Origin of the sequence: Natronococcus sp. (assembly GCF_047921035.1) — an archaeon.
In the GTDB taxonomy this organism is placed as follows: domain Archaea; phylum Halobacteriota; class Halobacteria; order Halobacteriales; family Natrialbaceae; genus Natronococcus.
The window spans coordinates 1-49,877 of record NZ_JBLRWX010000013.1 but is presented as its reverse complement, the minus strand read 5'-3'; the positions used below and the strand labels follow the sequence as shown (position 1 = coordinate 49,877).

Below are 49,877 nucleotides of genomic sequence, written 5' to 3'. Positions count from 1 at the left end.
GGGAGCATCGTCCACCCCGCCTACTCGGCGGTCACCTGCGGCATCCTCCACGGCTCGATGGCCGATCAGCTCGTGCTCTGTCACGAGGCCGGCAAGGAAGCGATCCACGGCTACGAGTCGTTCGAGATCCCCTCGATCGAGGAGTACGTCGACCTCTACGAGGACCTCGCCGAGCCCGTTGCCGACGCCACGATCACCGCGGGCGCGCTCAACACGAGCCACCTCGAGGACGACGAGGCGGCCCGACGGGCCGTCGACGAGTACGTCGAGGAGCTCGGCGCGCCCGCCAGCGACGTAATCCGCTTCGGTACGGACGACCTGCTGGAGGCGCTGCTCGAATGAGCCTCGAGACGACGTTCGATCGGCACAGCCTTCCGCTCGAGTTCCCGTTCGGGATCTCCCGGGGGACGGCAACGGAAGCCGAGGTCGTCACCGTCCGAATCGAGGACGACGAGGGGCGGGTAGGGGTCGGCGGCGCGGGCCCCTCGCCCCACTACGGCGAGACGCCCGACACCGTCGCCGCGGTCCTCCCGGAGCTGCTCGCGGTCGTCGAGGACGTCGGCGACCCCCACGCCATCGAGCGAATCGAGCGCCGGATGCGCGAGACCGTCAACCGAAATCCGGCGGCCCGCTGTGCGGTCAGCATCGCGCTCCACGATCTCGCCGCCAAGCGTCTGGAGGTACCGCTCTATCGCTACTGGGGGCTCGATCCCGACGAAACGCTCGAGACCTCCTACACGATCGGGCTCGACGACCCCGAGACGATGCGCGAGAAGACCGAGACGGCCCTCGAGCGCGGTCACGGGCGGCTGAAGGTCAAGCTCGGCACCGACCGCGACGTCGAGATCGTCCGGACGATCCGTTCGGTCGCGCCCGACGTCGACCTGTTCGTCGACGCCAACGAGGCCTGGACGCCCCGCGAGGCGGTGTCGAAGATCGACCGCCTCGCCGAGTTCGACCTCGAGTTCGTCGAACAGCCCGTCGCCGCGGAGGACCCGGAGGGGCTGCGGTTCGTCTACGAGCGATCCACGCTGCCGATCGCGGCCGACGAGTCCTGTATCACCGTCGAGGACGTCCCGCAGATCGCCGACCGCTGTGACATCGCGAACCTCAAACTGATGAAGTGTGGCGGCCTCCGGGAAGCGAAGCGAATGATCCACACCGCCCGCGCCCACGGCCTCGAGGTGATGTGTGGCTGCATGACCGAATCGAACGCCTCGATCGCGGCGGCCTGTCACCTCACGCCGCTGCTGGATTACGCCGATCTGGACGGCTCGCTGCTGCTCGACGAGGATCCGTACTCGGGGGTAGCGATGCCCGGCGGCGAGATCGACCTGGCGGGGCTCGAGCGAACCGGGACCGGTGCCGTCCTCGAGGAGTAGGCGCTAGAGGATCAGGTAGACCCCGGTCGGAACCAACAGGAAGCCGAGCGCGATCTCGAGCCGGGCGGGATCGACCCGGTGGGCGACCAGCCAGCCGGCGACGGCGCCGACGACGATCGGCACCGCGAGCAGCCCCGCAAGCGCGACCGAGACGGCGTCCTGCAGGTAGTACCCCCCGACGGCGAAGCCGGAGATGAAGATCGCCTGGAGCTGTGCGACTCCCAGCGCAACCAGCATCGGTACGCCCAGCAGGACCAGCGCCGGCACCGCGAGGACGGGACCGCCGACGCCGACCAGGCCGGCGACGGTGCTCAGGGCGAGTCCGACTCCCGCGAAGACGAGGCGTCCGCGCCCCGTTTCCGCGTCGACGGCGGCCAGCGAGGGCAGCCCGCGGAGCCGCCGATACGCCAGCAGGACGCCCGTACAGACGATGAGGAGTCCCAACAGGATTCCGAACTGTCGCCGCGAGACGAACGCGTTCAGGGCGGTCCCGGTTAGCGCGCCCAGCACGCTCGAGCCCGCGAGGACCGTCGCCAGTGCCCGCCCCTCCCGTCCGACCAGCTCGCCCGAGCGCGCGTAGCCGACGACGCCGATGACGCCGACGAGGACGAACAGCACGTGGGCGGTTCCCGCGATCTCCGCCGAGGACAGCGGCGTCAGCAGGTAGAGCGCGATCGTCACGAAGATCCCGCCCGCGCCGACCGTCGTGCAGCCCACGCCCGACAGCAGGGCGACGACGAGCAACGCGAGGAGGATCTCGAGCGGGACAGGAACCATCGCGTCCGGAGCTACGTACGCCTCGAGTGAAGTGTCCGGGGGTCCGCGATCGACCGGGGCGTCGACGGACGCCGGATCCGTGTCGGGCTCGTCGAGCAGTTCGTCGCGACGACAGTCGGCACGATCGCCAACATCGTTTAACAGGACACCTATCGTGCGGTGTTTTGCCATGAACGACAGCGACGGCGGCGGTGACGGCAACGGGAGACTCACCAGGCGAGCGCTGCTCGGCGCGACCGGCGGAGCGGTCGCGCTCTCGACCGTCGGAACCGCAGGGGCCGCCGGGGAGGACGCTCGAGGAACCCTCTCGGGGCGATGTCCCGACGCGACGATCCGACCCAGCATGGGCCACTGTGCGGGCGCGAGCACGGAGGGCTGTGCGGACGACCACCCCGCCACGACCGAGCTTCGGGCGGCCGTCGCGGACACCCTCGAGGACCGGTACCCCGACGCGGGCGCCCTGCTCGAGGCCGGTTTCAAGCCGTACTTCGACACCCTCGACGGCGACGACGACGGCTGGTCCCACTGGCTGCATCCGGAGTACATCGGCGACGACGCCGTCCTCGACCCGGAGCGCCCAGAGTCGGTGCTGGTCGACAACGACTCCTGGCGCTCGATCGGCGTCATGTTCATCGCGACCCGAGACGGCGAGCCGATCTCCCCGCCGCCGGCGGTGTACGAGGCCGACGACGACGGCTGGGAGGGGCCACCCGAGGACGACGACTATCACGAGAAGCATCACCCAGACGACGATCACGGCCCTTATCATCCGCACGACGACCACGACCACCACCCCGACGGCGACCCGGACCGCTGCTCGCCCTGGCACTACCACGCCGGCGCGCCGGGCCGGCTTGCCTGGTGGTACTACCGGACGGTCTACGAGGGATCCTACCGAGAGGGCGAACTGGCACCGCCCTGCCGGACGCCCTGCATGATGCACGTCTGGACGGTCGACCACCCCGAGGGGGTCTACGCTCACGGCGGCCCGCCGCCGGAGTACCGCGACCGGGAGCCGGCCGACGATCCGGGGTTCGAGACCGACTCCGAGCCTGGCGAGGACGAACTCGGCTGGGACGCCCTCCCCGACGAGGAGGTCCCGGATCGGCTCCCCGAGTCGTTCTCGCTGGCCGACGGGCTCGGACTGTAGCTGTCCCGATCGCTACGCCGAGCGCCACCGCTCGAGGGCCTCGAGGACCCGTTCGGTCGCCGCCGCGATCGAGAGTTCGTCGGTGTCGATCTCGAGGTCGGCCTCGGGGTCGTCGAACTCCCGGTAGACGACGTGGACGCCCCGCTCGTCGATCGCGTCCTCGCGACGGCGGTTTCGCTCGAGGCAGGTCTCGAGGTTCGCGGTCACGAGGACGAACCGAACGTCGCCGAACGTTCGGAACCGTTCCTGCCACTCGCGCCGGTAGAAGGTGCCGTCGACCAGCCAGGTCGCGTCGTTAGGCCCGTCGGCGACTCGCTCGTACAGCCGCTCGTAGGTCCGCCTCGAGAAGTCGTCGGAGTGCAGCAGCCGGACCGACTCGCCGCGGGCCTCGAGACGGTCGGCGACGCGGGTCGCGAGAGCCGTCTTCCCCGCGCCCGGCGGACCGCAGATGACGACGATCACGGGCTCGGAGAGGTGCCCGACGACCTTCCGCGTTCGGATCGTCGGAACCGGCCGCCAGGGCCGGCGGGCCGTCCTAGTCCCACTCGATCTCCTCGTCGCGGTTCGACTCTCGGAGGATGAACGGGCCGATCGCCAGCGTCCGCTTGGCCATCGTCCCCAGCCGCAGGACGAACGAGACCAGTAGGAGGAAGGGGACGATCGAGACCGTCGCCGCCGCCACGACGATCCAAACGACGGCGTCGATCCCGAAGACGGTGCCCGCCACCGCGTCCGCGTCGAAGAAGGCGATCATCGACATCGCCACGACCAGCGCGGGCACCGAGACGTACATGATCGCCCGCGAGAGGTTGATCAGCTCCCACTGGAAGTACAGCGTCTTGAAGTGCTCGCGGGCGAGCCCGAACAGCTTCAGCGACTCGAGCAGCTGATCGTGGGCCTCGCTTGCTTCGTCGGTAAAGGAATCGGCGTAGACGTTTCGAAGCCGCCGTGCGCGGAAGATCTTCCAGGAGTAGTTGTAATCCAGCGCGAACCTGATGACGTCGTAGGTGCCGAACTGCGCGCCGTCCAATCGCTCGTGGACGGCATCGGCGTGACCCGCGACGTTGTCGACGAACTCGTCGACGCGATCCTCGAACTCCTCGTCGCGGTTGTCGGCGACCGCCTCGCGGAACTCGAGCGCCCGATCCTGCGAGGCGTCGATGATCGCCTGCAGGAACGACGCCGGATCGGGCGGACTGATCGGGGCGTCGATCACGTCCTCGACGTCCTCGTGGAACTCGAGGGAGCCCTCGAGTCGCCCGCGCTGGTCGTCGACGGCGCCCAGCTCCTGGGAGAGCACGAGCTGGTTGATCGTCAGGACGAGCGTGACGCCGGTGATCAGCGATGTCACGAGCGCCTGAAACAGGAAGTGGACGGGTTCCTTCTCCCCCATGAGCGCCCGCAGCGAGACGGGGCTCAGCTGGCTGACGACGAGCAGCCCGACGAACGCGAACGCGGCGAGGACGGCGGTGACGAACCACCGGTTGCCGTTCAGCAGCAGCCACAGCTTCCATCTCGGGTTCGAACTCCGTTCGACCATCGTGTCGGCTGGCTGTGGACCGTCGTCGCTCATCGCTACGTACGGTGGTACGGGTATCGGTCAAAAATACGTACGGCTGGCAGCGAGCAGGTGCCGTCTCATTCTGACTGCGACGTCGACGCCCCGGGTTCGGAGCTGTCGCCGTACGTAACCTCGAACGGTCCCTCGGAGGGATCTTTCTGGGGAACCATCGGTCCCGTCGACGCCGTCCGGCGGGTGATCGTCGCCGTCCGGAGGATGAACGTCGTGAGGAGCGCGAGCGGGAGAACGACGACGGAGATGAGTCCGGCGACGACGTACGGGAGGTAGACGAGGCTGATCGAGGGGCCGGCGAAGTCCGCGTAGATGAACCCGAGCAGCATCGCCGAAAAGATCGAGGGGACGCCGCAGTAAATCGTCAGCTGCGAGAACCGCGTGAGCTCTCGCTGCAGGTAGGTCGTCTTGAAGTGTTCGCGGGCGATGTCGAACAGCTTCAACGCCTCGATCAGCTCGTCTATCGTGTCGTGGGCCTCCTCGGGCAGCTCGTCCCGGTGGCGATCACAGAGGTGTCTGGCGACGTAGAGGTGCCAGGACTCGTCGTAGTTGACCGCCGCGGAGACGGTGTTAAACGTCCCGAAAGACGTTTCCTCGAGCGTTTCGTCCATCCGCTCGGTGCTCTTTTTGACGTCGGCGGCGTACTGCGTCACTTGGTTCTTGACGTCGTCGTCCTCGAGGTCGGCGACGGCGTCCTCGAGGTCGCCGGCGCGGTCGTGCATCGCCTGGACGAGCAGCCGGATGAGCCGCGTGGGTGCGGCCGGACTCGCCGGCACCGACGCTACCTCGGCGACGTCCTCGCGAAACGACATCACGCCCTCGAGCTGGTTCTTCGATTCGCCGGCGGCGGTGAACTCCCGCGAGAGGATGAGCTGGTTGATCGAGACGACGAGCGTCACCAGCGAGAACGTGCCCGCAATCATACCGCTGGCCGCTCGCGTGATGGAGTCGTCGTTGACGACGTCGATGATGCCGATGTTCTGCAGCACGAGAAACGTGAGAAACACTGCGGCCGAGATCGCGATCGCGAGGAACAATCGATCCTCCTCGACGAGAAACCAGTCGCGGACGCGCGCCCAGAAACTCGCCCATCTCCCGACCTGCGCGCCGTAGGACTCGAGCGACTCCTCCGACTGCGACGAACTCATGGCTACAGGTTCAGCGCGCCCGGCAATAAGGAACTTCGTTGCACACGACAACCCGATGTGGCCACCTCGTACGTCCGCGAGCGGCGGTCGTCCCCTTGACTGAACCATCATGGTTCAGACTGAAATACGCTCGCCCCATCCGTTCCGATATGATCAGTTACGACGAGTTCTCCCGAGCGTGGTGCTGCGTGCGATGAGTCGGGACCGATCGACTCGACGGCGCGTACTCGGCGCCGTCGGTGCGGGCACGGCGGTCGTCCTCGCGGGGTGCAGCGATATCACCGGGAGCGAGGCACCGGATTACGAAGCCGGCGAGATCGGCGAGATCGACGGGGAGGATCGCTCCGCAGAGGAGATGACAGCCGCCGAATCGCTCGCCGAGGTCGAACCCAACGAGGGCGTGACGACGCTCGAGCCGCTCTCGCTCGAGTCCCACGAGTTCGTCCTCGAGGACGACTACCGGGGTGCGACCGTACAGGGAACCGTCGAAAACACCGGCGACGACCGGATCCAGCTGATCGAGATCCGCGTGCGGGTGTACAACGACGAGGGCGAACAGGTCGGCCGGTATCTCGACGTCGGGGGCGACCTCGACCCCGGCGCCAGCTGGTCGTTTACCGTCATCATCCTCGAGCCGCTGGCGGACATCGACGACTACGAGGTCGCCGCGATCGGTACCCCGGCGTAGGCCCTTCTCGCCGGTCTCCGGACCCGGACTGCCGGGGAGATAGTTACTCGTGAGCCTCCGTCAGGACCTCCCGCACCCGATCGTTCTGATGCTCGAGTTCCTCGCGCGCGGCGTCGGGGAGCTCCCGGGAGACGGGCTCGAGGGCCCGCTGTTCGTCGGGGTCCGGGAGACCGACGAGGACCGTTCCGACCACCCCCTCCGCCTCGTGGACCGTACACGCGTAGTTGTAGACGCCCTCGCCGTCGAAGGTCCGGTCGAACGAGTTCGACGGCGATAGCTCGCGTGCCCACGGCTCGCTGTCCTCGGGAATCCGTCGCTGGTCGCGGTGGGTCTCCGGGTGGTAACTCGCCGTCTCGTGGGCGCCGCTCTCGGCGATCCACTCGACGGTGCCGCCGTCGACGACGTGAGCGATAGGCGGGTCGAGACGGGGGTCGCCGTCGTCGTCCGACAGTTCGACCTCCGTGTGAGCCTCCGGGTCGCCTATCAGGGGATCGTCCTTCCCGAGTTCGTCGTCGATGCAACCGGCAACCCCTGCCGCGAAGAGCGCGCCGGCGGCTGTCAGCAGCCGCCGCCGACCCGACTGCAGTCGGCTCATTACCGCATCGTTAGGCTCGAATCGATAAAGAACGTCGGATCGCCCCACCTCGAGGCTCGGCTGACCGACGAGAAATAGTATCATGAACTGTAGGGGAGAAAATAACTGCAGAGTGAGTTCTTTTAGTGGTCCGTCGCGTTGCTCCGTCTACGTTGCTGGGATTCAGTTTCGATCCTGACGATCCCGACTACGTCCTGAATCTCAAGGACGAGTACAGCGCGACCGTCAACGTCTTCCTGCATTTCACCGTCCTCGGCATGATCGCGCTGGTGACGGGTCGTCCGTTTCTGTTTCCGAGCCTGGGTCCGTCGGCGTACCTGATCGCGACCGGCGAACAGCCGCGCGCGGAGGGTGCCTATCACGTCATCGGCGGACACACCGTCGCGGTCGTCGGCGGAATGATCGCCTACGCGCTGTTCGGTAACGAGGTCAGCGCGTACGTGGTGTTCGCCCGCCCCGATCCAGCCTTCAGCATCGAGGTGATCTACCTCTGGGCCAGCGGGACGGTCGCGATGATGCTGACGACGACCGCGATGCTGGTGACGAAGACGAACCACGCCGCGGCGTGTGCGACGACCCTGATCGTCGCCCTCGGATTGATGGGCGGCCTCGAGGACGGCGTCATCATCGTCGTCGCCGTCGCCATCCTCTGGTACTTCCACGACAAGGTGATCTCGCCGCTGGCTCACCGGTACGGGTTCGTCCCCCGAGACGCCCGCGCGGAGTAACTCGGTCGGGATCGGCTCGCGGCCGTCTCGAGGGCGGGTCGAGCAAGGCCCACGTTGAAATGCGGTCGCGTCCTCCGTTCTGCCATGAGCAGCCGTCGCAACCGTAGTGGGCGCTTTCGTCGCCGGAGGGCACCGCGATGACCGAACGGGACCGACCGGGTCGACGCACCGTGCTCGCGTCGCTCGGAACCGGGATCGCGCTGTCGCTCGCCGGCTGTGCCGACGCCGTCGACGACGTCGAGGTCGGCGATATCGATCTCGTCGACGGCGTCGGATTGGGGAGCACCGATCCCGACTACGAGAGCGGAACGGTCGACGTCGACGGCGAGGAGCGAACCGACGAGGAGATGGCTATCGCCGAGCGGTTCGCCGACCAGGAGATCGACGAGGACGTGACGCCGCGGGACAACCTCGTCGTCGCGGACCACGAGTTCGTCCTCGAGGACGACTTCCGAGGGTCGACTGTGCAAGGAACCGTCGAGAACAACCGCGACAACCGCATCGAGACCGTCGAAGTCCGGGTCCGGGTGTACGACGACGAGGGCGGCCGGATCGGCCACTACCTCGACAGCACCGTCGACCTCGACGACGGCTCGGAGTGGGAGTTCGAGGTGATCGTCCTCGAGTCACCCGACGACGTCGCCGAGTACGATATCGCGGTGCTGGGGACGCCCTCGTAGCACGCCGGTCGTCCCGCGTCGAAACGCGCGCTCAGAGCAACCGGTCGGATACGTCCTCGTAGACCGTCTCCGCCGACTCGGAGAGCGCGTAGCTCGGTCGTCCCTTCCCCGTCGGCGACCGCTCTTCCGTTCGCACTTCCTCGACGATCCCCTCGTCCTCGAGCCGGTACAGCGATCGCATGACGTCGGCCTCCGTGACCGTGCCGACGACCTCGGACTCGAGGTCCTCGAGCCGCGTCCGGCAGCTCCGACGGACCTCGTGGGTCTGGGCGGGCGTCTCGTCGTTTCGATGCGCGTCGGCGACGGCGAGCAGTACCAGCTGTTCGGTCAGCGAGAGCGAATCGAGTTCCGTATCTGCCACCATACGTGACCGTAGTACGTACTGGTTGGTAGCAGTTCCCCTTGATCTACGTCCGCGAAAACGTCCCCGTCGGCCGACGATCGAACCGCAGTCGGATCTACGAGTTCTCCTCTTCCCGGAGCTCCTCGAGTTCGGCGTCGATCTCGTCGTCGTCGACCGCGGCCTCGAGGTCCTCGAGTTCCTCTTCGTCGACCGACTCGGGTTCGGCCTCCGAGCTACCGCCGCCGACCTCCGATTTGAGCGTCTCGAGTTCCGCCTCGACGCCGCTGTCGGTCGAGAGCTCCTCGAGTTCGCGGTCGATCGAGTCCTTGTCGGAGAGCACGTCCTCGAACGCACCCGACTCCTGGAGTTCGTCCAGGGCGGCGGCGCGGGCCTCCATGTCCTCGGTCTGTTCCTCGGCGCGTTCGATAGCGCGGCCGACGTCCTCGAACTCCTCCCCGGTGGCGGTCATCGCCTCCGAGACCGAGGAGCTGGCCTTGGCGGCCTGATGGCGGGCCTTCATCGTCTCCTTTTTTGTGCGGAACTCCTCGATGCGGTTCTGGAGTTCGTCCTTCTGGTCGATCAGACTGTCCTGCTGGCTCTGGAGCTTCGAGATCTGGCGCTCCAGATCCTCGATCTGGTTCATCTTCGTCTTCTTTTTCTCCAGGGCGCGCCGGGCCAGATCCTCCCGGTCCTGCTGGACGGCCGTCCGGGCCTGATCGTTGTGTTTCTCGACGTTCTCCTCGAGGCGCTTTTTCTGCATCTCGAGGCGCTTTTTCTGCGTTGTGAGATCTGCGATCCCACGTTTGACCTGCTGGAGCTGGTCGCGCATCTGCTCGTAGGAGTAGTCGAGCGTCTCGGTCGGGTCCTCGGCCCGGTTGAGCACCGAGTTGATCTTCGAGCGGATGACGTAGGAGGTCCGAGAGAGGATGCCCATACGCCTACGTATGGTTCCCCGCCCTTAAAAACATCACATCAGCGACAGTCGTCTCGAAATCGACGCCACGTGGGCTCTCACACCGACGATCTTTCGAGGATCCCGGATCGACGAGCCCCCGGAGTCAGCCGGAGAGAGTCGACTGCAGTAGCTACTATACGGCTCGCACGCAACCCGGGAGTATGACCGACGTACTCGTTCCCGGGGGCCGCGACGTCCGGGGCCGGCTCGAGGAACCCGACGGCGACCCCGAGGCGATCGTCGTCGCCTGCCCGCCCCATCCCCAACACGGCGGCTCGCGTACGGACCAGCGACTGATCGCCGTAAGCGAGACGCTCCGCGAGGCGGGGGTCGCCTGCCTGCGGTTCGACTACGGCCCGTGGGACGACGGCGACGGCGAGTGTGAGGACGTTCGCAACGCGATCCGGTGGGCCGACGACCGGTACGACCGGGTCGGCGTCTTCGGCTACAGCTTCGGCGCCTCGCTGGCGCTGCTGGCGGCCGCGAGTGTCGATCGACCGCTCCTCGGCGTCGCCGCGCTCGCACCGACCGCGTCGCTCGGGCCCGAACTCGAGGCGACCGACGCCCTCTCGACCCTCGAGGTGCCGACCCTGCTCCTCTACGGCGAGCGCGACACCACCGTCGACTGGGAGCCCGTCGTCGAACTGGCCCGCGAGCGCGGCGACGAAACGGTGGCGCTGCCGGCCGATCACTTCTTCCTCGGAACCCGCGAGGAGATCACACGAAACGTCGGCGAGTTCTTCGAACGGCTGCTCGCCGAATCCTGATACGACCCGGGTTCGGCGCGGGAGAAACCGCCGACTACGCTCGAGTAGTCGCCGTCTGTGTCGGTGCCGTCCGGCCGTCTCGCTCCTCGAGCGGGCGAAAACCCGATCGAACCCTCCTGTCCTGTGTTACGCTGTCACATCCGTCGAGCGACGAGTCTTCCTCGAGTGATTAACAATAGTTCCGGGACTGTTCCGATCGCTTGGAGTATCAATGAACCTGAAGACGCTTCGGGATCGTCACTCGGCCGGACTCGACGGCGGTCGAACGGACGGAATCGTCCCGAGGAGGGAACGGTGGGGTGGTGTGTCGTGAGCGAATCGTTCGATCGGTCGCCGGCTGCGGCCGAGTCGGGTGCGACGGGAGCGGCTGCCGACGAGGGAGGGCGCACCGTCGCGATCCACCAGCCGAACTACCTGCCCTGGCTCGGCTACTTCGAGAAGATCCGCCGAAGCGACGTCTTCGTCTTCCTCGACGACGCCGAGTACACCACGGGATCCTGGATCAACCGGAACAAGATCAAGACGCCACACGGCTGGACGTGGCTCACCGTCCCGGTCCGAGGGACGAGCGAGCCGATCGCAGGTGTCGAAATCGTCGACGATGGGTGGCGCGACACCCACCGGAAGAGCCTGCAGGCGAGCTACGGCGGCGCGGCCCACTACGAGGAGTTCGGGGCCTTCTTCGCGGCGACCTACGCGCGATCCTGGGAGTCGCTGTGCGAGCTGAACGTTCACCTCGTCCGACGGCTCGCGGATCGACTCGATCTCGACTGCGAGTTCGTCCGCGCGTCGACCCTCGAGGTCGACGCCACCGGGAGCGAGCGGATCGTCCGGCTCTGCGAGGAACTCGGTGCCGATCGGTACTACTCGGGGGAGGGTGCCCGATCGTACAACGACCACGCGCGGTTCGAGGCGGCCGGAATCGACCTCGAGTACCAGTCGTTCGACCCGCCCCGGTACGAGCAGCGATTCGGCGAGTTCCTGCCGACCCTCTCGGTCGTCGACCCGCTCATGAACCTCGGGATCGAGGGGACCCGGGAGCTGCTGGCGGTGAGCGACGATGCGTAGCGCCGACCTCGAGGGGTGGGCGGAGGACTTCAGCTACGACTACTATCGACGGCTGCTGGAGGCGCTGCGGGCGACCTTCGAGCTTCGAACGCTCTCGGAGTACCGACCCCAGCGCCCGTCGAACGACCGGGTCGCGTTCGTTCGCCACGACGTCGACGTCTGCCTCGAGCGGGCCGTCGAGATGGCCGAACTCGAGTACGAACTCGGCGTCCGATCGACGTACATGGTGTTGCCGGACACGCCGCTGTACGACCTCGCGGACGAGCGGGATCTGTTGCACCTGATCCACGAGTTCGGCCACGAGATCGCGCTGCACTGCGATCTCTCCGGTGTCGAGCCCGACGAGCCCGTCGGCCGGGACGGACTGACGCCGAGCGAGCGCCGACGGATCGACGGCGCAAAACGCCGCCTGGAGGAACTGGACCTCCGCCCGGTCGCGTCCGTCTCGTTTCACCGCCCGTCCGAGCGGGTCCTCGAGGGCCCCCGGACGATCGACGGTATGGTAAACGCATACAACCCGGACCTGCTGTCGACGTACATCTCCGACTCGAGCGGTCGGTGGCGCGAGGGTGCGCCCCTCGAGTCGATCCTCGAGGAGGCCGACGCCGACCGCCTGCAGGTGCTCGCTCACCCGGTCTGGTGGGGGGCCGAGCACGAGCCCCCCCTCGAGCGCTTCGCCGCGGTCGCCGACCGATTCGACGCGAGCGACCCGAAAACGTACGAGGAGCTCGTCTCGATCTACCCGCCCTACGGCGAGCGGATCGACGCGGATCGCGTTCTCGCCTGACGCGAGATCGTCCTCGTTTTCGTCGCGTCCGCGGCCGAGGCGATCAGTCCCGGCCGTGTCGCGTGACGCACTTCGGGAGCCCAATCAGCTCGACGGGTTCCGAGTTGTCCGGCGAGTAGACGACCATCTGCCCTTTCTCCATGTAGGGGACCTTCGACTCGAGATTGGAGGGAATGTTGACGCTCTTGATGGCGTCCTCGTCGCCGAGGTTGAGCACGACGGTGGTGTTGATCTGCTTGAAAACGGCGTCGTCGATGTCCTGGGGGTCCTGGGTGATCAGGAAGAGCCCGAGCCGTTCCTTGCGGCCCTGCTTTGCGGCCTCGGTGAACTTCGTGATGACCTTTCGGGCCTGAACGCTGTCGGCGTCGGTGAGGAAGTTGTGGGCCTCGTCCATCCCCAGCACCAGGGGAGTCTCCTTGATCCGGTCGTAGGTCGGATCGTTCGAGAGCTTCTCGTCGATCAACAGCGACGACAGCGCGAGGACGACGGCCTCCGTGGCGCGGGTGTCCGAAACGTGGTAGGTCGGGACGACGGTGAGACCGCCAGGGCGGACGAACTCGTGGATCAGCTCCGTGATCGGGCGGGCGTCCTGGTCGAAGACGTCCTCGAAGCCGAACACCCGACGTCGCACGGCGTCGTAGGTCGCCTCGTGGACTCGGCCGGACTCGTCTAGCTCCTCGCGCAAGGCAGGATCGTCGAGGAACGACTTGAACCCCGCGTAGGAGCCGTCGTTCCCGGCCTCCGTGAAGAACCGATCGAGCAGATAGGTGAGGGCGCCGTACTGGTTGTCGTTGAGCGACCCGCCCGAGACGAGCCATGGCCGACTCCGACACATCGAGAACGGGATGGTGAACTCGACGCACTCGGCGCGGTGGTGGCCCGCCGAGTAGCTGGCGTCGCCGACTTTCGGCACGAACGCCGTCGTGTCCGCGACGCCGCCGTGGGCGACGCCCTCGCGCTCGAGGCGGCGGGCGAACTCGGCGTCGAGGTCGGGGTTGTCGTCGTGCATCTGGGCGTACTCGTCCTGGGGGTCGAACTGGACGACGGCGGGACCGACGGTGCGGCCGTCCTCCATGGGATACTGGCGCTCGTCGGCGAGGTACTGCCGGAGAACGTTCTTCGCGGCGTGGGTCTTCCCCGACCCCGTCCCGCCGGCGACCAGGGTGTGTCGGAAGACCAGCGGATCGCCCGCCTCGTAGTCGTCCTTCAGCCGGTAGTCGATCGTCGGCGGCGTCGCCGCCGTCCGGACCTTCTCGCCGCCGACCGAGAGGTGGCCCAGGAAGACGCCGTCCTCGGGCATCTTCAGTCCCGTCTTGATCTCGGTCGTGTCGTTGGCCTGCCGGATGACCGTCTGGGGTTTGGGGACCCGGTCGGTCATCCGTCGTTTGAGTTCGCCGTCGTCTCGCGGGCTCTGCCCGCTCGAGCCGTCCGCGGAGCGTGGCTCCGCGCTGTCCTCGTACAACACCGCTACGGGCTCGAGCGAGGCGACGAACTTGTAGTCGGCCTCGTCGACGTCGTCCCGGCGCATCGCGCGACGGGCGTGGATCTCCGTCGCGTCGTCGGCGTGGTACTGCTGGGCGTACTCGAGGCCGGTGATCCGACAGAACAGCGTCTCGCCGTCGGGGTATGGCGCGACCAGGTAGCTGCCGATCCGGACCGACGAGCGGTTGCCGCTGGTGACGTAGGCCCGAAGCGAGGTTTCATCTTCGTCCTCGGCGATTCGCAGTCCCTGGGAGACACAGATCGTTCCGATGCCGACGTCCTCGCCCCGCGGTTCGACGTCCGCGGGTTCGAACCCGCTCGAGTCCGTCGGTTCCTCGGTCGCCGACGTCGACGCGCTCGAGTCGGCCGTCGAATCGGCGCCCGCGTCGGCGTCGAACTCGCTGAAATCACCCAGATCCGTCATATCGGCTCCATGAGGGGCCGCCTACAAACGCGTTTCCCTCCGCTCGCGAACGGGTTCGAAGAAGTCGGACGCAGGTAGCGGTTCAGTTCGTCGACGGCGTCGATCGGTTCGGCCCCCGTACCATCCCGGACCGGGGATCGAACTCGATCGCGCCGACGTCTACCATCGCCGGGAGGTGGACGTGGTAGAGCGCGAGGCGGGCCTCGGAGCGCGCCGAGAGCGAGTCGACGTTCCGTTCGACCAGTTCGGCGGCGAGGGTGTCGACCGAGACCGGCCGATCAAGCTCCGCGAGCATCGCGTACAGCCGGGTCCGAACCGGGTGGACGAGCGTCTCGAGCGTCCGTTCGTCGGCCCGATCGCCGTCCTCGAGCAGCCCCGAGAGGTCGTCGACCGGGAGCGGCCGCTCGACGGTCCGGCGAGCGACCTCGCCGTCCCACTCGAGGATGCCGTGGTCGGCCAGCCGCGGCAGGTGGTTGTGGACGAGTGCGATCCGAATCTCCCCTCGACCGGCCGGCTCCCGGGCCGCGACGGCGTCGGCGAGTTCCTCGAGGGTCCGCGGTTCGTCCTCGAGGGCCGCCAGCAGGTGAATCCGTCTCGGATGCCGAAGAACGTCGTACCACTCCCAAGATACGGCTGCCAGTCCCCCCTGCGAGCCGTCGTCACCGGTCCGTGCGTCCGAACTCATTACGAAAACGCAGTACTGCTACGGGAATAAACTCGGTCCCGAAACAGTTTGGGTTAGGAATCTTATATGTGTTCGGCGTTCCCGCGAAATCGACTCCTTGCCCGGTGATAAACGGCGAACCCGGTGCTGGGTGTTGTTCGTCGGACCGCCGTCGAGCGAACGCGGCTCGAGGTTCGACCGATTCGAACACGCAGGCGGCTCGAGTGCGGGTATTTTTTGCGTCTCGGGCCCGTAGTTCGACGCATGTTCATCGTACGCGGTCGCGCGGGCGGAACCGAACTCACCGGAACGGTGTACGAGCGGGGGGAACGGCCCCCCTCGTTCCGGGGTGCACCCGACGAAGACGCCGCGTACGTCTGGATCTGCGACGAATTCTACGAGGTCGACAGCGGCGGCAGCGTGCAGGTCGTCGACGGCCGCGAGGTCAACCTCGCCTTCGAGTCGCCGATGCCCCGCGGCTTCGACACCCGCGAGCAGGCCCTCGAGGCCGCCGAGGAACACGTCCGCACGCAGTTCGCCCGGATCGGCGTCGACCCGGAGTCGGTCGAACTCGAGGTCGAGCGGGATCCCTAGGACGGCGTCCTCGAGTCGGCCGATACGCGGGTCACCCGTATTCAACAGGCCGCTGTGGTAGGTACTGTAGATTCGAGGAGTCGACTAGTCCGAAACGACCTGCCGTCGATGTCTCCTAAGGGGTTATCCCGTTCGACCACCGAGGACCGATATGCAGTGGTGCGATCAGCCGACGGGATCGACCGGGAGTGAGGGTTCGGGGACCGAAGCCGGAGCCCGGAGGGGAGCAGCGTGACCGACGACCCCCTCCCGGCCGAACACCTCTCGCCGCTCGCCGCGCTCGTCGACGAGGTCCTCGCGGGCGTCGGCTACGAGGTGGCGACCGCCACCGACGCCGTCGACGATGCCGTCCCCGGCTACGGCGGGCTGTTCGATCCAGCGACTACCCGGGACGAGTTGCGCTCCGCACTCGAGGAGCTGCTGGCGTCGGGACTTTCCCGGCCACCCGTCCCCGAGCCGACGGGCGACGCCTTCGTCCTCTACGTCGACGGCAGTTCGCGCGGCAACCCCGGCCCTGCAGGAGCGGGCGCCGTCATCCTGGACGCTGAAGAGAACCAACTCGCCCGTCTCGGCCGACCAGTCGGCTCCCGAGCGGGAAACAACACCGCCGAGTACGTCGCCCTCCAGCTCGGACTCTCCGAACTGTTGGCTCGCTACGAGCCCCGCAGGCTCGAGGTCCGCATCGACTCGATGACGGTCATTCGAGACGTCTGGGGCGGCGAGGACCCGACGGAACCGGGCGTCGAGACCTACAGCGAGGCCGTCGCGGACGCGCTCTCGAGCGTCCCGGACCACCGATACACGCACCTGGCCGACAGCGACCCGAACCCCGCCGACGCGCTGGCGACGGTGGGTGCCGATATCGCGGCGTTCGGACCGGGATAGCGATCGGAGGACTCGATTGCTGTTCCGTTACTACTCGTTTGGCGGAGCGATTTCGTTATGTCAAACGTCGTATGAAGATCGCGGTATGCACAGACGACTCACTCACCGCTCGCTACGCTCGCGCTTCGATCGTCGTTCCGCAGAGAGACGCGCTGTCGCGCGTCTCGGACGGCTGTTCGCCCAGTAGAAACTGCGAGCGAAGCGAGCAGTTTACCTCTGCACGTAACACTTCGTCCGACTCGGGTTTACGATTCCAACTGCACAACGAAACCGGATTTTCGACTACTGGTAGGCGTCCTCGAGCCAGCGGTGCTCGTCGTAGCTGCGGTCCTGGCTCGTCTCGAAACGGGTCTCGAGGGTCTCACGGAGCGAACGCTTCTCGGGGGCGCTGATCCGAGCGAGTTCGTCGGCCTTGCCGACGATCGTCGGCGGCCCGTGGGCGACGGCGACGTCCTGGAGCAGCTGGATCGTGAGCCGTTCGCGGGTCTCCCGGTCGCGGGTGACGGCGTAGGGGGCCTCGATCCGGTACAGCAGGTCGTCGCGGGGGTCGTAGACGACGAAAAAGGTGACCTCGTAGGCCTCCGGCGGGAGTTCGCGCTCGACCCCGAGCGCGTCGCCGTCGGCCGAAAGCGGACGGTCGACCCCGGCCCGGGATCGAAACCAGTTCGTGTAGGTCAGTGCCGAGGTGTCCCGCTCCCAGCGCTCGCCGTCGACGTCGTCGACGTACTCCCCGCGCTCGAGCAGCCGGGTGAACATCGCGGCGTCGTTCGTCCAGGGAGCGCTCGCGTCGGTCGTCTCCCGGACCGCCCGGGTGATTGCCTTCGTCGCCGGATTCTTGACGAACCCGACCAGTGGGACGTCGCGTTCGACGAACCGCTCGACGAGCCGGACGTAGTTCTCGAGCACCGTCGTCGGCCGGGGATCCTCGAGCAGGAAGTCGGCGAGGTCGGGATGCTGGTCGGCCCAGCGCAACAAGCCGCGGGGGTAGAGGGGGCCGTCGAGGACGAGCAGGTCCGACACTGCGTCGGCGTGCTCGTGGGCGTGTTCGCTCTCGGCGAGGTACAGCGCCAGCGCGTGGACGACCCCCTCGGCGAACCGATCCAGACGGTCGATCCGGATCACCCGGCGCTTGCTCGTCTCCTCGTCGAATCGATCCCAGTCCTCGTTGTCGACGCTTGCGGTCGCGTCGCTCGAGTGAACCGTCATCACCGCCGTTCGAGACCGGTGGAGCTCGAGGTCGCTGGGCGTCGCGCTCATCGCCGCCTGGGCGACGTCGATGACGAGGCCGTTTTTGAACGTCGTCGGGTTGATCGTCCCCGCGTCGAGCCCGTGCTCGGTCGGGAACGGCCGATCGGTCAGCGCCACGTCCTCGCAGTCGACCAGCCGGCGGGACCGGTCGTCGACCGGCTCGAGGACGACCCGGCCGTTCTGACGGAGCGGATCGAGGAACTCCTCCCAGACGGTCTCGGCGAACGCCCGCCGGTCCCGCTCGTCGGCGCCGTGGTCGATCCGTCCCGCGAGTTCGGCGATCCCGTCGAAGTGGACCGGATCGAGGGTCATAGCAGTGACCTTTCGTCCCGCTTTCAAATATCTCGCGGTCGGCGCCGCGACGCTGGCCGACAGCGACAGCTAGTTACGCCAGGCCGCGCAGCCCTCGAGTATGGACGCAGCGCTGATCATCCTCGACGGCTGGGGGCTCGGCGACGACACCGGACGCGACGCAGTGAAAGCGGCGGAGACGCCGGCGTTCGACCGCCTCTCGACGGCGGGCGCCAGCGGCCGCCTCGAGGTCGCCGGCCGACGGGTCGGCCTGCCGGACGGCCAGATGGGCAACAGCGAGGTCGGCCACCTCAATATCGGCGCCGGGCGGGTCGTCTACCAGGAGTACACTCGAGTGTCGGACTCGATCGCCGACGGCTCCTTTCGCGAGAACGCCGCCATCGACGAGGCGTTCGAGCAGGCTCGCGAGAACGACGGCAAGGTCCACTTCGTCGGCCTCGTCAGCGACGGTGGAGTTCACGCCGATCAGGAACACCTCCACGCGCTGATCGAGCTGGCCGGCGACCGCGACGTCGAGGCCGTCACCCACGCGATCACCGACGGCCGCGACACGTCGCCGACCGGCGGTCGGGAGTACCTGGCCGAGCTCGAAGACGTCGTCGACGAGCACGGAACCGGCGACGTCGCGACGGTTTCGGGCCGGTACTACGCGATGGACCGCGACCAGAACTGGGAGCGAACCAAGCAGGCCTACGACGCGATCGTCGAGCGGGAGGCCAAATACGAGGCCGAATCGGCCGTCGAGGCGGTCGAGGACTCCTACGACCGCGGTGAGACTGACGAGTTCGTCGACCCGACGCTCGTCGACGGCGGCCCCGCGCTCGAGGACGGCGACTCGGTCGTCTGGTTCAACTTCCGGTCCGACCGCGCCCGCCAGCTCACGCGAATGCTCGCGGACATCCGACCCGAGGACTGGACCGACGAGATCGAGACCCACCCGCCGGACGTCGAGGTCGTCATGCTGACCCAGTACGACAAGACGTTCGACCTTCCCGTCGCCTACCCGCCGAATCAACCCGAGAACGTGCTCGGAGAAGTGCTGGCCGACCACGGGAAGACCCAGCTCCGGATCGCCGAGTCCGAGAAGTACGCCCACGTTACCTACTTCCTGAACGGGGGGCGGGAGGTCGAGTTCGACGGCGAAGTTCGAAAGATCGTCGAGAGCCCGGACGTGCCGACCTACGACCGCCAGCCCGAGATGAGCGCGCCCGAGGTAACGGATACGGCGATCGACACCGTCGAATCCGAGGATCCGGACGTACTCGTGCTCAACTACGCCAACCCCGACATGGTCGGCCACACGGGCGACTACGAGGCCGCCATCGAGGCCGTCGAGGCCGCCGACACCCAACTGGGGCGGCTCGTCGACGCCCTCGAGGCGGCCGGCTCGCACGTCCTCATCACGGCCGATCACGGCAACGCCGACGACATGGGCACCGAGGAGGAACCCCACACCGCCCACACGTACAACGAGGTGCCGTTCGTCTACCTCGCCCCCGACGGCACCGGCGGCGGACGGGCGGTTCGGCCGGGCGGCACCCTCGCCGACATCGCGCCGACGATCCTCGAGCTGATCGGGCTCGATCGGCCCCCGGAGATGACCGGCGAGCCGCTGCTCGAGTAGCTCGCGGACACACACTCGTCCTCCCCCTCGAGCCGTTCACGTCCGTCGGTTTGCCGAACATAATCGACTGGTGATTTTATTAGCTACGGGACGGAGATCACTGGCATGAGCGACGATCAGGACGATCGACGATTCGCGACGAACAGCGTCCACGCCGGCCACGATCCCGACCCGACGACGGGCGCGCGGGCGCCGCCGATCTACCAGACGACTTCCTACGAGTTCGAGGACACCGACCACGCCGCGGCGCTGTTCGGCTTGGAGGAGTTCGGCAACATCTACTCGCGGATCATGAACCCGACGAACGCGATGTTAGAGGAGCGCATCGCCACCCTCGAGGGCGGCGTCGGGGCGCTCGCGACGTCGTCGGGGATGGCCGCGTTCGACCTGGCGACGTTCATCCTCGCGGACGTCGGCGACAACATCGTCTCCTCGTCGTCGCTGTACGGCGGCACCTACACCTACCTCACCCACACCGTCGCGAAACGCGGCATCGAGACGAAATTCGTCGACACGCTCGACTACGAGGCCTACGCCGAGGCGATCGACGACGACACCGCGTTCGTCCACCTCGAGACGATCGGCAACCCCGCGCTGGTCACCCCGGACATCGAGCGCATCGCGGATATCGCCCACGACCACGACGTGCCGCTGTTCGTCGACAACACGTTCGCGACGCCGTATCTCTGCCGGCCGATCGAACACGGCGCGGACCTGGTCTGGAACTCGACGACCAAGTGGATCCACGGCGCGGGCTCGACGGTCGGCGGCGTCCTCGTCGACGGCGGTTCGTTCCCGTGGCCGGAGGGCGACTACCCCGAGATCACCGAACCGAATCCGGCCTACCACGGCGTCAACTTCTACGAGACGTTCGGCGAGCAGGCGTTCTCGATCGTCGCCCGAACCCGCGGCCTGCGGGACCTGGGCAACCAGCAGTCGCCGTTCGACGCCTGGGTCACCCTCCAGAAACTCGAGTCCCTCCCGCTGCGAATGGAGAAACACTGCGAGAACGCGATGGCCGTCGCGGAGTACCTCGAGGACCACTCCGCCGTCGACTGGGTCACCTATCCCGGCCTCGAGAGCCACGAAACCCACGACAACGCCAGCGAGTACCTCGAGGGCGGCTACGGCGGGATGATCACGTTCGGCCTCGAGGGCGGGTACGACGCCGCCGAAACCGTCTGCAACGAGGTCGACCTGACGAGCCTGCTGGCGAACGTCGGCGACGCGAAGACGCTGATCATCCACCCCGCGAGCACGACCCACCAGCAGCTCACCGAGGAGGAGAAACTCGCCAGCGGAACCACCGACGACCTCGTCCGGCTCTCGGTCGGCATCGAGGACCCCGAGGACGTGATCGCCGACCTCGACCGGGCGATCGAGTCGATCTGAGACGGTTTCCTGTCAGTCATTACCGGCGCAACCGCGACCCGTGCGGCGGTTGCGCCGAGAAATCGGTACAGCAATCCGTATGAGGCGTCGCTCGAGCGCCCGAGAGGGACGATCGGAACGACGCAATACTTATTTTGCCTCCTGAACAACCGTTCGGTCAGTACGGAACCGACCGCCTGCGGAGTCGGTCGGGATGCTGGGCACCGACATCGACCGATCTACGGAAATATACGCAAGTGACTGTATCACTGGAACGAACTGCCGGCGGGGGCGACCGCTCCCCCGAGAGCCGCTCGCCGACGAACCGGCAGCGAGGATGGCCATGAGACGAACGATCGCGCGGCGACGAACGGCGATCGAGGACCGCCTCGAGACGACCCTGCCCGAATCCGGCGCGTTCGACCGCTCCCCCGAGGAGTTGCTCGAGTTCGGCCGACCGTGGCTCCGGGCCCAGGTGTTTCTGGCGGCGGCCGACGGATTCGGCGGCGAGCGCCCGCTCGAGGCGCTGGTACCGATCGCCGCCTCGCTGGAACTCGCCTCGCTGCAGACCCGTCTCCACCGCAGCGCCGTCGAGGATGCCCGACGGACCGGCCTCGAGCCGACCGGCGACGTGCTGCTCGGGGATCTCCTCGAGTCGACGGCGTTCGAGTTGATGGCTGGAGTCGACGCCGACCCGCCGCTCGTCGAGCGCTGTCTCGCGGCGCTGGCCGAGGCGACCCGAGCCGTCCAGGAGGGTCAGGCGTCGCTCGCGTCCGCCCCTCGATCGACGGCCCTCGAGGCCGACGACGTTCGACGGATCGGCGCGCTGACGGGCTGTGCGGTCGAACTCGCGGCGCTTCTCGCCGACGTCGAACCGCGGCGGGAGCTGGGGCGGTACGGGAGCGAACTCGGGTACTGCATCCGCTCTCGCCGGTCCGAAAATCGACTCCCGACCGACCGCAGGTTCTGTCCGGCGGATCGATCGCGGTGGCTCGAGCCGATCGTCGAGCGCTGTCCGCCGGACTCGAGGGCGACGGTTCGGGCACAGCTGTCGGCGGTGCTCGAGGCCGGCCTCGACCGGGAGTCGGCCGATCCGATCACGTAGGTTCCCTGTCGAGCCGTCGAACCTGATCCGGTCGTCTCACTCGTCCTCGAGCAGCCAGCGGTCGATGCGGTCGTGTACGGCCTCCCGGTTTCGCTCGATGATCGCCCGGTCCTCCAGGGTGACGCCTCGCTCCATGATGCCGTAGATCGTCGAAAAGAGGAGTTCGGCCTCCCGTTCGGAGTCGAAGTCGGCGAACCGACCCTCGTCGACGCCGCGTCGGATCGTCTCGGTCAGCGCCTCGAGGATGATCTCGTCGGAGCGCTCGATCTGCTCGTGGTAGGACTGGTTGTGGGGGGCCTGCGACCGGATCTCGAAGAACGCCCGCCGAAATCGGAGCGACTCGTCGTCCATCTCCGCGGGCAGCAGGCGATCGATCAGGGCCAGCAGCTGTTCGTGCGGGTCGTCGTAGGGGTCCTCGACGAGCGTCGCCTCGAGGCGTTCACAGAGGTGAGCGAAGAAGTCGTTCAGGATCTCCTCCTTGCTCTCGTAGTGGTAGTACAGCAGGGACTTGCTCTTGTCGAACTCCGCGGCGATCTCCGACATCGTCGTCGCGGGGTAGCCGTTGCGCGACAGCGCCCGGTACACCGCCTCCATGATCGCCGCGGTCGTCTCGTCGAGATCGTCGCCGAGCGTCCCCGACCGTTCCGCACCGGAGGTGCCTCCCATAGCCAAACGGTCGTCGATATCCCATAAATAGTTCCGGATCCGCTCGGTCGCGGTCCCGCTCCCGCCCGGGTACGCGGTGTCGCGTCGCTCCTGACTCTCACCGAAACGACGGCAATCGTTAACAGTGGTGTAGCGTGAAACGCAGTCTATGTCGAACGCCGCCGCGGTGCTCGACCGGCTTCGACCGGCCTCGTCGCTCACCGTCGTCTGTCACGACGATCCGGACCCGGACTCACTGGCGTCGGCGATCGCCCTCGAGTCGCTCGCTCGAGCCCAGGGTGTCGAAACCGTCGACATCCTCTACGGCGGGACGATCGTCCACCAGCAAAACCGCGCGTTCGTCGAACTGTTCGACGTTACGCCACAGCGCTACAGCGACACGAAGCTCGAGGCGAACGAGCTCGTCGCGTTCGTCGATCACTCCGTTCCCGGCGACCACAACCCGGTCCCGCCGGGAACGACGATCGACGTCGTGATCGATCACCATCCCTCTGAGGGATCGATCCCGGCCGACGTCGTCGACGTCCGGGAATCCTACGGGGCGACGGCGACGATCCTCGCCGAGTACTTCCGGGAGTCGTCGGTCGAGGTCACCTCGCGGATCGCCTCGGCGCTGCTGTTCGGGATCCACCGGGAACGGCTCGACTTCTACCGTCAGCCGACCGACCGGGAGTACGCGGTCGCCGGCTACCTCCACGAGCGAGCGGATCCCCGCCGGCTCCGCGAGCTGTACGGCGTCTCGTTTCTCCCGGACAGCGTCGACGCGTTCGGCGACGTGATCCACAACCGGATCCGGCGGGGGTCGTCTCTGGCCTCCTGTATCGGCCGCCTGGAGAACCGGGTCGCCCTGGCGCAGGGAGCCGACTTCCTCCTGAACATCGACGGCGTCGACACCGTCCTCGTCTGTGGACTCGTTCGCGACGAGATCCACCTGAGCGGACGGACGAACAGGTCGGATCTCGACCTCGGCGAGTCGTTCATTCGACTGTTCGGCGACCGGGGGAACGTCGGCGGCCACGACGACATGGCCGGGGGACAGCTCCCGCTCGCCGACGTCGCGGGAACCGCCGAGGAGGAGGCCGTCCTCGTCGACCGAGTCCGGGACCGGATCGGCCGCGAGTTCCTCGAGGCGGTCTCGGACGACGCGACCGGATCCAGCGCGTAGGGGCGCCCACCGGCGACGAGTTCCGGCTCGTAGCCACGGGCTACGGCGTCGGCGTCGCTCGAAACGACCGCTTACAGCCCCCTCGAGTACTGTACCGATCGAGTCTCGGATCGCCGTCGCCGGCCCCCGGGGTTAAGGTATCGGGGATCCACTGCTCGGGTATGGCAACGGGGCTCCTCAACGCGGAGATCGCGGACCAGATCGAAACCACCTGCAGGACGGCGATCGGCGACAGCCTCCGCTCGGTCACGTACTTCACGCGGGACGACTACGAGCAGCTGTACCTCCGCGAGGATCTCGAGCGCGACGCCGACCTCTCGACGTTTATCGGTCACGAGTGGCGCGGGTTCAAGACCGCACAGACGGCCTACCAGCAGTCCGAACTCGGCGACTACAACTACACCATCCGGGTGTTCGACAACGGCTTTCTGATCCGGGTAACCAACGACAGGGAGGGCGTGTTCGTCACGACCGACGGGCTCACGATCAAGGACTTCGAGGAGGTCGCGACCGCGGTCGATGCGGTCCTCAGCGCTCGCGCGATCCAGTAGCGTCGCGTTCGGACTCGTCGGCCCGCGCGGAATCCGCGCGCTCGTCGGAACGGGACCGATCGAGACCGATCGGCAGGCCGGCGCCGTCGCGCTCGTCGAGGCCGAGCAGCCGAGCGAACCGCCGTCGATCCGCGGCGTGTCTATCGAGACTCATGCCGAGCTACGACGGGCGAATCGGGGATAGTAATGCGGACCGTTTTCGCGGAAACGCCGGACTTCGCCGCGAAACGGGTCGCCGAACCCGCGGAAAGCGCAACATCCTTTCGGTCCAGACCCGTTGACGAACGTAGTGACCGAGCTTCCACAGCCCGTCGAGCGCGCACTCGAGGACCACGACGCCTTCGACGCGCTCGAGGACGGCTACGAGCTGACGACGACGGTGTTCGAGACGACGGTCGCCGCGACCGACGCGGAGGGCAAACGGGACGGCCGCTTTCGGGTGACCGTCTCGCTGCCGACCCTCGACGCCGCGGTCGCCGACGAGGCGGTCGCGCCCGTCGTCGAGGACGGCTGGTTCGAAACCCTCGAGCGACGGCTCGGGGACACCTTCACCGTCGCACAGACGAGCACCCACGAGGAGCCGACCGTCGAGCGCGACGGCGGGACGGTACGGGTCGAACTCGAGTACGTCGCCTGGGACGCCGCCGAGGGCGTCGCGGACGCCAAGGCCCTGATCGAGTACGTCGAGGGGACCTACGCCCAGGGGCTGATCCCCGGCTACGAGTACCGCGGACCCGCCGCGACGCTGCTCGAGAGCGCCCAGAGCCGCGGTCGGGAGGCCGCGGAGGGAGACGGTGAGAGCGGCGGCATGCCGATGTAGTCCACCGGGAGCGAATCGATCGCTACGGCCGCGAGAATCCCGTTCTCGAGTTCGCCGAAAACTGGCCCGCAGAGCGGGTGAACTAATCCATCGCGATGTACGTCTTCGTGTCGGTCACGCCCTCGAGTCCCTGAATGTCGGTCGAGACGGCCTTGAGGATGTCGTACACCTCCTCGGTGTCGACCTCGACGATGATGTCGTAGTTGCCCGCGACGATGTGGGCTTCGGCGACCGAGCCGAGTTCCCTGATCGAGCCGAGCAGCCCCTCGGACTTTCCGGCGGCCGTCTTCACCATGATGAAGGCGTGAACCATTCTCGCTGGTGTGGTACATCGTGGCATGACTAAAGCCTTTTGTCGGCTCCCGATCGGGTGGTATGGGTCACCAGGGCAAACTTATTGGCGGGGGCGGGCGTACCCTTCGTTCATGCGGTTCGTGATCATCGGCGCCGGACGAGTCGGCCTGCGCACAGCGCGTGTCTTACGCGAGGAGGGACACGAGGTGACCGTCATCGAACGCGAGGAGTCGAAAGTACGGCGCGCCCGGAACCAGGAGTTCACCGTCGTCGAGGGCGACGGCTCCCGCGAGACGATCCTCGAGGAGGCCGGCCTCGCCGAGGCCGACGCGCTGGGCGCGCTGACCGGCGACATGAACGTCAACTTCACGGCCTGCATGATCGCCAAACACCACGGCTGCCGGACGGTCATGCGCATCGACGAGGCCTACCGCGAGGGGATCTACCGGAAGTACGCCGAGGAGGTCGACGAGATCATCTACCCCGAGCGGCTGGGCGCGATCGGCGCGAAAAACGCCCTGCTGGGTGGGACGATCCGCGCGATCGCCGACATCGCGCCGAACCTCCAGATCGTCGAACTCACGTTCACCGACGAGGCGCCGATCAACGGCTACTCGATCAGCGAACTCCAGCTCCCGGCCGACGCGACCGTCATCGCCTTCGGCAAGCGCGACCGTCCCCTCGAGATCCCCTCCGAAGACGAGTCCCTCGAGACCGGGGACCGGATCGTCGTCCTGGCGGATTACGAGGTGTTGAGCGAGGTCAGACAGCTGATCGTCGGCGAGTCGGCGGCTCGAGCGGCGGCGAACGCGGGTGCAGGAGGTGTCAACTGATGGTTACAGCGTACGTCATGATCAAGGCGAACACGGGCGAGGCGGACCGACTCAGAGAGAGCGTCGAATCGATCGACGGCGTCGAGGCGGCACACATCGTCGCCGGCGACGTCGACATCATCGCGAAGGCGGCCGTCGACACCCCCGCCGCGGTCAAGAAGATCGCGGCGACGGAGATCCAGGGGATCAGCGGGGTCGAGGACACCCAGACGTACATCGCGATGGATTGATCGGGATGGCGAGTCCGGGGATCCCGGTGTTGCACGACGTCGAGCCGAGCGTACTCTACCACGGCGAAGTCAACGAAAGCGGCCGGATCGCGCCCCGGTTCGACGACGGGTTCGGCCTCGACTCCGGAGACGAGGTCCGCTGTCGGACGCGATCGCCGGGATCTGCGAGCGCCTCCGCTGGGACTCGCTGACCGAGTACGGCCGCGACCACTGGGACCGAACGGAGTCGCCGAGAGAGTGAGCCGAGCGCCGACGTTCGTCGCGCTCGAGTCGACTCAGCGATCGAGTTCCCGCAGTTCCTCGCGGTCGGCGAACTCCTCGAGCCACGCCCGCTGCTCGGCGAGCCGGGGCGGCATCTCCTCGTAGACCGGTTCGAACACTTCCCCGGGTTCGGGCGCGGGCGTCGACTCGGCGGTCTCGACGGCCTCCTCGAGTTCGGCCTCGGTTTCGTTCTCGACCTCCTCGACGAACGCGTCGTCGAGGACTCCCTCCTCGCGGAGGTACGTCTCGTAGCGCTCGAGGGGGTCGGCGGTGCGCCACTCCGGTAACTCCTCGCTCCCGTCGCGGTAGCGCGAGGGGTCGTCGCTGGTCGTGTGGGCGCCCTGGCGGTAGGTCAGGCTCTCGAGCAACACGGGATTTTCCTCGCGGGCGCGCTCGAGGGCGGCCTCGGTCAGCTCTCGCACCGCGAGTGGGTCGTTGCCGTCGACGCGAACGCCGTCGAAGCCGTAGGCCTCGGCCTTCCGGGCGATGGTGTCGCTCGCGGTCTGGCGCTCGCGGGGCGTCGAGATCGCCCAGCCGTTGTTCTCACAGAAGAAGACGACGGGCGCGTCGAAGACGCCGGCGAAGTTCAGCCCCTCGTGGAAATCCCCCTCCGAAGTGGCGCCGTCGCCGAGGTAACAGCAGATCGCCTCCTCGGAGTCGCCGTAGTTCGCGGCCATCCCCAGCCCCGCGGCGTGGGGGATCTGGGTCGCGATCGGCACCGCCTGCGGGAAGACGTTCAGGTCGTGATCGGAGGCGTACTCGGGGAACCCCCGACGGAAGAGCAGGATGTCGCTCATCGGCACGCCGTGGGCGAGCTGCATCGCGTTCGATCGGTACGTCGGGACGAGCCAGTCCGCATCGGCCAGGGCGTGTGCGGCCCCGACCTGCGATCCCTCCTGGCCCCTGAACGGCGGGTAGCCGCTCATCCAGCCCCGTCGTTGCAGGGCGAGCGCGCGCTCGTCGAACCGGCGCGCTCGCACCATATCGCGGTAGATCTCGAGAGCTTCCTCGACGGAGACGCGGGCGTCCTCGAGGGCGGTCTCGCCGATGACGCGGTGCATGCTACCAGCCTGGCGAAGATCGGTGAAAGGGATTCCGGTTACTCCTCGCGCTCGAGCGCGCTCGCCAGCACGTTCTCGACGCGCTCGAGGACGACCTCCGGCGGCTGGGTGGCGTCGACCCGGACGAATCGGCCCGGATCCCGCTCGATCAACCGCTCGTAGTTGTCCCGCACTTTCGAGAGGTACTCGGCGCGCTCGAACTTGTTCGTCGTTCCCGCTCGGGCCGCGGCCGTCTCGGGGTCGATATCGAGGTAGATCGTCAGATCGGGCTCGATCGAGAACGCGGTGTGGATCCCGACCACGTACTCGAGCGGGCGGGTGATCCGGCCGTCCGCCTCGAGGGTCGCCCCCTGATACGCGTAGCGGGAGTCGGAGTAGCGATCGGAGATGACGAGGTCGCCGCGCTCGAGGGCGGGTTCGATCACCCGGGAGAGGTGGTCGGCGTGGTCGGCCGTGTACAGGAAGAGTTCGGCCAGCGGGTCGGCGTCGTCGTCGGCGATCGATCGGTAGACGGCCTCGCCGTACCACGACCCCGTCTCGCCGGAGGTGGGCTCGGTCGTAAACGTCGCGCCGGGGTAGACGTCCTGCAGGGCCTCCCAGACCGTCGTCTTCCCGCTCCCGTCCAGTCCCTCGAGCGTCACGAGCATACACCCACGTCGCTCGGGCGGATACAAGACGGCATCGCCATCGTTCCGCCGACCCTTACAATGTCGCCGTCCCCTATTTGTCCGTGGAGGGAGCTAGTGCAGGTATGAACGTTCTCGTCGCCGGCGGCACCGGCTTCATCGGGACGAACCTCTGTACGGAACTGCACGAGCGCGGTCACGACGTCACCGCGCTCTCCCGGAATCCGGACGAGGCCGACCTCCCGCCGGAGATCGATCGAGCGATGGGCGACGCCAGCGCCTACGACTCGATCGTCGAGGTCGTCGACGGCCACGACGCCGTCGTCAACCTCGTCTCGCTGTCGCCGCTGTACGAACCCCCCGAGGGAACCAGCCACCAGGAGGTCCACCTCGGCGGCACGAAGAACCTCGTTCGGGCGTGCGAGGAACGCGGGGTCGACCGGTTCGTTCAGATGAGCGCGCTCGGCGCCGACCCCGACGGGGCGACCGACTACATCCGATCGAAGGGACGGGCCGAGTCGGTCGTCACCGGCTCCGATCTCGAGTGGACGATCGTTCGACCCTCCGTCGTCTTCGGCGAGGGTGGGGAGTTCGTCGACTTCACCAAGCAGCTGACGACCCCCCACGTCACGGGACTGCCCGGGGGCGGGAAGACCCGGTTCCAGCCGATCTGGGTCGGCGATCTGGTGCCGATGCTCGCCGATATCCTCGAGGACGACGCCCACGTCGGCGAGACCTACGAGTTCGCGGGCCCGCAGGTCGCGACGCTGGCCGACGTCACCGAACTGGCCTACGCGGCCGAGGGCAAGTCCGTCACCATCGTCCCGATCCCGATGGAGCTAACGAAACTCGGGCTGACGGCCGCGAAGTCGGTTCCGTTCATCCCCTTCGGCCCGGACCAGGCCCGCTCGCTCGAGATGGACAACACCCTCGCGGACAACGACGTCACCGCCTTCGGCTTCGACGTAGAGGAGCTGACGACGCTCAAGGAGTACCTCGGGCTCGAGGTCGAGGCGCCGACCGCCGACTGACGGTTCCCGGTGGCGGATCGCGGCTATAGTCATCGAATAGATTGAAAGTCTCTTTTGACACAAAGCTTATGCCCGCGATACCACTCGGTCAGACAACGGAGACCTCTGATACGCAATGAAACTGGCGATGATCGGATTCGGACAGGCCGGCGGCAAGATCGTCGATCGCTTCCTCGAGCACGACGATCGAACCGGCAGCGGGATCGTTCGGGCGGCCGTCGCCGTCAACTCCGCGAAGGCGGACCTGATGGGTCTCGAGCGGATTCCAGAGGAGAACCGCGTACTCATCGGACAGGCCGAGGTCAACGGCCACGGCGTGGGCGCCGACAACGAACTCGGCACCGAGATCGCCGAGGCCAACGTCGACGAGATCCAACACGCCATCGACTCGATTCCGACCCACGAGGTCGACGCCTTCCTGATTGTCACCGGGATGGGTGGAGGGACCGGCTCCGGCGGCGCGCCGGTGCTGGCCGACCATCTCAAGCGGATCTACACGATCCCGGTCTACGGGCTCGGCGTGTTGCCGGGCGCCGACGAGGGCGGGATCTACACGCTCAACGCGGCCCGCTCGTTCCAGACGTTCGTCCGCGAGACGGACAACCTGCTCGTCTTCGACAACGACTCCTGGCGACAGACCGGCGAGTCCGTCGAGGGGAGCTACGACCAGATCAACGGCGAGATCGTTCGCCGGTTCGCCATCCTCTTCGGCGCCGGCGAGATCCGCGAGGGCGAGGACGTCGCCGAGAGCGTCGTCGACTCCTCGGAGATCATCAACACCCTCGCGGGCGGCGGCGTCTCCACGATCGGCTTCGCCAGCGAGGACGTCGAACTCGAGTCGGGAGGCTTGCTCTCGCGGTTCACCGGCGGCGACGGCGGTGCCGAACTCGACACGGCCGAGACGACCAACCGCATCACGAGTCTTGTCCGCAAGGCGACCCTCGGTCGGCTCACGCTCCCCTGCGAGGTCGACGGCACCGAGCGCGCGCTGCTGGTGCTGGCCGGCCCGTCGTCGTACCTCAACCGCAAGGGGATCGAGCGGGGTCGGACCTGGCTCGAGGACGAAACCGGCTCGATGGAGGTCCGCGGGGGCGACTACCCGCGGCGGGAGCCCGAGGTCAACGCCGTCGTCCTGCTGTCGGGCGTGACGAACGTCCCCCGCATCAAGCGCCTCCAGGAGGTCGCGATCGAGGCCCAGGATCGGATCGACGACATCGAGGCCGAGCGCGAGCAGAACCTCGAGACCCTCGTCGCCGACGAGGCCGACGAACTCGAGCCCCTCTTCTGAGCTCCGACGCGTTTTTGCCCGCGTGCGAGCAACGGTAGCCGAATGCGGGTCCTCGTTCCGTTCGCCGCCGATGCGCCGAAAACCCGCCTCGAGCCGGTGCTCTCGGCGGACGAGCGGGCGGCGTTCGCGCGGGCGATGCTGCGCGACGTGCTCGCCGCGATCGACGCCGCTGGTGGCGAGCCGACGGTGCTCTCGACGGCGCCGCTCGACCTCGACCCTTCGGTTCCGGCGCCGGTAGTCGTCGACAACCGTCCGCTGACGCCGGCGGTCAACGCCCGGCTGCCGGCGACTCGCGAGGACGACCCCGTCGCCGTCGTGATGGCCGATCTCGCGCTGGCGACGCCCGCGGCGCTCGAGCGCCTCTTTACCGCCGGGGGCGACGTCGCCATCGCCCCCGGTCGCGGCGCGGGGACCAACGCCCTCGTCGTGGACCACCCCGGGTTTCGGGTGGACTACCACGGCAGCTCCTACCTCGATCACCGCGAGATCGCCGGCGAGATCGGGGCCGACCTCGCGGTCGTCGACTCCTTTCGCCTCTCGACCGACATCGACGAGCCGGCCGACCTCGTCGAGGTGCTGGTCCACGGCACCGACCGCGCGCCCGCCGCCCTCCGGGAGCGGGGGTTCGAACTCGAGGCCGACGGCGGTCGGGTCGGGGTCGCACGGGTCGGGAACGCGACCTCGAGCTGAGGGCGGTTGACGTCGGGGGCGGTCCCGCAGTCCAACGAGAAGCCCTTATGGTCCCGGCGACGACAGTTCGAGACAATGATTCCCGGCGCGAGCGAGTACGGCGTCGCCCTCGAGATCGACGACGCGGCCGTCGAGCGGCTGCTCGAGGTCACTCCCGAGGACGTCGCCGCGCCGCCGGAACTCTCGTTCTGTCGGAACGTCTTCGTTCCCCTGACGACGGCCTGCCGGTACACCTGTACCTACTGTACGTACTTCGACCCGCCCGGCGAGGCCTCGCTGCTCACCCTCGAGGAGGTCCGGGAGATCTGCCAGCGCGGGGCCGACGCCGGCTGCACGGAGGCGCTGTTTACCTTCGGCGACGACCCCGACGACCGCTACGCCGAGATCCACGCCCGGCTCGCCGAGTGGGGGTACGACTCGATCCACGACTACCTGCGGGCGGCCTGCGAGGTCGCCCTCGAGGAGGGGCTGCTTCCCCATTCCAATCCGGGCGACCAGACCCTCGAGCAGATGGAGACGGTGGCGGACGTCAACGCCAGCATGGGCGTGATGCTCGAGACGACCGCCGAGGTCGGCGCCCACGCGGGTCCCCGGCAGAAGGAGCCCGGCCAGCGGCTGCGGACGATCGAGAACGCGGGGAAACTCGACGTCGCCTTCACGACGGGTATCCTCGTCGGGATCGGCGAGTACTGGCGCGACCGCGCCGAGAGCCTGCTGGCGATCCGGGAGCTACACGAACGCTACGGCCACGTCCAGGAGGTGATCGTCCAGCCCGTCGCCGAGAACGAGCGATGGTCCGACGGGAGCCCCGACCTGGAGACGATGCGCCGCGTGACGGCGATGGCTCGAGTCGCCCTGCCCGAGGAAATCTCGGTCCAGGTGCCGCCCAATCTCGCGCCGGCCCGCGAGCTGATCGACTGCGGCGTCGACGATCTGGGCGGGGTCTCGCCGATCACCGACGATCACATCAATCCCGACTACGCCTGGCCCGCGCTGCGGGAACTCGAGGAGATCGCAGCGGAGGCCGACGTTCCGCTCGTCGAGCGGCTCCCGGTCTACGAGCGGTTCCTCCCCTCCGATCTTCGGACCGACGAGTTCGTCGGCGTCCCGGCCGAGAGAACCGATCTCGAGGAGAACGACCGGGAGTGGATCTCGCCGCGAATCGAGGGCGAAATTGAGGCCGATAGTGATACTGGCCGGCGATATCGGGCGATTCTCGAAAACGGTAGATACTGAGCGAGAAGCACCGCGTCGAAAACGGAAGTAGCCGCTGGTTTCAGACGGTTTCCTGTACGTCGCTTCCGGCGCAACCGCCGCCCGGGTCGCGGTTGCGCCGGTACATCGGTACAGGAATCCGTATCAGGGATCGAGCAGACCCGCAACCGCACAGAGGAGATTGCCTAACAGGTTCCCCTGACCAGCGACGGCGGTCAGGTCGATATCGATCGTTTCGGTCGTGAGCTGGAGGCCGAGCAGGTCGAGGAATATTGGTTCGATGACCAACTGGAGGATCGGACATTCGCCCGCATCTTCGGGGCTCAGAATCGAGAGAATGTCCTCGAGCAGGCCGAGGATGACCTCGAACGTCTCGTTGATCTGCTCGGTCGGGTTGCTCGAGAGCGTTCCTCGCAGTCGACCGGTCGCGACCAGTTCACCGTCGTCGTTTTGCTCGATATCCTCGAAGATGAGTTCACCGTCGAACGTCGCCTCGTCGCCCGGAGTGAACGCTGCCGGTACGTTTTCTTCGTAGTCTCCGGTATCGAACGTCCCTGTTCGTTCGACGTCGAGCCTGAGACGGCGGAAGTTGTTCCCGCCTTGACCCTGACCCTGACCCTGGCTTTGCGCGGCGGCCGATCCGCTTGCCCCCGCGATGCCGGCACCCGCAAGTCCCGTTGCGGCGAGCGTTTTCAATACTGTGCGTCTGTCGTCGTCGGGAGTCTGTTCGTTGCTCATCAAAGTCACGCGCCGTGACAGCGCGTCCACACTGACCGTCGGTATTTCAATAAACTCTCGGCTTGCTGAAATTTATACTTAGAATTTATACATATTATTGTTGATGGTGGCTGATTGCCTACCGGGAGTCCCGATATTGTCTCTGCTCCCAATGCCGAACGTGAATCGTTTCAAATACAGGCCATACGTTCACTGGAATTAGGTCGTCGAGCACTCGGTCGCGGCGCCTCGAGGAGCGCCCCTCGGTCGACGCCGCTCACGCGAGGCGAGTGGGAACCGAAAACGTAAGCCCGCGGCGGGCGCGTTCTCTCACACCCGATGGTCACCCAGATCAAGGACCCGGTACACGGCTACATCGAGCTGCCGGAGCCGCTGGTCGAGCGCGTCGTCGACCGGGCGGCGTTCCAGCGGCTCCGGTACGTCCGCCAGCTGTCGGCGACGAACCTCGTCTACCCGGGCGCGAACCACACGCGCTTCGAGCACAGTCTGGGGGTCTACCACCTCGGTCGCACGGTGTTTGAGAATCTGCGCGAGGAGCCCTACTTCGTTCGCGACACGCCAGATCACGTGCTCGACGAGATCCAGCGGACCCTCGAGTGTGCCTGTCTGCTCCACGATATCGGCCATCCGCCGTTTTCGCACATCTGCGAGCCGTTTCTGGACACGGGCGAGATCCGCGACCGCCTCGCCGAGCACGGTCTTCAGGCGGCGTTTCGCGACGCCGGCGTCGACGAGGCGCCGCTGCGGACGGCGACCGACCACGAACTGCTCGGCTGTCTCGTCGTCCTCCGGGAGTTCCGGGAGGGTCTGGAAGCGATGGGGGTCGACCCGTTCGAGGTCTGTGCGTACGTTCTGGGCTACAGCCTCGTCTACGAGCGCGGCGGCCCGTGGCAACACGGGCTGGGCGCCCAGCTGCTCCACTCACCGATCGACGTCGACCGACTCGACTACATCACGCGGGACAACCAGATGACGGGCGCGGACGTGTTGAGTTTCGACACTGACCGAATGGTCGACTCCTACACGGCCCATCCCGAGGAGGGGCTGGCGCTCTCGGAGAAGGCGCTGTCGACGCTCGGCAACTACCTCGAGGGACGGATCGCGCTGTACATGTGGGTGACCCAGCACCACAAGTCGGTGTACGCGAACGTCCTCCTGCGGGAACTCGTCGAGGAACTGGCGGCCGTGACGGGGGAGCCGCCGGTGACGCTCGAGGGAATCCTCGAGGGGTACGTCGACGACAATACGCTGATGGAGCGGCTTCGCGTTGCCGCCCTCGAGAACCCGAACACGACGCTGGCGGCGCTGCACGAGCGATTCCGCAGGCGACGGTTCCCGAAAACCTGCTGGAAACACCGCATCGCCTACGCCGACCGCGTCGACGCCGACCTCGACGCGTTCGGCCAGTGGCTCGTCTCGAACGACGACCGCCTGGAGTCGGCACTCGCCGAGCGGTTCGACCTGCCCGCCCACGAGGTCTGGATCGAGCGCTCGTACGTCCCGGAGTACGAGCCCGCCGAACTGAAGGAGATTCCGATCGCCTACGGCGGGACGACCCGCTCGGCGGGCGACTGGGGGCTGTACGGCGAGCGGACGTTCGACGCGCCCATTCCGTTCGTCTACGTCCCCGAGGGGCACAAGACGAGCGCCACGGAGTGGCTCGTCGATCGGTTCTACGCCGAACACGGCGGTCGGCGCGAGGAGGGGAGCGTATCGCCCTGAGATGTCGAAACTGGCCAGTTTTCAGGACGTACCAGCGAAGGGGTGGTGAGGTATATCCCTCCTCGAGCCGTACATTCCGTATGCACAGGGATACCATCAGCTTCGCTGCGCCGCTCGTGGGACTCGTCGTCGGTGCGGTGATTCTCGTCGGCAGCCTCTTCGTCACCGGCCTGAGCATCGTCTCTATCGTCGGCGGCGTGATTGGGCTGGCCAGCATCGCCGCGCTCGGATATGCGGTCGCCCGCGCGACCGACGAAACGCCGTCGGTCGACACCGTCGAGCGCGAACGCGACGACGGACTCGGACGCGCTCGCGGCGCGAAGTAACGACTCGGTCTCGTTTTCAGGCGATCCGGTACCGATCCGACTCGACCTCCTCGAGCGTCGCCGCCTCGCGCAGGCTCACTACTCGCCCGGTTGGGTTCGGATCGATTACGGCGTCCGCCTCTACGGACTCGAGCGTCCCGAGGAGTTGGGCCTTCGGCGGTCCCTGGGTCGCGCCGCAGTCGTAGATCGTGAGCAGACCGCGTTCGCTTCCCTCGCGCTCGTAGACGACGAGATGGGCGTGGTTCGGCAGTCGCCAGCTTCGGTCGCCGATCTCGAGGAGGTGGTTCATAGATGCCGGTACGCACAGCGCCGGCAAAAAGCTGCGTCGGAATCAGTCGTCGGCCGGAACCGTCCGCTCTCCCTCCTCGAGCAGCGGCGTGCCGTCGGCCTTCGGGCCGAGTTCGGGGCCGAAGGGCGGGTCGTCGGGGTCGACGACCCGACGTTGCTCGTAGTCGGTCGAGCGCTCGACGGGCACGCGGCCGATCGAGCCGACGAGGTCGACGTAGTCCGAAAAGGAGCGGAACTCGCCGTACTCGCCACCCGCGCGCTTGGTGATCTCCTCGGAGAGGATCGTCCCCATAAAGTCGTCGGCGCCACAGGACAGCATCTTCAGCCCCTGCTGGTCGCCGTACTTGACCCAGGAGGACTGGATATGATCGATATTGTCGAGGAAGAGTCTCGAGACGGCGATCAGCAACTCGTCCTCGTCGTCGCTCGGCCCGCTCGAGACGACGTCGTGTTCGAACAGCGGCGTGTTCTGATGGACGAAGGAGAGCGGAACGAACTCCGTGATCGCGCCGTCCACTCGCTCCTGCAGGTCGCGCACTCGTTGCAGGTGCATCGCGCGGTGGGCCTCGTTCTCGACGTGGCCGTACATGATCGTCGCGGTGAGCCCGAGGCCGACGTCCGCTGCGGCCTCCATCGCCTCGAGCCACCCCTCCGTCCCGATCTTGCCGGGACAGATCACGTCGCGGACCTCGTCGACGAGGATCTCTGCGGCGGTGCCGGGGACGGTATCGAGCCCGGCCTCCTCGAGTCGGCGGTAGACCTCCTCGTAGGACCAGTCGGTCCCTCGGCGGGCGTGGTAGGCCTCCTCGGGAGTCATCGAGTGGACGTGGACGCCGTCGACGCTCATCGCTTCCAGTTGCGCGGCGTACGTCCCGGGATCGGTTTCGTAGGTCCCGGGCGGTTTGAAGTTGATTTCCTTCGGATTCGGATGATCGCGGAGGATCTCGAGGTGCTCGTCGTCGAGCGCGAACGCGGGGTGGAGCCCCGACACCGAGGTGACCTCGTAGATACCGCGGTCGACCGCGTCGGAGACGATCTCGCGGGACTCGGACGGCGTTTTCGTAAAGCCCGCCGTTTCGGCCTCGTACTCGCTCTCGAAGGTGTGGGCGGCGTCCTTGAAGTTACAGAACAGACAGCCAACGTTGCAGGCGGTGGTGACGTTGTTGTTCAGGTTCGCGACGAAGGTAACCTCCTCGCCGACGACCTCGGCCCGGCGGCGGTCTGCGGCCTTGAGCACCTGCTCCTTGCGTCGGCGGTCGATCCCTTCGCCGTCCGTTCCCGTCGTCAGCAGTTCGATCGCGTCGTCGACGGTCAGTCGGTCGCCGTCGCGGGCCTTCTCGAGCGCGTTCTCGAAGGACTGGTCGGTGTCGGGGACGTAATCGAACTCGAGGTCTGCCTCGGTCACCGGTCGCTCCATCGGCGTATCGATACCGGTACAGCGAGAAAAGGATGGTGGTCCCCGGAGCGGAGCGCGGAGCCCGACCGGCGCGGACCGGCCCGATACTGAAACCTTCTTACCGTCCGGCCTCCGCATCTGACACATGAACCGCGGCCGCCCGGCTGCCCAGAGGTGTCTCGGATGACGAGCGTCAAGGAGTTCCACATCGAGGAAGAGGCCACCGCCGACAGCCTCGGAGCGGGCTCGTTCGTCTTCACCGACGACTACTCCGTGTTCGACTGGGGAAAGATGCCGGATCAGATCCCCGACAAGGGAGCGAGCCTCTGTACGATGGGCGCCTTTAACTTCGAACTGCTCGAGGAGGCGGGCGTGCCGACCCACTACCGCGGCGTCGTCGAGAACGGTGAGGTGTGCTCGCTCGAGGAGGCCTCGCGGCCGCCCTGGCAGATGGCGATCGACCTGACGCAGGTGCCGAAGCTCCCCAACGAGGGCCGGGAGTACGACTACGACAGCTACCACGAGGCCGCCGGCGAGAACTTCCTGATTCCTCTCGAGATCGTCTTTCGCAACCGGGTGCCGATCGGCTCGAGCCTGCGTCGGCGCACCGAGCCAGCCGAGCACGGCCTCGAGTTCGAGGAGTGGCCCGACGAACCCGTCGACCTCCCGGAGCCGATTGTCGAGTTCACGACGAAATACGAGGAGACCGACCGTCAGCTCGACCGCGCGGAGGCTGACGAAATCGCCGGAAAGGCCGACCTCGAGGAACTCGAGGACCTCGCGCTCGAGGTCAACCGGGTCATCACCGAGCAGGCCGCCGAGACCGAGCTGGTCCACCAGGACGGCAAGATCGAGTGTCTCTACTACGAGGGCGACGTCGGGGTCGCGGACGTCGTCGGCACGTTCGACGAGAACCGCTTCAGCTACGGGGCGACCCAGCTCTCGAAGGAGGTCCTTCGCCAGTACCACAAGCGAACCCAGCCCGAGTGGGTCCAGGCCGTCGAGGCCGCGAAGGCCCGGGCGAAACAGGAGGATATCGCCGACTGGAAGTCCCTCTGTGACGTCGAGCCGAAACCCCTCGACGAGCGGGTCCTGAAGACGGCTCGAAACATGTACTGCGCCGGCACCAACACCTACACCGGGCTGGACGTCTTCGACGCCCCGCCGCTCTCGAGTGCCATCGGCTCCGTCCAGGGACTGTAGTTCGGGCGTTCTCTCGAACCGAGTTCGAGGCTGGAGTGGGGACTTCGACGCTGGAGGCGAACGTTCTCGATCCCCCTCCCCCCAGTGTGTCCAGTGTCTTCGATCGCCTCGCGTGTGGTTGGCTCCGTATACGGTTCCCTGGAACGATGTACCGATGCGACCGTGACCCGTGCTGCGATTGCACCGTCGATTATCTATAACAGTCCATCCCCCCGATCCCTCCTCGAACGGCCCTGTCGCTACCTTTTTTCTTGCTACCGTTCGGAAAATCCGGAAAGAGACTAGTTATAAGTTTTGCTCTATAAACACCGATATCCTCGTCCCATACTCGGTTCCCGAGACACTGGACACAGTGGGGTGGGTGGGATGAGGTGTACAGCAGACAGAAGACACACTGGACACACTCGACACGGTGGCTTTATATCAGTCGTCGAGAGTGCATCCAGTATCGATCAGTATGGGATTGTTTCAGCCGGACACGGATATTTTTCGCCACCGCGACGCGCTTCGGGAGGACTACCAGCCGGAGGAGATTATCGGCCGTGATCAGGAACTCCAGCAGTATATTTCTGCACTTCAGCCCGTTATCAACGGCGATCAGCCTGCGAACATCTTCCTGTACGGAAAGGCCGGTGTTGGAAAAACCGCGTGCACCCGGTATCTCCTTTCCGAACTCAAATCCGACGCGACCGAGTACGGTGTCGATCTGACGACGGTTCGGACCAACTGCGAGGACCTGAGCACGAGCTACCAGGTTGCGATCCAGCTGATAAACGAACTTCGGGAACCCGACGAGCAGCTCAAACCGACCGGTTACCCTCGACGGCAGGTCAACGAGTGGCTCTGGGAGGAACTCGACTCGATCGGCGGGACTATCGTTATCGTTCTCGACGAGGTCGACCACATCGAGGACGACTCGATCCTGTACCAGATCCCTCGAGCCCGAGCGAACGGGAACCTCGAGCGGTCCAAAGTCGGAATTATCGGGATCTCGAACGATTTCAAGTTCCGCGAGAGCCTGAGCTCGAAAGTGCAGTCGAGCCTCTGCGAGAAGGAGCTGCAGTTTCCCGCCTACGACGCCCACGAACTCCGGGATATCCTCGAGCAACGTGCCGACGTTGCGTTCTACGACGACGTCGTGCCGACCGAAGTGATCGCGAAGTGTGCGGCGTTCGGCGCGAAAGACGCCGGTGACGCCCGCCAGAGTCTCGATCTCTTGATGGAAGCCGGCGACATCGCGGTCGAACGAGAGGCAGAACGAATCACGGAGGGACACGTCGACGACGCCCGAGCGGCGCTCGAGCGAAGTCGTATCGCCGACGGTGTTGCGGGGCTCACTCAGCAAGGCCAACTCGTCCTGTACGCGCTCGTGATGCTTCACGAAGAGGGTCAGACGCCGACTCGAGCGCGCGACATCCAGGATCGGTACGAGATCGTCTGCGATCGGGCTGCGGCGGACTCGCTCGTTCCGCGTCGGATGCGGGACCACTTGAACGAGCTCGCTATGTTGGGTATCGCGAGCCGAACGGAACGGAACGAGGGCGAGGTCGGCGGACGGTACTACGAGTACGCACTCGATACGAATCCGGATCTATTGCTCGAGGCGCTCGACGAGACAGTGGACGTGGTGGGGGTAACCGAAGCGATCCAGCGACGGCTCGACCGCGGCCCCCGATCGCACTGAGACACTGGACGCGATGGGGTGGGGGTCTCTCCCCGTTCCAAACGAATTCGAGACCGATCGCTGCTGTCTGACCGCGACGGGACACTGGACGCGATGGGGTGCAGGAGCGAACGCCGATCGTGACGACTCGAGGCTCGGACGGAGACGGGACACTGGACGCAGTGGGGTGGGAGGTTCCGGAAGTAGCGGACGGTGCCCCCTCTCGACGGTGTCTCGCTTCACGCGCCGCGTCCGGAGTCGGCCGGGCCGTTCGGAACGGGCGCGCTCGAGACGGTCCGGAACGAGCGTCGAACCCTCCGCGTCGTCACCGAGCCGGGCACTCGACGTACCGCCGCTCGAGTGCGACCGGCCTCACGAGCGGACTACGGGTCGGCCGGCTCTTCCGGCTCCGGGACGACGTCCGACGAGTGTTCGACCACCCGAAACTCCGTCGATCCACAGCGACAGCCCTCTTTCGTTCCGATCGGTTTGATCGTTCCGTCCGGCCACACTTCGGCGGCGTAAGCGGATTCGCAGGAGGTGCAGACGGCCATCCTTCGTTCACTCTCCCCGTCGGGCATACGGTGCCGTACGGTTCGTCCGATAATATATATTGTGTGAGGAGCCGGGTGAAAAACGAGGTCGGCCGTTTTCCGCGCGGGAGACGTCCGTCTGCGACGAACTCCGCGGGCGATCGAAGGGTCTCAGGCGGCAGGCAGCGTCACGAAGAACGTCGACCCCTCTCCGGGCTCGGAGTCGACCTCGATACTTCCGCCGTGGCGTTCGGCGATCCGTTCACACAGCGCGAGCCCGATTCCCGTCCCCTCGTACTCCTCGCGGCTATGGAGCCGGTCGAAGACGTCGAAGATCCGGTCCTGGTCCTCGGGGTCGATCCCGATGCCGTCGTCGCTGACCGCGACGATCCACTCGCCGTCGCTCTCCTCGGCTTCGACGTGGATCCGCGGGGGCTCCTCGCCCGAGTACTTGATCGCGTTCTCGAGGAGGTTCTGGAACAGCCGTCGGAGCTGGCTGCGGTCGCCCTCGACCGTCGGCAGCGACTCGATCGTCAGCTCGCCGCCGTCGTCGTCGATCGCCACCTCCAGGTCCGCGCTGACCTCCTCGAGGACGGCCTCGAGGTCGACGGGCGCGAACGGATCCCCGCGGGTCTCGACGCGGGAGTACTCGAGCAGTCCCTCGATCATGTCCCGCATTCGCTCGGCGCCGTCGACGGCGAACTCGATGAACTCCCGGCCGTCCTCGTCGAGTTCGTCCTCGTAGCGACGTTCGATCAGTCCGAGGTAGCTCGTGATCATCCGCAGGGGTTCCTGGAGGTCGTGGCTGACGGCGTAGGCGAACTGCTGGAGGCGCTCGTTGGACTCCTCGACGCGCCGTTCGCTCAGCTTGCGCTCGGTGATGTTCCTGTGGGAGACGATCACGTACAGGTCGTCCTCGTAGCGCGTGCGTTCGACGGTCAGCTGGAACCACCGCTTCGAATCCGGCGAGTGACAGGGGTACTCGAGCGTGAACGTCTCCCGGTCGCCCTCGAGGACGGCCCGAACTCCCGCGGCCGCCTGCTCGGCGGACGGACTGTCGCTCTCCTCGCAGACCTCGACGTAGTTGACGCCGACGCTGTCGACCGGCGACTGGAGTTCGTTCTCCTCGGCGAAGGACTTCCACGCCTCGTTCGTCCCCAGGATCGCGCCCTCGTCGTCCAGCACCGCGATATTCGGCGCGAGCGTATCGAGGACGTGTGACCCCAGACCCTCGGGTATCTCCATACGAACAGGTCCGGCTACTCGTGTAAATGCCGTTCGGTCAGGGAACCCAGTAGCCACACCGTGGGAGTTCGGGGGTTCGTCGATCCCGTCGCTTCTCGACCGTCACGAAAAGCAACGTTCATAGGATCCAACACGGAACGAACGACCGAGAGTAATGAGTTTCGCAACTGCCGGTGGGTTCGCCGCGAGTCTCGTCCCGAGCCTCGGCGTCACGACCGTCGTAATCGCCATGCTCGCGCTTTTCATGTCCGCGATGGTGGTTCTCGCCGTCGCGCCGCTGGTCTCGGAGAACCGAAGCGCGCGGCTCGGCACGGACTCGAGTGACGACCGCGCGACTATCGAGACCAACGAAGCCGATTGAAACACGCTCGAGAACGAACGCAGCCGGCTCTCACTCGAGTCCGTTGTACTGTTCCCGAACGAGGTGGGAGATCCCGCGATCCTCGAGGACGTCCATCGGGGCGAGCATGTCGAGCTGAACCACGCCCGGCAGCCGACCGATCTGGACACCGCCGGTGAACGTACACCGCGAGCGAACCTCCCCCTCGCTCATCCCGAGCAGCTTACCGGCCCGGTCGAAGGCGTTCTCCGTCGCGTCGTTGATCGTCGCCCCCGTCCCGACGACCTGGATCGGCCCCATCTCGTCGAGCAGGTCGACGCTGTGTTCCTCGGCCAGTTCGCGCCCGGTCTCGAGTTCGTCGTCGCTGTACGGTTTGCTGATAAACGGCAGATCCTCCTCGTTGGGCAGGAGCAGCGGGCCGTCGATCTCGAGACCCTTGATCACCTCGACGTCCATCCGCACCGTGCCGCTGACGTCGGTCGTGTGCAGGGAGAGTTCGCCGTCGCCCTGGTTGGCGTGGAGGTCGCCGACGTAGACGCCCGCGCCGTCGACCTTCACCGGACAGATCAGCGTCGCGCCCGCCCGAACCTCGGGGATGTCCATGTGGCCGTCGGTGCGGGCCTCGAGTTCGGCCTCGTTCTCGAGTCCCCAGTCGTGGTCGGTCTCGAGGAGGAACTGGCCGAAGTCGCCCGCGTTGTGGGAGTCGGGCAGCTCCACGGACGGCGTGGTGCCGACGTTGCCGATAAAGGGCCGCAGCCGACCGAGCGTGCCGGGCATTTCCGAGGGCGCGTACAGCAGGATCGGGTGCTGGCGGGAGTTCTCGGGGATGTCCATCAGCTCCGTGGCGTCCTCGGCGAGGTCGTGTGCGGCGTCCTCGTCGACCGTGATCCCCACCGTGTGATCCTCGTCGAAGACGACGGTGTAGCCGTACTCGAAGCCGAAGGAGGAGGCGTTGGCGCCACACTCCGCACAGCGGATCGCCTCCTCGCCGGTGCCCTCGACGATCGACTCGGGCCACTTCGTCCCGCAGTCGGGACAGCGGTGGTCGACGAACGGGTCGTCGCCGAAGGCCTCCGTTCGCTCACGCATCGAGCCCGTGCTCGTCGCCAGACTCGTCACCTCGACGTCCCGGATCGTCAGCGCGACGGCGTCGCCGACCTCGGCGTTCTCGACGCGAATCGGGCGGGTGACCTCGTGGCCGCCCCGGAACTCGGGGGTAATCATCGGACCCCAACAGCCCGGCGGGGTGTAGGTCTCGATCGTCCCGCCATCGGCGACCGTTCCCGCCCACTCCTGGTCGGGACCGACGAGCCCGAGCGTGTACTGATCGACCGACAGCTCCTGTTGAACCTCTCGCTGTGCCATTGTGCGTGAGAGTATCACCCGCAGGATCATAAACGAGCCAGTAACACGGGCGTCAGCCGATTCCGATCGTCGGGCGCGCTGCGGCCGATCCGTGGACAGACACGGCGGACCGAGTGGGTTCGTTCGCGCCCCTTCGGTGGCTCGAGAGCGCGTTCGGAGGCGCCGAACCGAGTCTCGGCTGCTCCCTTGCATTTGAGGGCAGAATCCCGACACGGTTCAGCGTTCAACGGTCGTCCATGCAGGAAAACGAGTTCTACAAGCTCGTACAGGAAGCGAGCCACCTCGAGACGATCGACCGCGCGCAGATCGCCAGCGAGGCCGTCCTCGAGACGCTGGGCGAGAGCTTGACGGGCGGCGAGGCCGAGGACGTCGCCGCCCAGCTCCCCTCGGAGCTGGCGTCGATCGTCGAGGATACCGACCACGACGGCGCCGGCTACGACCGCGAGGCGTTCGTCGAGCGCGTCGCCGAACACCTCCAGGGAACGGCGGTCGAGGGCGACGACGCCGAGCAGTTCGCCGACGGCGTCACCGACGCCATCGCGGCCACGCTCACGCAGGGCGAACTGCAGGATCTGAAGGCCCAGCTCGACGGCGACCTCCACCCGCTGTTCGAGGGCGTGACGGTCGATCCCGAGGACGTTTGAGCCTGCGGGCCGGCCGATACCGCCGCAACAGGATCGTTCAAGTAGCTACGTCCTATTTTGGGGATCGATGACTGGTTCGAGCGACGAGGACGCGCCGGCGTGTCAGGCCTGCGAGGATCCGGTGACGGAAAACGGCGAGCGGCGGGTCGTGAGCGTCGTCGAGAACGGCGAAGCGGTCCACTACGAGTTCTGTAGCGTCGCGTGTCGGGAGTCCTGGAACGGGCTGGGGTCGCGCTAGTTCGCCGGCGGTTCCGGCTCGGTCTCCCGCTCCGCGTCGTCCTCTCCGTTCTCGTCCGGTGCCGTCGCGTCGTCGACGCCGCCGACGATTCCGTCGACGGGTCGATCCGGCGTTAGCTCGTCCATCTCGCCCGGCAGCCCAAGCTGGTAGTCGCGTTCGTTCTCGCGGACGCTCGTTCGGCCGCGGTGGACCGAGACGTCGCCGTCCAGGTGAAGCCGCACCGCCTCGAGCAGGGCGTCGGCCTCGAGGGGCTGGCCCCGCCGTTTGATCTCCTCGAGGTCGGCGTCGTCGGGGACGTCGAACGCGCGCTGGGTGATGATCGGTCCCTGATCCAGATCGGTCGTCACGTAGTGGGCGGTGACGCCCGCGACTCGGACGCCCTCCTCGAGGGCCTGGCGGTAGGCCTCGGCGCCGGGGAAGGCGGGCAACAGCGAGGGGTGGACGTTGATGATCCGGTCCTCGTAGCGGAAGACGACGTTCGGCGAGAGGATCCGCATGTACCGCGCGAGAACGATCAGGTCGGCGTCGTACTCCGCCAAGAGTTCGAGCAGCCGCTCCTCGTTTTGCTGGCCGCTCTCGTCGCCGATATCGTGGAAGGGGACGTCGTAGCGCTCGGCGAGGGGCTCGAGGTCGTCGTGGTTGCCGATGACGACCCCGATGTCGGCGCCGAGTTCGTCGTTCGTCCAGGCCTCGAACAGCGCCTCGAGACAGTGGCTCTCGCTGGTTCCGAGCACCGCGATCCGCTGGGTCTCGCGGTCGGCGGGAAACCGGACCTGCACGTCGAGTCCGAGGTCCTCGCCGAGTTCGTGGAGGTCGTTTCGTAGCGTCTCCTCGGTACAGACCATCTCTGCGGTGTCGACGGCGAGGTACATCCGGAAGACGCCGTCCCGAACCGCCTGATCGAGGTCCTCGATGTTCGCTCCGCGCTCGAACAGGAGGCTGGTCACGCGGGCGACCAGTCCGGTGTCGTCGTCCCCGATAACGGTGATCTCGGTCAGGTCGGTCGTCATCGCAGCCACCTCCGCTCGAGCGGTCGTCGAGTCATCAGTACCGGGTCCAGTTTCCGGGTAGCCAAAAGCTCCGCGGATCGCCGCTCCACGACTCGGCTTTCATATATGACCCTCTCTACATACCATTAATTAGCAATTTTGTAGATAATATTATTAACCTGTAGCGATCACCGGTCGGTATGAACGACTCACTCGAGGTTGCGATCGTCGGCGCCGGACCTGCCGGAATCGGGACTGCAGTCGCGCTCGAACGGCTCGACGTCGAGTATGCGGTCCTCGAACGCGATCGTATCGGCTCCTCGTTCCGGAGTTGGCCCGACGAGATGCGGCTGCTGACGCCGTCGTTTCCCGCCAACGCCTTCGGCGTACGCGATCTAAACGCCGTCACAATCGACACCTCGCCGGCGCTGGCGCTGGACTGTGAACACCCCACGGGCGAGCAGTACGCCGAGTACCTCGAGGCGGTCGCCGAGTTCCACGAGCTACCCGTCGAGACGGGCGTCGACGTCGAGTCGGTCGTCCCCCAGCGAAGCGGGGAAGCCGAGAGCTTCGTCCTCGAGACCGACGAGGAATCGATCCGCGCCCGCTACGTCGTCTGGGCCGCCGGCCAGTACGGGTACCCCTCGAGCGGGGACCTCGAGGGAGCGACCCACGGGGTCCACGTCGCGACTGTCGAATCGTGGGCCGAGTACGCGAAGCGAGCCTCGAGTACCGAGTCGGCCGGAACGAACCGGATCGCCGCAGACGGCGCGGGCGCCGTGGCAGAGACCGTCTCGGACGTCGTGGTCGTCGGCGGCGCCGAGAGCGGGATCGACGCGGCGCTGGGACTCGCCGAGGCCGGACGGTCCGTGACGGTGCTCGACGACGAGGGCACCTGGCAGTTCCGTAGCCCCGACCCCAGCGAGGTACTCTCCCCGCGAACGAACGAACGGCTCGAGACCGCCCTCGAGGACGGCGCGCCGATCAACCTCGTCGCCGACGCCCGCGTCGCCGGGATCGAACGCGAGGAGGGCGACGGGTACGTCGTCACGACGACCGACGGCGATCGGGTTCGCTCTCGAGCACCCCCCGTGCTCGCGACCGGGTTCGAGGGGAGCCTCGCGGTCGTCGACAACCTGTTCGCGTTCGACGGCGAGTTTCCCGAACTCACCGATCGCGACGAGTCCACCAAGACGCCGGGGCTGTTCCTCGCCGGGCCGCAGGTCGCACACAACGGCCAGCAGTTCTGTTTCATCTACAAGTTCCGCCAGCGTTTCGCCGTCGTCGCCGAGGAGCTGGGCGACCGACTCGGCGTCGACACCGATCCCCTCGAGGCCTACCGGGAGAAACGGATGATCGTCGAGGATCTCGAGTGTTGCGAACCCGACTACTGCGACTGTTGAGCGTCGGTAGAAACCGTCTCAACGACCGAGAGAGTACTTCTTTGGTCGGGGCGTTGTTTCGTATCATGGCAGATGAAGACGCCGCTTCCGATATCGGATCCGACCCCGACGTAAAGACCTCCGGGGTGATCGAGATCGACTCCGTCGACGAAGGCGTGCTGTTCGCGCTTCAACGCGACGCCCGGAACGTGACGATCAACGAGATCGCGACGGACGTGGAGGTTTCACCCAGTACCGTCCGCAACCGGATCGACAAAATGGAGGACGCGGGCGTTATCGAGGGCTACGAGCCCAAAATCGACTACGAGAGGGCGGGCTTTCCGCTCCGGCTCTTTTTCGTCTGTACCAGCGACCCGGAGAACCGCTCGAGCGTCGCTAAAAACCTTCTCGACGTCGTCGGCGTCGTCGATATCACCGAGATGATCACCAGCGAGTACAACCTCTACATCGAAACGGTCGCTACCTCCACGTCCGATCTCATCCGACTGACGAAAGAGTTGAACGAACGCGGGCTTACCGTCCACAGCTCCGAGATAATCACGAAAAAGTACAGCCAACCGTGGGGGCATTTCGAGGCGAAAGGTCGGAATGGCGACTGACGGACGGCCCAACCGAAAACCGCAGATATTCCGAGTGGAAGTGCGAAATTCGCAATTCTTAGATGTTCATATACGTTACACTTATTTTCGAGCTGCGGTTTTTGTTAGCGGAGGGTCGAGTTCCGATGAACGCCAATCCCCATACCGAGAAATGTGACGAACTGCTCGAGGTATTGTGTCACCGCCACAGACGACAGATCCTTCGATTCCTCGGCAAGCGACCGACGAACACGGCCACGGTCGACGAGTTCGTGGCTCACGTGGATTCTCCATCGGGAGAGACGGCGCTGTCTACCGAGATGCACCATATCCACCTCCCGAAACTGGCCGATTCGGGGCTGGTAGAGTGGGACGCTCGGAGCGGGACGATCCGATATTACCCCGATCCCCTCTGCCGGGAGATGTTACGGACGCTGCGCAGTCACAACGTTCAGTCGACGAACGCGTAGCCGTTTCAGAACGGTGGTTTTGCCGGCGCCGAGCGTTCCGGACAGGACCGTGACTGGGGTCGAGTTGCCGGGCATTTGATTATCAATATAGACTCTAGGATAATAGAAGTTATTATTTTATACGATACTATTATTAACTCCGGCCGGCGAGTGGGCGGACACGGATGTACCACCGAGATCACGCCGCCGAGGTGACCGGCCGATCCGAACCGTCGGCGATTCCGGCGGAGAACGGGGGAGGACCGGGATGAGTGGGAGTCGGGACCGAATCACCCTGATCGGAAAGGAAAGCGTCGGCAAGTCGGCGCTCGCGGCCGGTCTCACCGGCTTGCGGCCGACCGACGAGAACGTCGGCGGGACGACCGTCTCGAGCGAGGTCTACCGAACCGATGGCTTCGATCTGGTCGACACGCCGGGGATCACCCTCGAGGCCGACACCGAGACGACCCGCGAGGCGCTGGCCGAACTCGGGGCGACCGACCGGGTCGTTCTCGTCGTCCCGGCGACCGATCTCGACCGGGATCTCGAGGACCTGCTACCGCTCGTCGAGGGACGTCCCGGCGCGATGGTCGTCACCCACTGGGATAGGGTCGACGTCCCTGACGAGAGGGAGACGATCGCCTCGCTTGAGTCGGATCTCGGCGTCCCGGTCGTCCCCGTCGACGCCCGACGACTGACGCGGGTGGCCGCGGACGGCGGGATGGCCCCCGACGCGGATCCGGCGGCGGGAGCCGATGCCGGGTCGGTGCTCGAGGCACTTCGCTACGCGGGGTTGTTTCCCGCCGCGCCGACGACCCGCCCGGGCTGGGAGATCGAGCCGTCCGAGACGATCCTCGAGCGTCCGTACCTGGGGCCGATCGCGAGCGCGCTCGTTCTCCTCTTGCCCGCCGTCGTCGCCGTCTGGTTCGCCAACACCGTCGCGGGCGAACTCGTCGTCGAGCCCGCGCCGGTTGAGGCTGTGGGTGAGCGGGTCTTCGCGCACCAGGGCGCTCATCTGGGCCAGCTGGTCTTCCAGTTCCTGGATGCGGCTTTCGGCCAGCAGCGCGGCGTCGCGCTCGTGAACCAGCTGGTCGTGCGCGCGCCGGTTGTCGGTCTGCGCGCTGCGGGTTTCGTCGAGCAGGCTTTCGAGAATGCGGTTGAGCTCCGCCACGTCTTCGGTGCCCCTGATGCGCTCGACGTGGGTGCTGATCTTGCCCTGGTATTCGTCGTTGGCGGCCAGCACGTCGCTGAGGCGGCTGACGAAGGTGGTCATGGTGGCCTTCAGCGTGGCGGTGGCCTCGCGCAGGCCGTGCTTGACCATGCCCTGCTTGTAGATCACTTCCTTGAGCCGCTTTTCGGCTTCCTGCAGCGACTGGATCTGGAGCGGGCCGGCGACGACTTCCTGCACCATGTCGAGCTGGCCGCGCAGCCAGGTGTCGTCGTCCAGCAGCTCGCCGATGTTTTCCACCAGCAGCAGCAGGATGCGCTTGAGCGTTTCCTGCTGGTTATGCGCGTCGGAGGCTTGCAGCTCGATGCCGACCCACAGGTTTTTCAGCCCCGATGCGGCCTTGAGCAGGGCGGGGGCGCTGGTGGCCTCGCGTACGGCGACGGCCAGCTGCTGGGCCTGTTCCACCAGGCGCGGATTGTGCGTGAGCTGCGAGGCGACGCCGAATTCC

The 49,877-nt window shown here is 66.6% G+C and carries 56 protein-coding genes; 35 read left to right on the top strand and 21 right to left on the bottom strand.

Annotation, left to right across the window (positions count from 1 at the left end):
• Both ACNA7R_RS04750 and ACNA7R_RS04745 read left to right on the top strand, forming a co-directional pair.
• Nucleotides 1-342: DUF1611 domain-containing protein (locus ACNA7R_RS04750; RefSeq protein WP_416282408.1), on the top strand; the 342-nt coding region annotated here is incomplete at its 5' end.
• Nucleotides 339-1,382 carry a dipeptide epimerase gene (locus tag ACNA7R_RS04745; RefSeq protein WP_416282407.1) on the top strand — a complete coding sequence of 348 codons (1,044 nt, stop codon included), beginning with the start codon at nt 339-341 and terminating at the stop codon, nt 1,380-1,382. The genes ACNA7R_RS04750 and ACNA7R_RS04745, both read left to right, overlap by 4 nt.
• Before the next feature lie 3 nt (nt 1,383-1,385).
• Here ACNA7R_RS04745 and ACNA7R_RS04740 read toward each other — a convergent pair whose 3' ends face one another.
• On the bottom strand, nt 1,386-2,159 hold the full coding sequence (locus tag ACNA7R_RS04740) for a sulfite exporter TauE/SafE family protein (protein ID WP_416282406.1): 774 nt from the start codon (nt 2,157-2,159) through the stop codon (nt 1,386-1,388).
• 169 nt (nt 2,160-2,328) lie between these two features.
• On the opposite strand from ACNA7R_RS04740, the gene ACNA7R_RS04735 reads away from it, so the two are divergent.
• Entirely contained in the window at nt 2,329-3,309 is a 981-nt protein-coding gene (locus ACNA7R_RS04735; protein WP_416282405.1) for a hypothetical protein, read from the top strand.
• Nucleotides 3,310-3,321: 12 nt separating this feature from the next.
• On the opposite strand, the gene ACNA7R_RS04730 is transcribed toward ACNA7R_RS04735, so the two are convergent.
• The 3 genes from ACNA7R_RS04730 to ACNA7R_RS04720 all read right to left on the bottom strand — a co-directional run bounded on the left by ACNA7R_RS04730 (nt 3,322) and on the right by ACNA7R_RS04720 (nt 6,030).
• Entirely contained in the window at nt 3,322-3,771 is a 450-nt protein-coding gene (locus tag ACNA7R_RS04730; RefSeq protein ID WP_416282404.1) for an AAA family ATPase, read from the bottom strand.
• A 73-nt stretch (nt 3,772-3,844) separates the two neighbouring features.
• A complete protein-coding gene (locus tag ACNA7R_RS04725) occupies nt 3,845-4,882 on the bottom strand; it encodes a hypothetical protein (protein WP_416282403.1) in 1,038 nt (345 codons plus the stop codon).
• Nucleotides 4,883-4,947: 65 nt separating this feature from the next.
• Entirely contained in the window at nt 4,948-6,030 is a 1,083-nt protein-coding gene (locus tag ACNA7R_RS04720; RefSeq protein WP_416282402.1) for a hypothetical protein, read from the bottom strand.
• Between the two features lie 193 nt (nt 6,031-6,223).
• Here ACNA7R_RS04720 and ACNA7R_RS04715 point away from each other — a divergent pair, with 193 nt between their 5' ends.
• Nucleotides 6,224-6,718 carry an FxLYD domain-containing protein gene (locus ACNA7R_RS04715; protein ID WP_416282401.1) on the top strand — a complete coding sequence of 165 codons (495 nt, stop codon included), beginning with the start codon at nt 6,224-6,226 and terminating at the stop codon, nt 6,716-6,718.
• A gap of 43 nt (nt 6,719-6,761) precedes the next feature.
• On the opposite strand, the gene ACNA7R_RS04710 is transcribed toward ACNA7R_RS04715, so the two are convergent.
• Nucleotides 6,762-7,313 (bottom strand): plastocyanin/azurin family copper-binding protein, encoded by a 552-nt coding sequence (locus ACNA7R_RS04710; RefSeq protein ID WP_416282400.1) that lies wholly within the window; start codon nt 7,311-7,313, stop codon nt 6,762-6,764.
• 152 nt (nt 7,314-7,465) lie between these two features.
• Between ACNA7R_RS04710 and ACNA7R_RS04705 the strand changes: the two genes are divergently transcribed.
• Both ACNA7R_RS04705 and ACNA7R_RS04700 read left to right on the top strand, forming a co-directional pair.
• A complete protein-coding gene (locus ACNA7R_RS04705) occupies nt 7,466-8,041 on the top strand; it encodes an HPP family protein (RefSeq protein WP_416282399.1) in 576 nt (191 codons plus the stop codon).
• 137 nt (nt 8,042-8,178) lie between these two features.
• Entirely contained in the window at nt 8,179-8,721 is a 543-nt protein-coding gene (locus ACNA7R_RS04700; RefSeq protein ID WP_416282398.1) for an FxLYD domain-containing protein, read from the top strand.
• A gap of 31 nt (nt 8,722-8,752) precedes the next feature.
• On the opposite strand, the gene ACNA7R_RS04695 is transcribed toward ACNA7R_RS04700, so the two are convergent.
• Both ACNA7R_RS04695 and ACNA7R_RS04690 read right to left on the bottom strand, forming a co-directional pair.
• Complete coding sequence (locus ACNA7R_RS04695) at nt 8,753-9,085, bottom strand: hypothetical protein (protein WP_416282397.1); 333 nt, start codon at nt 9,083-9,085, stop codon at nt 8,753-8,755.
• Nucleotides 9,086-9,179: 94 nt separating this feature from the next.
• Nucleotides 9,180-9,998 carry a PspA/IM30 family protein gene (locus ACNA7R_RS04690; protein WP_416282396.1) on the bottom strand — a complete coding sequence of 273 codons (819 nt, stop codon included), beginning with the start codon at nt 9,996-9,998 and terminating at the stop codon, nt 9,180-9,182.
• 182 nt (nt 9,999-10,180) lie between these two features.
• Between ACNA7R_RS04690 and ACNA7R_RS04685 the strand changes: the two genes are divergently transcribed.
• The 3 genes from ACNA7R_RS04685 (at nt 10,181) to ACNA7R_RS04675 (ending at nt 12,641) form a co-directional block, all read left to right on the top strand.
• The gene (locus tag ACNA7R_RS04685) at nt 10,181-10,786 is read left to right on the top strand and encodes an alpha/beta hydrolase (protein ID WP_416282395.1); all 606 of its coding nucleotides are present in this window, start codon (nt 10,181-10,183) and stop codon (nt 10,784-10,786) included.
• Nucleotides 10,787-11,095: 309 nt separating this feature from the next.
• Nucleotides 11,096-11,854, top strand: a complete 759-nt coding sequence (locus tag ACNA7R_RS04680) for a WbqC family protein (RefSeq protein ID WP_416282394.1) — start codon at nt 11,096-11,098, stop codon at nt 11,852-11,854.
• Nucleotides 11,847-12,641 (top strand): hypothetical protein, encoded by a 795-nt coding sequence (locus tag ACNA7R_RS04675; protein ID WP_416282393.1) that lies wholly within the window; start codon nt 11,847-11,849, stop codon nt 12,639-12,641. The genes ACNA7R_RS04680 and ACNA7R_RS04675 overlap by 8 nt, the downstream gene beginning before the upstream one ends.
• Nucleotides 12,642-12,684: 43 nt before the next feature.
• On the opposite strand, the gene ACNA7R_RS04670 is transcribed toward ACNA7R_RS04675, so the two are convergent.
• Both ACNA7R_RS04670 and ACNA7R_RS04665 read right to left on the bottom strand, forming a co-directional pair.
• Nucleotides 12,685-14,547, bottom strand: a complete 1,863-nt coding sequence (locus ACNA7R_RS04670; RefSeq protein ID WP_416282392.1) for an ATP-binding protein — start codon at nt 14,545-14,547, stop codon at nt 12,685-12,687.
• An 82-nt stretch (nt 14,548-14,629) separates the two neighbouring features.
• The gene (locus ACNA7R_RS04665; RefSeq protein WP_416282391.1) at nt 14,630-15,232 is read right to left on the bottom strand and encodes a hypothetical protein; all 603 of its coding nucleotides are present in this window, start codon (nt 15,230-15,232) and stop codon (nt 14,630-14,632) included.
• Between the two features lie 243 nt (nt 15,233-15,475).
• Here ACNA7R_RS04665 and ACNA7R_RS04660 point away from each other — a divergent pair, with 243 nt between their 5' ends.
• Together ACNA7R_RS04660 and ACNA7R_RS04655 are read left to right on the top strand one after the other, a co-directional pair.
• On the top strand, nt 15,476-15,805 hold the full coding sequence (locus ACNA7R_RS04660) for a hypothetical protein (RefSeq protein WP_416282390.1): 330 nt from the start codon (nt 15,476-15,478) through the stop codon (nt 15,803-15,805).
• Nucleotides 15,806-16,036: 231 nt separating this feature from the next.
• The gene (locus ACNA7R_RS04655) at nt 16,037-16,690 is read left to right on the top strand and encodes a ribonuclease HI family protein (protein WP_416282389.1); all 654 of its coding nucleotides are present in this window, start codon (nt 16,037-16,039) and stop codon (nt 16,688-16,690) included.
• A gap of 282 nt (nt 16,691-16,972) precedes the next feature.
• On the opposite strand, the gene ACNA7R_RS04650 is transcribed toward ACNA7R_RS04655, so the two are convergent.
• Nucleotides 16,973-18,250 carry a DNA double-strand break repair nuclease NurA gene (locus ACNA7R_RS04650; RefSeq protein WP_416282388.1) on the bottom strand — a complete coding sequence of 426 codons (1,278 nt, stop codon included), beginning with the start codon at nt 18,248-18,250 and terminating at the stop codon, nt 16,973-16,975.
• A 100-nt stretch (nt 18,251-18,350) separates the two neighbouring features.
• On the opposite strand from ACNA7R_RS04650, the gene gpmI reads away from it, so the two are divergent.
• From gpmI to ACNA7R_RS04635, 3 genes are all read left to right on the top strand, one after another.
• Nucleotides 18,351-19,874, top strand: coding sequence for a 2,3-bisphosphoglycerate-independent phosphoglycerate mutase (gene gpmI, locus ACNA7R_RS04645; protein ID WP_416282387.1), 1,524 nt, complete (start codon nt 18,351-18,353; stop codon nt 19,872-19,874).
• 105 nt (nt 19,875-19,979) lie between these two features.
• Complete coding sequence (locus ACNA7R_RS04640; protein WP_416282386.1) at nt 19,980-21,266, top strand: O-acetylhomoserine aminocarboxypropyltransferase/cysteine synthase family protein; 1,287 nt, start codon at nt 19,980-19,982, stop codon at nt 21,264-21,266.
• Nucleotides 21,267-21,588: 322 nt separating this feature from the next.
• Complete coding sequence (locus tag ACNA7R_RS04635; RefSeq protein ID WP_416282385.1) at nt 21,589-22,350, top strand: dimethylallyltranstransferase / geranyltranstransferase; 762 nt, start codon at nt 21,589-21,591, stop codon at nt 22,348-22,350.
• A 36-nt stretch (nt 22,351-22,386) separates the two neighbouring features.
• On the opposite strand, the gene ACNA7R_RS04630 is transcribed toward ACNA7R_RS04635, so the two are convergent.
• Nucleotides 22,387-23,016, bottom strand: coding sequence for a TetR/AcrR family transcriptional regulator (locus ACNA7R_RS04630; RefSeq protein WP_416282384.1), 630 nt, complete (start codon nt 23,014-23,016; stop codon nt 22,387-22,389).
• Between the two features lie 148 nt (nt 23,017-23,164).
• On the opposite strand from ACNA7R_RS04630, the gene ACNA7R_RS04625 reads away from it, so the two are divergent.
• Nucleotides 23,165-24,181, top strand: coding sequence for a DHH family phosphoesterase (locus tag ACNA7R_RS04625; protein WP_416282383.1), 1,017 nt, complete (start codon nt 23,165-23,167; stop codon nt 24,179-24,181).
• Between the two features lie 161 nt (nt 24,182-24,342).
• The gene (locus tag ACNA7R_RS04620; protein WP_416282382.1) at nt 24,343-24,732 is read left to right on the top strand and encodes a hypothetical protein; all 390 of its coding nucleotides are present in this window, start codon (nt 24,343-24,345) and stop codon (nt 24,730-24,732) included.
• Here the strand turns inward: ACNA7R_RS04620 and ACNA7R_RS04615 are convergent.
• Nucleotides 24,710-24,886 (bottom strand): hypothetical protein, encoded by a 177-nt coding sequence (locus ACNA7R_RS04615; RefSeq protein WP_416282381.1) that lies wholly within the window; start codon nt 24,884-24,886, stop codon nt 24,710-24,712. The genes ACNA7R_RS04620 and ACNA7R_RS04615 overlap by 23 nt on opposite strands.
• Before the next feature lie 135 nt (nt 24,887-25,021).
• Here ACNA7R_RS04615 and ACNA7R_RS04610 point away from each other — a divergent pair, with 135 nt between their 5' ends.
• Complete coding sequence (locus ACNA7R_RS04610) at nt 25,022-25,552, top strand: DUF5813 family protein (RefSeq protein ID WP_416282380.1); 531 nt, start codon at nt 25,022-25,024, stop codon at nt 25,550-25,552.
• Between the two features lie 82 nt (nt 25,553-25,634).
• Here ACNA7R_RS04610 and ACNA7R_RS04605 read toward each other — a convergent pair whose 3' ends face one another.
• Nucleotides 25,635-25,865, bottom strand: coding sequence for an Lrp/AsnC ligand binding domain-containing protein (locus tag ACNA7R_RS04605; RefSeq protein WP_416282379.1), 231 nt, complete (start codon nt 25,863-25,865; stop codon nt 25,635-25,637).
• Nucleotides 25,866-25,977: 112 nt separating this feature from the next.
• On the opposite strand from ACNA7R_RS04605, the gene ACNA7R_RS04600 reads away from it, so the two are divergent.
• The 3 genes from ACNA7R_RS04600 to ACNA7R_RS04590 are packed head-to-tail and all read left to right on the top strand — an operon-like array spanning nt 25,978 to nt 27,100.
• Nucleotides 25,978-26,679, top strand: a complete 702-nt coding sequence (locus ACNA7R_RS04600; protein WP_416282378.1) for a potassium channel family protein — start codon at nt 25,978-25,980, stop codon at nt 26,677-26,679.
• The gene (locus ACNA7R_RS04595) at nt 26,679-26,909 is read left to right on the top strand and encodes an Lrp/AsnC family transcriptional regulator (RefSeq protein ID WP_416282377.1); all 231 of its coding nucleotides are present in this window, start codon (nt 26,679-26,681) and stop codon (nt 26,907-26,909) included. The genes ACNA7R_RS04600 and ACNA7R_RS04595 overlap by 1 nt, the downstream gene beginning before the upstream one ends.
• A gap of 5 nt (nt 26,910-26,914) precedes the next feature.
• Nucleotides 26,915-27,100: a hypothetical protein gene (locus ACNA7R_RS04590; RefSeq protein WP_416282376.1), complete on the top strand. Its 186-nt coding sequence runs from the start codon at nt 26,915-26,917 to the stop codon at nt 27,098-27,100.
• A gap of 84 nt (nt 27,101-27,184) precedes the next feature.
• On the opposite strand, the gene pdhA is transcribed toward ACNA7R_RS04590, so the two are convergent.
• Nucleotides 27,185-28,231, bottom strand: coding sequence for a pyruvate dehydrogenase (acetyl-transferring) E1 component subunit alpha (gene pdhA / locus ACNA7R_RS04585; RefSeq protein WP_416282375.1), 1,047 nt, complete (start codon nt 28,229-28,231; stop codon nt 27,185-27,187).
• Nucleotides 28,232-28,269: 38 nt separating this feature from the next.
• Nucleotides 28,270-28,878 (bottom strand): dTMP kinase, encoded by a 609-nt coding sequence (tmk, locus tag ACNA7R_RS04580; protein WP_416282374.1) that lies wholly within the window; start codon nt 28,876-28,878, stop codon nt 28,270-28,272.
• Nucleotides 28,879-28,982: 104 nt separating this feature from the next.
• Here tmk and ACNA7R_RS04575 point away from each other — a divergent pair, with 104 nt between their 5' ends.
• From ACNA7R_RS04575 to cofG, 4 genes are all read left to right on the top strand, one after another.
• Nucleotides 28,983-29,888: a complex I NDUFA9 subunit family protein gene (locus ACNA7R_RS04575; protein ID WP_416282372.1), complete on the top strand. Its 906-nt coding sequence runs from the start codon at nt 28,983-28,985 to the stop codon at nt 29,886-29,888.
• Nucleotides 29,889-30,003: 115 nt separating this feature from the next.
• On the top strand, nt 30,004-31,176 hold the full coding sequence (locus ACNA7R_RS04570) for a tubulin/FtsZ family protein (protein WP_416282371.1): 1,173 nt from the start codon (nt 30,004-30,006) through the stop codon (nt 31,174-31,176).
• 42 nt (nt 31,177-31,218) lie between these two features.
• Nucleotides 31,219-31,866: a 2-phospho-L-lactate guanylyltransferase gene (gene cofC / locus ACNA7R_RS04565; protein WP_416282370.1), complete on the top strand. Its 648-nt coding sequence runs from the start codon at nt 31,219-31,221 to the stop codon at nt 31,864-31,866.
• A gap of 75 nt (nt 31,867-31,941) precedes the next feature.
• On the top strand, nt 31,942-33,102 hold the full coding sequence (gene cofG, locus ACNA7R_RS04560) for a 7,8-didemethyl-8-hydroxy-5-deazariboflavin synthase subunit CofG (protein WP_416282369.1): 1,161 nt from the start codon (nt 31,942-31,944) through the stop codon (nt 33,100-33,102).
• Nucleotides 33,103-33,225: 123 nt separating this feature from the next.
• On the opposite strand, the gene ACNA7R_RS04555 is transcribed toward cofG, so the two are convergent.
• Nucleotides 33,226-33,819, bottom strand: coding sequence for a hypothetical protein (locus ACNA7R_RS04555; protein WP_416282368.1), 594 nt, complete (start codon nt 33,817-33,819; stop codon nt 33,226-33,228).
• A 318-nt stretch (nt 33,820-34,137) separates the two neighbouring features.
• On the opposite strand from ACNA7R_RS04555, the gene ACNA7R_RS04550 reads away from it, so the two are divergent.
• Nucleotides 34,138-35,541 carry an HD domain-containing protein gene (locus ACNA7R_RS04550; protein ID WP_416282367.1) on the top strand — a complete coding sequence of 468 codons (1,404 nt, stop codon included), beginning with the start codon at nt 34,138-34,140 and terminating at the stop codon, nt 35,539-35,541.
• 80 nt (nt 35,542-35,621) lie between these two features.
• Nucleotides 35,622-35,867: a hypothetical protein gene (locus tag ACNA7R_RS04545; RefSeq protein WP_416282366.1), complete on the top strand. Its 246-nt coding sequence runs from the start codon at nt 35,622-35,624 to the stop codon at nt 35,865-35,867.
• Between the two features lie 16 nt (nt 35,868-35,883).
• On the opposite strand, the gene ACNA7R_RS04540 is transcribed toward ACNA7R_RS04545, so the two are convergent.
• Together ACNA7R_RS04540 and cofH are read right to left on the bottom strand one after the other, a co-directional pair.
• Entirely contained in the window at nt 35,884-36,156 is a 273-nt protein-coding gene (locus tag ACNA7R_RS04540) for a hypothetical protein (RefSeq protein ID WP_416282365.1), read from the bottom strand.
• Between the two features lie 42 nt (nt 36,157-36,198).
• Nucleotides 36,199-37,572 (bottom strand): 7,8-didemethyl-8-hydroxy-5-deazariboflavin synthase subunit CofH, encoded by a 1,374-nt coding sequence (cofH, locus tag ACNA7R_RS04535; RefSeq protein ID WP_416282364.1) that lies wholly within the window; start codon nt 37,570-37,572, stop codon nt 36,199-36,201.
• A gap of 162 nt (nt 37,573-37,734) precedes the next feature.
• Between cofH and ACNA7R_RS04530 the strand changes: the two genes are divergently transcribed.
• Nucleotides 37,735-38,754: a phosphoribosylaminoimidazolesuccinocarboxamide synthase gene (locus tag ACNA7R_RS04530; RefSeq protein ID WP_416282363.1), complete on the top strand. Its 1,020-nt coding sequence runs from the start codon at nt 37,735-37,737 to the stop codon at nt 38,752-38,754.
• 457 nt (nt 38,755-39,211) lie between these two features.
• Nucleotides 39,212-40,438 (top strand): orc1/cdc6 family replication initiation protein, encoded by a 1,227-nt coding sequence (locus ACNA7R_RS04525; protein ID WP_416282362.1) that lies wholly within the window; start codon nt 39,212-39,214, stop codon nt 40,436-40,438.
• Nucleotides 40,439-41,121: 683 nt separating this feature from the next.
• On the opposite strand, the gene ACNA7R_RS04520 is transcribed toward ACNA7R_RS04525, so the two are convergent.
• Complete coding sequence (locus tag ACNA7R_RS04520; RefSeq protein ID WP_416282361.1) at nt 41,122-42,195, bottom strand: sensor histidine kinase; 1,074 nt, start codon at nt 42,193-42,195, stop codon at nt 41,122-41,124.
• A 154-nt stretch (nt 42,196-42,349) separates the two neighbouring features.
• Between ACNA7R_RS04520 and ACNA7R_RS04515 the strand changes: the two genes are divergently transcribed.
• A complete protein-coding gene (locus ACNA7R_RS04515; RefSeq protein ID WP_416282360.1) occupies nt 42,350-42,556 on the top strand; it encodes a hypothetical protein in 207 nt (68 codons plus the stop codon).
• Between the two features lie 30 nt (nt 42,557-42,586).
• On the opposite strand, the gene ACNA7R_RS04510 is transcribed toward ACNA7R_RS04515, so the two are convergent.
• On the bottom strand, nt 42,587-43,900 hold the full coding sequence (locus ACNA7R_RS04510) for an acetamidase/formamidase family protein (protein ID WP_416282359.1): 1,314 nt from the start codon (nt 43,898-43,900) through the stop codon (nt 42,587-42,589).
• A gap of 236 nt (nt 43,901-44,136) precedes the next feature.
• Between ACNA7R_RS04510 and ACNA7R_RS04505 the strand changes: the two genes are divergently transcribed.
• Together ACNA7R_RS04505 and ACNA7R_RS04500 are read left to right on the top strand one after the other, a co-directional pair.
• A complete protein-coding gene (locus ACNA7R_RS04505; protein WP_416282358.1) occupies nt 44,137-44,544 on the top strand; it encodes a DUF2267 domain-containing protein in 408 nt (135 codons plus the stop codon).
• 67 nt (nt 44,545-44,611) lie between these two features.
• Nucleotides 44,612-44,782, top strand: a complete 171-nt coding sequence (locus tag ACNA7R_RS04500; RefSeq protein WP_416282357.1) for a hypothetical protein — start codon at nt 44,612-44,614, stop codon at nt 44,780-44,782.
• Here the strand turns inward: ACNA7R_RS04500 and ACNA7R_RS04495 are convergent.
• Nucleotides 44,779-45,792 carry a formyltetrahydrofolate deformylase gene (locus ACNA7R_RS04495; protein WP_416282356.1) on the bottom strand — a complete coding sequence of 338 codons (1,014 nt, stop codon included), beginning with the start codon at nt 45,790-45,792 and terminating at the stop codon, nt 44,779-44,781. The two genes, ACNA7R_RS04500 and ACNA7R_RS04495, sit on opposite strands and share 4 nt — an antisense overlap.
• A gap of 179 nt (nt 45,793-45,971) precedes the next feature.
• Between ACNA7R_RS04495 and ACNA7R_RS04490 the strand changes: the two genes are divergently transcribed.
• The 4 genes from ACNA7R_RS04490 to ACNA7R_RS04475 all read left to right on the top strand — a co-directional run.
• Complete coding sequence (locus ACNA7R_RS04490; RefSeq protein ID WP_416282355.1) at nt 45,972-47,174, top strand: NAD(P)/FAD-dependent oxidoreductase; 1,203 nt, start codon at nt 45,972-45,974, stop codon at nt 47,172-47,174.
• The gene (locus ACNA7R_RS04485; protein ID WP_416282354.1) at nt 47,171-47,773 is read left to right on the top strand and encodes an Lrp/AsnC family transcriptional regulator; all 603 of its coding nucleotides are present in this window, start codon (nt 47,171-47,173) and stop codon (nt 47,771-47,773) included. The genes ACNA7R_RS04490 and ACNA7R_RS04485 overlap by 4 nt, the downstream gene beginning before the upstream one ends.
• A 125-nt stretch (nt 47,774-47,898) precedes the next feature.
• Entirely contained in the window at nt 47,899-48,222 is a 324-nt protein-coding gene (locus tag ACNA7R_RS04480; RefSeq protein WP_416282353.1) for an ArsR/SmtB family transcription factor, read from the top strand.
• 247 nt (nt 48,223-48,469) lie between these two features.
• The coding region (locus tag ACNA7R_RS04475) for a FeoB small GTPase domain-containing protein (protein ID WP_416282352.1) at nt 48,470-49,877 on the top strand (1,408 nt) is incomplete at its 3' end.

Coding starts and splice junctions, on each gene's coding strand:
- ACNA7R_RS04745 (WP_416282407.1), top strand. CDS start 339: ATGAGCCTCGAGACGACGTTCGATCGGCACAGCCTTCCGCTCGAGTTC.
- ACNA7R_RS04740 (WP_416282406.1), bottom strand. CDS start 2,159: ATGGTTCCTGTCCCGCTCGAGATCCTCCTCGCGTTGCTCGTCGTCGCC.
- ACNA7R_RS04735 (WP_416282405.1), top strand. CDS start 2,329: ATGAACGACAGCGACGGCGGCGGTGACGGCAACGGGAGACTCACCAGG.
- ACNA7R_RS04725 (WP_416282403.1), bottom strand. CDS start 4,882: ATGAGCGACGACGGTCCACAGCCAGCCGACACGATGGTCGAACGGAGT.
- ACNA7R_RS04720 (WP_416282402.1), bottom strand. CDS start 6,030: ATGAGTTCGTCGCAGTCGGAGGAGTCGCTCGAGTCCTACGGCGCGCAG.
- ACNA7R_RS04715 (WP_416282401.1), top strand. CDS start 6,224: ATGAGTCGGGACCGATCGACTCGACGGCGCGTACTCGGCGCCGTCGGT.
- ACNA7R_RS04710 (WP_416282400.1), bottom strand. CDS start 7,313: ATGAGCCGACTGCAGTCGGGTCGGCGGCGGCTGCTGACAGCCGCCGGC.
- ACNA7R_RS04700 (WP_416282398.1), top strand. CDS start 8,179: ATGACCGAACGGGACCGACCGGGTCGACGCACCGTGCTCGCGTCGCTC.
- ACNA7R_RS04695 (WP_416282397.1), bottom strand. CDS start 9,085: ATGGTGGCAGATACGGAACTCGATTCGCTCTCGCTGACCGAACAGCTG.
- ACNA7R_RS04690 (WP_416282396.1), bottom strand. CDS start 9,998: ATGGGCATCCTCTCTCGGACCTCCTACGTCATCCGCTCGAAGATCAAC.
- ACNA7R_RS04685 (WP_416282395.1), top strand. CDS start 10,181: ATGACCGACGTACTCGTTCCCGGGGGCCGCGACGTCCGGGGCCGGCTC.
- ACNA7R_RS04675 (WP_416282393.1), top strand. CDS start 11,847: ATGCGTAGCGCCGACCTCGAGGGGTGGGCGGAGGACTTCAGCTACGAC.
- ACNA7R_RS04670 (WP_416282392.1), bottom strand. CDS start 14,547: ATGACGGATCTGGGTGATTTCAGCGAGTTCGACGCCGACGCGGGCGCC.
- ACNA7R_RS04665 (WP_416282391.1), bottom strand. CDS start 15,232: ATGAGTTCGGACGCACGGACCGGTGACGACGGCTCGCAGGGGGGACTG.
- ACNA7R_RS04660 (WP_416282390.1), top strand. CDS start 15,476: ATGTTCATCGTACGCGGTCGCGCGGGCGGAACCGAACTCACCGGAACG.
- ACNA7R_RS04650 (WP_416282388.1), bottom strand. CDS start 18,250: ATGACCCTCGATCCGGTCCACTTCGACGGGATCGCCGAACTCGCGGGA.
- gpmI (WP_416282387.1), top strand. CDS start 18,351: ATGGACGCAGCGCTGATCATCCTCGACGGCTGGGGGCTCGGCGACGAC.
- ACNA7R_RS04640 (WP_416282386.1), top strand. CDS start 19,980: ATGAGCGACGATCAGGACGATCGACGATTCGCGACGAACAGCGTCCAC.
- ACNA7R_RS04635 (WP_416282385.1), top strand. CDS start 21,589: ATGAGACGAACGATCGCGCGGCGACGAACGGCGATCGAGGACCGCCTC.
- ACNA7R_RS04630 (WP_416282384.1), bottom strand. CDS start 23,016: ATGGGAGGCACCTCCGGTGCGGAACGGTCGGGGACGCTCGGCGACGAT.
- ACNA7R_RS04625 (WP_416282383.1), top strand. CDS start 23,165: ATGTCGAACGCCGCCGCGGTGCTCGACCGGCTTCGACCGGCCTCGTCG.
- ACNA7R_RS04620 (WP_416282382.1), top strand. CDS start 24,343: ATGGCAACGGGGCTCCTCAACGCGGAGATCGCGGACCAGATCGAAACC.
- ACNA7R_RS04615 (WP_416282381.1), bottom strand. CDS start 24,886: ATGAGTCTCGATAGACACGCCGCGGATCGACGGCGGTTCGCTCGGCTG.
- ACNA7R_RS04605 (WP_416282379.1), bottom strand. CDS start 25,865: ATGGTTCACGCCTTCATCATGGTGAAGACGGCCGCCGGAAAGTCCGAG.
- ACNA7R_RS04600 (WP_416282378.1), top strand. CDS start 25,978: ATGCGGTTCGTGATCATCGGCGCCGGACGAGTCGGCCTGCGCACAGCG.
- ACNA7R_RS04595 (WP_416282377.1), top strand. CDS start 26,679: ATGGTTACAGCGTACGTCATGATCAAGGCGAACACGGGCGAGGCGGAC.
- ACNA7R_RS04590 (WP_416282376.1), top strand. CDS start 26,915: ATGGCGAGTCCGGGGATCCCGGTGTTGCACGACGTCGAGCCGAGCGTA.
- pdhA (WP_416282375.1), bottom strand. CDS start 28,231: ATGCACCGCGTCATCGGCGAGACCGCCCTCGAGGACGCCCGCGTCTCC.
- tmk (WP_416282374.1), bottom strand. CDS start 28,878: ATGCTCGTGACGCTCGAGGGACTGGACGGGAGCGGGAAGACGACGGTC.
- ACNA7R_RS04575 (WP_416282372.1), top strand. CDS start 28,983: ATGAACGTTCTCGTCGCCGGCGGCACCGGCTTCATCGGGACGAACCTC.
- ACNA7R_RS04570 (WP_416282371.1), top strand. CDS start 30,004: ATGAAACTGGCGATGATCGGATTCGGACAGGCCGGCGGCAAGATCGTC.
- cofC (WP_416282370.1), top strand. CDS start 31,219: ATGCGGGTCCTCGTTCCGTTCGCCGCCGATGCGCCGAAAACCCGCCTC.
- cofG (WP_416282369.1), top strand. CDS start 31,942: ATGATTCCCGGCGCGAGCGAGTACGGCGTCGCCCTCGAGATCGACGAC.
- ACNA7R_RS04555 (WP_416282368.1), bottom strand. CDS start 33,819: ATGAGCAACGAACAGACTCCCGACGACGACAGACGCACAGTATTGAAA.
- ACNA7R_RS04550 (WP_416282367.1), top strand. CDS start 34,138: ATGGTCACCCAGATCAAGGACCCGGTACACGGCTACATCGAGCTGCCG.
- ACNA7R_RS04545 (WP_416282366.1), top strand. CDS start 35,622: ATGCACAGGGATACCATCAGCTTCGCTGCGCCGCTCGTGGGACTCGTC.
- ACNA7R_RS04540 (WP_416282365.1), bottom strand. CDS start 36,156: ATGAACCACCTCCTCGAGATCGGCGACCGAAGCTGGCGACTGCCGAAC.
- cofH (WP_416282364.1), bottom strand. CDS start 37,572: ATGGAGCGACCGGTGACCGAGGCAGACCTCGAGTTCGATTACGTCCCC.
- ACNA7R_RS04530 (WP_416282363.1), top strand. CDS start 37,735: ATGACGAGCGTCAAGGAGTTCCACATCGAGGAAGAGGCCACCGCCGAC.
- ACNA7R_RS04525 (WP_416282362.1), top strand. CDS start 39,212: ATGGGATTGTTTCAGCCGGACACGGATATTTTTCGCCACCGCGACGCG.
- ACNA7R_RS04520 (WP_416282361.1), bottom strand. CDS start 42,195: ATGGAGATACCCGAGGGTCTGGGGTCACACGTCCTCGATACGCTCGCG.
- ACNA7R_RS04515 (WP_416282360.1), top strand. CDS start 42,350: ATGAGTTTCGCAACTGCCGGTGGGTTCGCCGCGAGTCTCGTCCCGAGC.
- ACNA7R_RS04510 (WP_416282359.1), bottom strand. CDS start 43,900: ATGGCACAGCGAGAGGTTCAACAGGAGCTGTCGGTCGATCAGTACACG.
- ACNA7R_RS04505 (WP_416282358.1), top strand. CDS start 44,137: ATGCAGGAAAACGAGTTCTACAAGCTCGTACAGGAAGCGAGCCACCTC.
- ACNA7R_RS04500 (WP_416282357.1), top strand. CDS start 44,612: ATGACTGGTTCGAGCGACGAGGACGCGCCGGCGTGTCAGGCCTGCGAG.
- ACNA7R_RS04495 (WP_416282356.1), bottom strand. CDS start 45,792: ATGACGACCGACCTGACCGAGATCACCGTTATCGGGGACGACGACACC.
- ACNA7R_RS04490 (WP_416282355.1), top strand. CDS start 45,972: ATGAACGACTCACTCGAGGTTGCGATCGTCGGCGCCGGACCTGCCGGA.
- ACNA7R_RS04480 (WP_416282353.1), top strand. CDS start 47,899: ATGAACGCCAATCCCCATACCGAGAAATGTGACGAACTGCTCGAGGTA.